This is a genomic window from Mycobacterium sp. E2989 (assembly GCF_001667595.1).
Classification (GTDB): domain Bacteria; phylum Actinomycetota; class Actinomycetes; order Mycobacteriales; family Mycobacteriaceae; genus Mycobacterium.
This window is the reverse complement of sequence record NZ_LZJX01000108.1, coordinates 57,672-114,858: the sequence shown is the minus strand read 5'-3', so window position 1 is coordinate 114,858 and position 57,187 is coordinate 57,672. Positions and strand designations below refer to the sequence as shown.

Below are 57,187 nucleotides of genomic sequence, written 5' to 3'. Positions count from 1 at the left end.
CCCAGGCCGGAACGTTGGCGGCGACCCACACCACGCTCTCGAACGTGGTCTCCACGGTGCCGAACACCCTGCAGGGGCTTTCCTCACCGGTCAGCGCGCTGACAAGCGGAACCACCGCGGCCACCGGCGGCACCGGCTCCGCCACGTCGTCGCTGATGGACAGCCTGGTGTCCAGCCTGCCCAGCTCCGTGCCCACCTACTTCATGGCCGCGGCCACGCCGTTGTACGGCATGTCCTCCATCCTCGGCATGGCGCAGACCGCGCAAGGCTTGGCGAACGGGGCGATGGCGGCCGCGAGCACCGCGGCGTCGGGGGCGGCCAGCGCGGCGAGCACCGGCGTCGGCGCGCTCGGATCGCTGGGCTCGCTCGGGTCGGGTGTCGCCGGCAGCCTGGGCAGCGCCGCGTCGCTGGGACCGCTTGCGGTGCCGGCGAGTTGGACCAGCGTGATCCCGACGGCGCAGAGCGCCGCGTCCGCGCTGCCGGCCATCAACCTCGCCGGCGCCAACACGCCCCCCAGCATCATGGGCTCGCTGCCGCGCCTGGCCGCCGCGTCGGGCAAGAACCTCGGACCCCGTTACGGCGTCATCCCCACCGTGATGACCCGCCCGCCGTCCGCCGGATACGGATGATCCGGCCAGAACTGCCCGTGATGCTAAGGAGCGGTAAGTGAAGTACACGCCCACCCAGGTCGCCGGCGTGACGATCATTGACCTCGAACCGCAGCGCGACCATCGCGGCTTCTCTTCCCGTTCCTACTGCGCCGACGAATTCGCCAGTCGTGGGCTGACTTTCGACGTCACCCACACGCACATCTACTTCAACTACACCCGCGGCACGGTACGGGGTCTGCACCACCAGGGGCCGCACGCCCAGACCCAGCTGATCCGCTGCACCCGCGGCGCCATCGCCGCCGTCGCGGTGGACATTCGCCCCGGGTCGAAGAGCTACGGCGACCACACGATGGTCGAGTTGAGCGCCGAGAACTACCGGGCGCTGTTCCTGCCGCCGTTCGTGGCACACGGCTTCCAAACCCTGGTCGACGACACCGAGGTCAGCTACCAGGTCAGCGGTCCGCCGGCGCCGTTCGACGAGCAGGGATTCCATTGGAGCGAACCCGAATTCGGGATCGTGTGGCCGTTGCCGGTCACGGTGATCTCCGAACGCGATGCCAGTTGGCCCTCACGAACAACCAATTACCCGTCGATCGAGAGTGCAGCGTCATGTCTGAGCCGTTGATGACCCAGGAATTGGTGGATGTCATGTACGTCGAACCAGGGCCGCAGAAGCGGAAACCGGCCGCCATGACGTCGTTGTCTCGCCGCACCACCGCGTTGCCGGTCACCGCCACATCGGCGCCCGCCCCCGGTGCGAACCCCGTTCGGCGCTGGCAGCACCGGTATTCGCACCGGCTGCGCATCACCGACACGGTGATCGTGTGCGCGTCGGTGCTGCTCGCGCAGCACGTCCGATTCGGTGAAATCGCCAACACGTCGGGTTACTCGGACCTGAGCATGACGCTGCTGTCCCTCCTGTTCGCGGCGCTGTGGCTGTCGTCGCTGGCGGCCTTCCAGACGCGCTCACCGCGGGTCATCGGCGCCGGCATCGACGAGTACCGGCGGATCGGCAGCGCGTCGTTCTGGACCTTCGGAATCATCGCGATGGTGACGCTGCTGGCCAAGGTCGACCTGGCCCGCGGATACCTCGCGATCGCGCTTCCCATCGGCACCATCGGCCTGCTCGGCAGCCGCAGCCTGTGGCGCCAGCACATCACCCGCATGCGGACGCTTGGTCACTGCCAGACCACGGTCCTGGCGATCGGGGACCGGCAGGCCGTCTCCCACCTTGCCCACGAACTGGCCCGCAACCCGCTGGACGGCTACGTCGTGGTGGGCGTGTGCATCCCGGGGTACGGCCCGCCGCGCGGCAACACCATCACCCTCGGCGGCCGCGCGGTGCCGATCCTCGGTGACGTCACCCACGCGGTGGCGGCGATCCAACGCTGCGGCGCCGACACCGTGGCGGTCACGCAGACGGATCACTTTGGGATGCACGGGATCCGGGAGCTGATGTGGCAGCTCGAGACCATGGACGTCGACGTCGTGGTGTCGCCCGGGGTGATGGACGTCGCCGAAGCCCGGCTGACCCTGCGCCCCACCGCTGGAATGCCCCTGCTGCACGTCGAAAAGCCGCAATACGAAGGGACGCAACGCTTCCAGAAGCAGGTGTTCGACTTCCTGTTCTCGCTGGCAGCCCTCATCGGCACGGCGCCCATCCTCATCGCCGCCGCCATCGCCATCAAGCTCACCAGCAAGGGCCCGGTGTTCTACCCGGCCGAGCGAATCGGCATCGACGGCAAGCCCTTCACCATGTTCAAGTTCCGGACCATGACCGACGGGGCCGACACCCAGCTCGAGCAACTGTTGGCGCACAACGAGGGCGCCGGCGGGATGCTGTTCAAGATGCGCCAGGACCCGCGGGTCACCCCGGTCGGCAGGATTCTGCGCAGGTTCAGCATCGACGAACTACCCCAGTTCATCAACGTGCTCAAGGGTGACATGAGCGTGGTCGGACCCCGCCCGCCGTTGCGGCGGGAAGTCGAAAACTACGACGGCGACGTCAAGCGGCGGCTGTTGGTGAAGCCGGGCGTCAGCGGTTTGTGGCAAGTCAGCGGCCGGTCCGACCTGTCGTGGGAAGAGTCGGTGCGGCTGGACCTGTCGTACGTCGACAACTGGTCGATGTCGGGTGACCTGATGATCGTCGCCAAGACGGTTAAGGCCGTTCTCACCAGTCACGGCGCATACTAGGGAGTCATGACTGAGCCGACGACGCCTGGTGCGGTCGTCCCGTCGGTTCCGCTCTCGCGGATGGCTCACGCGTTCTCGATCCAGCTGATCTGCCGCGCCCTGGGCATGCTGGCCTCGGTGGTCTCCGTGGCGATGACCGCGCGCTACCTGGGCCCTGGACGCTACGGCCTGCTATCCATCGCCGTCCTCTTCATCGCCATGTGGACCAGCCTGGCCGATCTGGGCATCGCCACCGTGATCGTGCGGCGGGTGACCTCCGGACGGGGCGACCTCGAGCGCCTGGTGCGCGTGAACAGCGGCATGGCCCTGATCTATTGCGTTCCGCTCGCGTTGCTGGCCGCCGGATCCGGGTTGCTCATCTATCGCGACACCGACGTGCGCGTGATGCTCGTGGTCCTGTCGGGGGCGCTGCTGATGCAAACCATGACGACGCGGTTCGAGCCGGTTTTCCTTGCCACCGTCCGGTTCTCCGCGGTGGCCATCTCCGACGTCGTCGGCCGGCTCGGCGCGCTGGGCATGGTCGCCTTCCTGGTCGCCCAACGCGCGGACGTCATCTGGTTCGCCGTCGCGCAACTCATCCCACCCGCCGTGCAGCTGATCATCCAGGGCGCCGCGGCGATGCGGCACATCTCGGTGCGCCCGGTCTTCGCGCCGCGGGAGGCCGCCGACCTGTTGCGGGAAAGCCTGCCGCTGATGGGTTTTCTCGTCGTGGGACTGCTGTACTGCCGCGCCGACGGCGTGATCCTGTCCCTGCTGAGCACCCACTCCGAGGTGGGCGTGTACGGCTTGGCCTTCACGATCGCGTTCAACACCATCGTGGTTTCCCTGGTCTTCCTCAAGTCGACGCTGTCGACGGCCACCGAGCTGTTCGCGCGCGATGTCGCCGCGTTCGCCGGCTTCCTGCGCCGCAGCGTGGAGCTGATGTACTTCGTGGCGGTCCCGGTCGCGGTGGTCGGCGCGCTGCTGGCCGGGCCGTTGATCGGGTTGTTCGGTGACAAGGCGTTCATCGCGCGCGGGACGCCGACGCTGGCGCTGTTGTTCGTCGCGGCCGCCCTGCGATTCGTCAGCGGCACCCTGGGCCAGGGTTTGGTCGCCAGCCATCATCAGCGGATCCTGTTGTGGCTGACGGTCGCGACCCTGGTGCTCAACGTGGCGCTCAATCTCGCCCTCGCCGGCCGGTTCGGCGCCGTCGGCCCCGGCGTCGCCCTGGTGTGCACGGAGTTCTTCAACATGGTCGTCAGCAGCTGGTGGCTGCGCCGGCACTGCGGCTACCGTACGCCGGTGATGTTCTTGCTGCGGGTGCTGATACCGACGGGAGCGAGCGCCGCGGTGGCGCTGTTGCTGCGGGAGCATCACGTGATTCCCGTTCTCGCGCTGGCCGCCGTCGTCTATCTGCTCACCAGCGCGGCGGTGGGCCCGTTGCGCTGGTCGGACGTGACTTCCTTGCGCCGAAGTCAGCTGGCGGCATGAAGCGTGAATTGGACCGGCAGTATCTGCAGGCGCCGGCCGGCGGCGACGCAACCGCACTGCCGCCGGGGCGTCCGCTCGCGGTATTGATCATCGCCGACGACCACACCCCGCTCGAGAGCTGCCTGGCCGGCGTCGCCGAACAGCTACCCGAGCTTGCCGTCTACGTCTACGACCGCGCGGACCGTCCGGAGCCGCCGGCCCGCCACGTTCACTGGGTGTCGGGAACGCCGAAACTCGGCTTCGCCGAGGCGTTTAACGCGCTGGTGGCGCGCGTCCCGGGCGACGCCGACCTGCTGTTGCTGGATGCCGGCGCCCGCCTGCTCGGTCCGTTGACCCGCACCCGGGAACTGCTCGCCCGGCCGCGGGTGGGAGCGGTTTCGCCGATGGCGCGCGACGACACCGTGCCCGGCTGGGCGCCGTGGGACGTCGCGACCCGCCGGCGGACCTTGGTCCGCGAGCTGGCGGCGGGCCGTTCGCGCGCGCGGCGCCGTTCGCCGATCACGGGCCGCTACGCCCGCCAACCGGCCGAAACCCAAGGTGTCGACGGGGATTTGGACGCCACCTGCCTGGCGATCAGCCGTGCGGCGTGGAACGCCATCGGCGGCTTCGACGAAGAATTCGCCGACTTCGGGGCGGCCGCCGACTGGCAGGCCCGGGCCCGCGCGGCGGGCTGGCGGATCCTGCTGGCCGACGAACTGGGTGTCGCCCGCGCGGGGCCCGACGACGTCGGGAGCAGCGCCGCCCGGCGCCGCCGCGAGCAAGACCTGGCGCGAGCCAACACCGCGCTGCTGCTCGAACACCAGCACAGCGTGCATCACGCGGACATGTACCTGGCGGCCACCAGCCCGCGGGGCCGCTCGCGGCGGACCGCCCGCACCGGCCGGCCCGCGATCGTGATCACCACCAACCGCCTGGTCTACGGCGGTGCCGAACGGCAAAAGGCCTTGCTGGCAGCAGAATTGGATCGCCGCGGCTACCCGGTCACCATCGTCTGCGTGCAACGGTTCGGCCCGATGATCTCCGAGATCCCGGACACCGTGCGCGTGGTGCGCCAGCCATGGTGGGCGCCCGTCGTCGACCTGCCCGCGGGCCCGGCGGTGCTCATCACCGCCGACACCAACACCGAGGCGGGGTTCGCCACGTTGTGGCGTGCGGCCGGTCGTGATCGGCGCTGGTTGGTCGCGCCGCACGTCCCCCCGGAGGAGGACCGGCCCATCTATTCGCGGCCGCTGACCGCCGCCATGCGCCGGGCCGACGGGTTCATCGTTCTCGCGCAACGGCATTGGGACATGCTGGTCGCTCAGCATCGGCTCCGGGGGCGGCGGTTCGTGGCGCCCAACGGCGTCGCCCTGGCCGGCGACCCGGCACCCCGGACCAGGGTCGCCGGCGAGCCGTTGCACTTGGTCATGCTCTCGCGCATCGTCGAGCACAAGAACCCGCACCTGTTGATCGAGGCGCTCGGCGGCCTGCCCGACATGGCTTGGCGGCTATCGATTTTCGGCGACGGTCCGGACCGCGAGAGGTTGGAGGCGCTCACGCCCGCCGGCTTGCGCGATCGGGTGCGGTGGCTTGGCTGGTCGGCCGGCCCCGGGCCCGCGCTCGCCGATGCGGACCTGCTGTGCGTTCCGAGCCGGTCCGAGGCGTTTCCACTGGTGATCCTCGAGGCGATGGCACGGGCGGTTCCCGTTGCGGCATCGGCGATCTGCGCGGTGCCGGAGATGCTCGACTTCGGCGCCGCGGGATTTCTGGTCGAGCCCGTTTCGGTGTCGGGATGGCGGGAGACCCTGGCGCGGGTCCTGGCGGACCCGGACGCGCTGCCGGCGGTCGGGCGGCGCGGATTCGAGCGGATGCGCAAGCACTACACCGTGGAGGCGATGACCGACGCCTACCTCGACGCGATCACCGCGGTGTTGTGAAAACGCCTACCGATAACTGACTTTCGCGGGACGCAAGGGCGCTAGGCCGGGCGCCGGCGCAGGATCTTCGCCACCGTGCGGGGGGACGTCTTGTGCTGCCCGAAGCCGCCGTACAGGAAGTACCTGGGCTCCACGTAGAGCCGCTCGATGTCGGTCGGCACGTCCCCGAAGTGTTCGGACAGGGCGGCGTCGACGAAGAACGCGTCGGAACCCGAGTGGGAGTTGCAGCACACGAGGCGGTAGCCGAATCGGTCGAACAGCGCGGCGAAACTGCTCAGTGATGCCCCGAAGTAGTCATCGGATTGCCACTCATGTTCGGGGTCGTAGTCGATCTGGAACTTCACCGGCGGCGGGAACTTGCCGTTGTATTCGACGATGAACAGCTTGGGGCGCAGGCCGTCGGCCAACAGCTTCTCGACGAGGTAGATGTCGTTGCCGTCCAGGTCGAGGGAGATCACGTCGACTCCGGTGGCGTCGATGCGGGCCAGACCGGTCCGGGTCAACGCAAGGATGTTGTCCGCGGTGATCCACGCCTGCTGGTAGCTGAACCGCGGGTGGTCCTCGACGGCGACGGCCAGTTCCTGTCCCCCGACCCAGAAGCCCTTCCAGCCCAGGGCGGCAAGGATCAGCGTGTTGTTCTGCGTCCCGTCGCCGACACCGAATTCGGCGAACACACCGCCGTCGAGCCGGCCGATCCGGCGCAAGATTTCCAGCGTTATCCCGTCCTCGTCGGTCGCCGAGAAGCATCGCTTCCCGGCGCGGTTGAGCGGGTTGGGGTGGTTGGCCTTGAGCGACTGGGAATGGTCGAAAAGGATCAGATCCTTGAGCTGGTCCCGCGTTTCGCCGCCAAGAATGCGCCGGATCTTCTGCCGGAGCGTTTCTTTCGGTGGCGGTGTAGCGCTTCTGGCCATTGGAAGCTAAAGCTATCACGGCAATGGGCGACCATTCCGCGCGTTCGGTGAATAGCGCTGCTGCACAACGGCGGTCCGCGCCGCAAAATTCGGCGCCGATTTGCTTGCCGAGGGCGTTGACCGTGCCGTAGGTTCTGCATTGTCCCGCGCGGGACAGCTCGGGAGGGTTGGATAGGCGTGCTTTGCCGCATCTGCAGTTCGGGCACCACTCTGGCCTTCACCCGCCAGGTCCTTGCCAAATACGACTGCAAATATTACTTCTGCGACAACTGCGGTGCATTGCAGACCGAAGAGCCGTATTGGCTCGACGAGGCTTATGCCAGCCCCATCGCCGCGGCGGACACCACCATGTTGTGGCGCAATCAGTATCTGGCCCGGGCGATGTCGGTGCTGCTCTACTTCTTCTTCGATCGCCACGGCCGGTTTCTCGACGCGGCCGGGGGCTACGGCGTTTTCACCCGGCTGATGCGCGACATCGGCTTCGACTATTACTGGACCGACAAGCACTCCCCCAACTTGACCGCGCAGGGCTTCGAGGCGGACGCGGGCCCCGGACCGCCCTACACGGTCGTCACCGCCTTCGAGGTGCTGGAGCACCTGACCGACCCGGTCGGATTCGTCGCCGAGCTGCTCGAGACCACCGGCACCGACACCATCGTCTTCACGACCGAGATCTTTGACGGCGGGCCCCCGCCGCCCGAGGAATGGATGTATTACGCCTTTGCCACCGGCCAGCACATCACCTTTTATCAGAAATCGACATGTGAGTTCATCGGACGGCAATTCGGCCTGCAGTTCCACACCTCCAAAACGCGGTGGTGGCAGCTCGGTGGCATGGGTCTGCACATCTGGACGCGGGCCAAGATCAATCCCGTGGCGTGGCGGCTGCTCGCCTCCCCGCGCATCACCGGCCTGCTCGAGGGGTTTCCGCGACGCGCGCTGGAAACCCGCATGTGGACCGACGCCGATGTCTTCCTGCGGGCCGAGGGGCCATGAAATTGCCATGAAATCGCCTCGGGTGCTTTGGCTTTCGCCATGGACGCGGCCGGCGGTGCGCGTGCAGGCCGAGGGGCTGCTGCGGCGCGGGGCCGACGTCTTACTGGTCACCTCCGACCGGCACCCGGAGTCGGATGCCGCCCGCGACTACGAGCTGGTGCTCGATCCGCGGTTCAAGACCGCCGCGACGTGGCTGCCGACCGCCAAGGCGTGGCGCCGGGTGCGGCAGTTTCGGCCCGACGTGGTGATCGCCGAGATCGTCCGCGATCCGCGCTGGATCGCGCTGGCCGGACGGGTTCCCCGCATCCAGGTGGTGCACGACGACCGCCCGCACGACCCCGGTGAGCAGGTTCCCTCCTACGAACGCGCGGTGTTCGACCGGTGGGGCGCCCGCTCCGCGGCCACCATCACCTACAGCAACTACGTCGCCACCGCCGTCGCCGGGCGCCGTGACGTCGCCGGTACCCCCGTGCATGTCGTGCCGCTCGCCAGTGACATTGACCCGCACCGGGTTCCACCGTTCGTGGGGCCCGAGGGCCGACGCGACTTCGTCATGTTCGGCCGGCTCAACCCGTACAAGAACGTCGACGTGGTGCTCGAGGCGTGGCAGCGCCACATCGTCGGCGGCGGCTGGCGCGGGGACAACCTGGTGCTGATCGGTGGCGGGGACCTGGACGCCGGCGCCCTGCCCAAGCACACCCGCTGGCGCAACGGCAGTTACCGCTACGCCGACGTCATCCCGACACTGGCCGCGGCGAAGGGTTCGGTCTCTCATTACCGGCGCGCGTCACAAAGCGGCGTGCAGGTGCTCTCCATGCAGCTGGGGGTGATGCCGATCGTGTCCACCGCCGGTGGTCTACCCGAGTACCAACCGCCGGGGTGCCCCCCGGTCGGCGTCGACGACGTCGCGGGGCTGGCCGCCGCCTTCGACCTGTTGGCCGACCCGTCCGTCGCGGTGCAGCGCGGCGCCGAGGCGGCGCGCCACTACGCGCGGCATTGCGACGTCGACATCGTCGCGCGGCGCTTCTCCGAAGTTATCGCCGAGGTACTGGCCGGCCGGCGCTGACGTGGTTCAGGCTGTCTCCGAATCCGAAGGCCGGCAATCGGTTCGGGATTTGGCGAGGTGCTCGGCGAGCCGCACGCCCAGCGCGATGCCCACCAGGGTCGGGTTGGCCTGACTCGACGTGGGCAGCACCGACGTGCTCGCGACATACAACCCGCGCACGCCGTGGACCTGCAGGTTGGGGTCGACGACGCCGCCCGCAGCGGTGTGCGACATCCGCGTGGTCCCAGCCTGGTGGTAGCCGGCATGCCCGCCGAGAAACTCGCGGACCGAGCCCTCGACGTCGTCGGTCAGCCACTCCACGCGCCCCGCGCCATGGCGGCGGAGGTGTTCGTCGACCGCGGTGATGGCCGCGCGGACGCTCTCGAAGTCGGCCTCGGAGAAGTGGATGTGGGTACGGAGCCTGCGCATCCCCAGGGCGTCGCGGTCGTCGGTGAGCTCGACCCGGCTCTCCCAATGCGGGAGATGCTCGCCGTGGTAGTGCAGCAGGTACCGATTGTCGGCGCTCTTGACGAAGAAGCCGGGCGCCTTGCGGCCCCTGCGGAGGAACCGTGCATAGGAGAACGTCAGCGCGAACCGGATGGAGGGAAACAGGTCTCGCACGATGTTGCGCAGGTGGGCCAGGATGCGGGGCGGACCGTCGGTCTCGGTGTGCTTGGCGCGGATGGCCTCGGCGAGCAGGAACCGGCCGACCGGGGAGATCAGCGTGAGGTAGACGCCGGACAGGATCCCGCTGCCGTGGCCGGGGTCGCTGATCGGCGGATTCACCAGCCACACAGCGGCATTCGGCATCCCGGCGGCGCGCTGCAGGCGCGGATCGAGGGTGAAGCGCCGGCGGACATACACCCCGTCGCCGTCCCGCTCGTAGGCATAGATGACCTGATCGGTGGTGAACTGCACGCGCGCGACCCGGCCCTCGACGTGGGACATGTACCAGCGCCCGAGGTGACCGCCCGCATTCCCCAGCCCGGCCGGATGGTGGCGGTCCGACGCCAGGAGCAGGCGGGTCGCCTCCAATCCGCCGGTCGCGATGACGTAGTCGGTGGCGACCACCCGTCCCTGGCGGCCGTCGAGCGCCTTGATCACCAGATGGTCGACGGCGTCGCCGGCCGGCGTCGTCACGATCTCGGTGCAGGTGAGGCCGGTCCACACGGTGAGAGTGGGGGCGTCGCGCAGCGCGGTCCGGTACTCGCTCCCGAAACGCGTTGGCAGCGCCCAGCGCTCGAGATCGGTGGTGCGCACGTCGCCGTCGGGGAGTCCGGCGACCATGTCGCGGTGCGCGAGCTCCGGGATGTCTCGCGCGTTGAATGCCGCCCGCCCGCACGCCGCCCAGTCGCAGGCGCTCTGCAGGTACGGTTCGATGTCCTCGAAGCCGATCGGCCAGGGCGCCTGCGCGGTGAGCGGGCGGTCCTCGAAATCGATGGGGTCGAACTTGACGCAGCGGCCGCCCCAGAGCGCCGTCGTCCCGCCCACCTGTCGGCGGATCATCAGCTCACTGCGCGCATGTAGGTCGTCGTCCTGCCCCGAACCCAGCGCCGACAACTCCTGTGCCGCTTTGTCATTGCGCTCGAGGCCGCTTTCGATCAGCGCCACCTGGATGCCGGATCGCGCGAGTTCCAGCGCCGTCGCGATGCCGATCCCGCCGGCCCCGACGACCACCACGTCGGTCTGGATCGTCGTGCCGGGGGCGAACTCCCGCGGGCCCCGGATCACGCGGCGGCACCCCCGCGCAGCTGGGCCGCCAGCTCGAGGAAGCGCGCCACCGTTTCGGCGTCCGGCGGCGCCGCGACGGCGCGGGCCGCCTCGGCGACGCGTCGCGGGTCGGTCGTGCTGTAAAGGATTGCCCGGCAACCTATTGCGGTCGCCGACGACCCGAGGATCAGCTTGGGCAAAGCCCCGGGGGCGAGCGGATCCAGTTGAAGGGCCTCGCGCCACCGTCCCGCCAGGTCTGCGTCCGACCGCAAGGCTTCGCTCAGCGTCGCGTAAGCCCGCTGCAGCACGCCGAACGCGAGATCCGCCGGCCGCGGCGGCGGACGGAGCAGATCGGCGCGCACCTGGCTCACGCCCCCCGGCGTGAATGCCTCGGCGAAATCCACCTCGAGCCCCTCGTCCTGGGAGACACCCCAGGCGCGAATCTTGCCCTGCCCATGGGCCCTTTCGAAGAATTGGCGAAGTTCGTCGCCGGCGACGGTGTCGCCGGGGCGGGGGCCGTGCACGAACAGGATGTCGACGTGATCGACACCGAGGGCGGCGAGGCTCTCGTCGAGGCTACGGGCGGCGATTCCCGCGTCGTAGGTCCGGGCACTCTCGGGTGTCGCCTGCCGGCGCTTGACCGCACCCCGCAGGGCCGGCGCCTTGCGCAGCAGTGCCCGCGCCGGGGCCTGGAACCGGCCGAGCCGCCGCGCCATGCCGCCGACATCGATGCCGAATTTCGTTGCCACGGTTACCGAGTCACGCGGAACGGTGCGCAGGAACGCCCCCAGCTCCGCCTCCGCCATGCCCAGGCCATACATCCGTGCGGTGTCGAAGTGGGTCATGCCGTTGTCCAGAGCCGCGCCCAAAACGGCCATCCGTTCGCGGCGGGACGGCGACTGCATCAGGCCGCCGCATCCGAAGCCGACCGCGCTCACCCTCAGCCGCGGCCCCTCGAGCTCAACCTGCCCCAACACCGCAACCCTCATAGATCCGGCGAAGCTGCGCGTCGATGATTTCCGGGCTCCGGGTGGCCGCGATGTGTTCCTGACCCCGCCGGCCGTCCCGCTCGGCCAGTTCCGGGTCGCGCAGGTACCGGCCGATCGCCGCCGCCAGGGCGGGCGCATCACCGACGGGGACGAGCATGCCGGGGTCGGAGGCGATTTCGGCTGTGCCGCCGACCGGGGTCGCCACGAAGGGTCGCGCGCCGGCCAGCGCCTCGGTCAGGATCATCGGCATTCCCTCGGCGAACGACGGGAGCGTCACCACCCGCACCGAGCGGAGCAGATCGCGGACGTCGTCCGGATGCACCGGGGGCTCCACCGTCAGCCGCTCGGTGGGCGGCGGCGTGTAGTCGTCGACGAGACCCACGATGCGGCAATGCCCTTCGATGCCGTCGGCCAGCAGCAGCCGCCACGCCGCGACCAGCGTGTCGACGCCCTTGCGGCGGCCGATGGTGCCCGCGAAAAGCACCACCGGCGGGGTCGAGCCGGCCCCCGGTGCGTCCCAATCGATGACGATCGGGTTGGCCACGACCGACACCTTCACCGTGGGCGCAATCCATTTCACGGCCGCGCGCGCCTCCTCCGACAAGACGATGACATGGTCCGCCTTGCTCAGCGTGCTGCCCACGAAGCGGGGGCGCGACCGGGAGAACTGGGGGAAGTCGGAGCCGTGGATGGTGACGATGACCCGGAATCCCCGGGCTCTCGCGAGTCGGATCAGCGGCCCCTCACGTAGCCAGGCGCCCCCGTTCGACATGTGGAAGTGCACGATGCTGGCGCGCGGTGACCGAGCCAGCGCGGCGCCCGCGCGGGCGGTGAGCACCAGGTTCCTGGCGTGATGGCGCCCGTTCCAGGTCGACAGCACGCGGATCTCATCGGCGCCGATGCCGTTGTCGCGGATGACCCGGATAACCGACTGCGTCCCGCCGAAGCTGTACATGTCGGGACCGACGTGCGTGACCGCGATCATTGCCGTCCGGCGCCGGCCAGCGCCGGCGCGCCGTCGGTGTCGGCGCCGTCCGCTTCCCGGTTCCTGCGGGGCAGCCCGGCGAACCCCGTGGCCGTCCCGAGCGCCAGGCCCAATGCCAGTGCGTCCATGGGCATTTCGGGCAGCGGCCAGACGGCGGATATCGCCAGCAGACCGGCGCACACCGCCGCGCTGATCTTCGCCGGAACGGTCGCGCAGCGCACCGCCCTGACCACCGGCGTCAACGCGAACCACGCGAACGCCGCCATGCCCACGGCACCGGCCTTGGCCAGCCACCATTGGTAGAAGAGGTGCGAGTAGGTGGGCCCCAAAGTCCAGGCGAAGGCCTTCGGATCGTTCCCGGAGGGCAGTTGGTAGGCGTAACCCAGGCCATGGCCGAACACCGGGGCCTGCGCGATCGCGGCGTTGAGGCGGGCGACTTCGCGCAACCGGTCCAGCGTCGATTCGTCGGTGGCGAGCGCACTCGCCGAAACACCGCCCAGCACCCGCTGATTGAACGCCGTGAACTGATCGCTGAGCCAGGACCCCGCCTCCGAATGCTGAAGCAGGAACAGCGATCCCGGCACGGTCAGCGCGAAGACACCCGCGCTGACGGCGGCGACCATGGCCGAGCGACGCAGGGCCGGCCAGCCGAAGGTGGTCAGGAAGGCGACGGCCGCGCCCACCGCGACGGCGATCAGCGTGTTCCGGGAGAACGCCAGCAGCGAAATGATCAGCGCGGGCGGTCCGAAGGCGAAATACATTGCGGGCCTGACCCGGCCGATGATCGACGCGGCGACCAGGGCGGTCAACGCGGCGGTGGCCGGGGTCTGGGTGGACAGCACGATCCGCAGGGCCTGACCGGCGCCCGTCGCCCCCTCCAGGCTCTCCGCCCGCCCCGCGAGCCGGATCGCATGCAACGAGCTGATGATCGCCATGCCGGCCGAAAACCACAGCGTCACGACCATCACCCGGATGCAGAATTTGAGGTATCCGCCGTACACGATCAACAGCGCCAGCACGAACCCGACGACCATTTCGATCAGGGTCGTCGACTCGTGCAGCACCATCGTCGGATCGTGTCCCATCTGCAACCCGACCACGGTGAAGTACACGACGGTCAGCGCGAACATCGCGGGCAGCAGGAATTCCTTGGCACGCGGTTTCACGATCGGCAGCAGGTAGCAGATCGCAAGCACTGCGGCCACCTGGTACGCGTAAATCGCCAGCGGGCCAATGACTTTGCCGATGTGCAAGCCCTCCGGCAGCGCGGCGAAGGCCAAGAACAGCGTCACCCCCGCCAGCCCCTCGCGCTTCACCCAGTAGACCACCAGGCAGAACGTCGCGGCGATCAGCAACGCCCCCTCGGTGGTCCGGCGGACGGAGAGCACACCAAAGATGAAGCAGCCGAACAGGAATACCGTCAGCAGGACGCCGTCTACTGCCAGGCGGGGGCGACCGGGCAGGTAGGGAATCACGCTGGCCCGCTGACCTTCGTCCGGTAGGTCTTGGTCGCGGCCCGGATGTGCAGGGACGGCCTGGCGTCGGTCAACACGGTGCCGACAACGTGCGCGCCCGCCGAGCGCAGGGCGGTGAGCGCGTCATTGAGCTCGTCGACGGTGGTCCGGCGCGCCCGCACCACCAACACGGTGGCCGACACCGCGCCGGCCAGCAGGCCGCTGTCGGCGGTCGCCAGCACCGGGGGGCCGTCGACCACGATGCGGTCGAAGCGTGACGACAGGTCCAGCAGCACCCTGTCGATGACTTCCGGCAGAAACGCGCTGGACGGCGGGGTCTCGCGGCGCGCGGATCGGGACGCGAGGATGAACAGCTTGGCGATCGGCGTGGGTTTCACCGCTTCGCCCGCTATTTCGGGATTGGCCAGGGCGTTGGCCAGGCCCTCCCCCGACTCGACGCGCAGCAATCCGGCGATCACGTGCCGGCGCGTGTCGCCCTCGACGAGCAACACGTCTTCACCGATCTCGGCCAGCGCCAGCGACAGGTTGAGCGCCGTGGTGGTGGTCCCCTCCCCGCCGAACGGCGCCGCCACCAACACGCGGCGGGCGTCGGACCCCATCGCCCTGAGCAGCCGGGCGCGCAGGCCCCGCACGGCATCGTCGAGGGCGGAGTCGACGCCGAACCGCGGGGTGTTGCCGCGCCGGCCGGGCAGCTCGGCCAAAGTCGGCAGGCCCGAAAGTTGTTCGAGCTTCTCCCGCGAGCGCACCGTGCGATCGTTGGCCTCACGGGCCACCGCCACCGCGATGGCCAGAAGTATCCCGGCGACGAATCCCATCGCCATGTTGCGCACCGGCACCGGCGTGACCGGATGATCGGGCACCCGCGGCGCCTCCACCACCCTTGCCCGGGCCACCGGCAGCGGCTTGGCCGCAGGTTGTCCGGGTGTCTCCGACGGTTGGGGCGCGGGCGGATTCGGCTCACCGTTGTCGGGCCGCACCCCGGGGGTCACCGGCGCGGGACGACTGTTGGGGCCCGTGGTCGCGCCGAGCGTGGGCACCAGCGCGGCGAACTGATCGGCCATCGCTCCGGCCAGCGCCGCGGACCGGTTCGGGTCGGTGTCCTTCACGGTGATCGTGAAAAGCATGGATTTCGCGGTGTATTTCACCTGGGTCTGCGTCACCAGGACGTCGGGGCTGATCGGGACCTGGAGCTGGTTGACCGCGCGCTCGGCGACCGTCCGTCCGCCGGCGATCTGCGCGTAGGACGACAACCGCTCCTGCGCGGTCAGCGTTCCGTTGTACAGCTCGGTGAGGTCCGTGGCACCGGGGAACGAAATGAGGATGGTGGCCGTCGACTGATAGTGCTTGGTCTGCAACGCCGTGACGGCCGCGGCACCGATCGTGCATGCCAGCAAGGCACCGAGGGCGAGTTTCCAATGCGTGAGCAGCGTCCGGACAAAGGTGCGGAAATCCATCCACTAACCTTTCTGGGCCGACGCCACCCGGCGTCGAATTCGATTTGCTTTGCGCCAGCCGCGCAAAGCCCAGTGCACATTATGCAGCAACGGCCATGCAGCATCGACCTAATCGCAAAGCCTTGTCGTCCGCGCGGTCGACGCATTTGCTGGCGGCCAGCATCATTGGGGCGGGCCGGATGTCAGCGCATCGCGCGGCAAGTCGAGCGTCGCCAGCGGATACCCGCCGGTCTCGTCACGCCCGTAGCGCGCCAGCCGCATCGGCGGATAGTTCACCACGTGCGACGCGTCGGGCTTGTGCTGTTGCCAATCCACGGAAGCGCGCAGCGTGTAATGCCCCGGCGCCAACCCCGCCATGTCGACGGTCACCGTTTCGGTGAACGACGCCGGGGCCGGCTGATTTCCGGCGTTGTCGCCGGAGCCCACCAGCTTCTTCAAGGCCACCCCCGTCGGCAGCGTGCGGACCACCGCCCCGGAGAAATCCACCAACCGGTAGCTGGGCACCCAATTCTCGATCGCCCCCGCCGAGCCGTAATTGGTCCACGCCACCGATATGCTCGCCACCCCGTCGCGGACCGATTGCGATCCCTGCCGAGCCTCCGCGGAGTATCGATAGCCCGCCGCGACGTTGGCCTGCGCCCACAGCAGGTACAACGCCGGGTCCATCGGGGTGGTCGAATCCACCGCCGGAAAGTTGAAACTCGAGGTCATCGACACGTGATACTTGACGACGTCGCGCATGCCCTTCTCGTAGTAGGACCGCGGGCTGGTGCCCTCGGGCAGCTGGCACCACTCGGTGATCACCAACGCCGAGGCCAGCCGGTCCTTCAGCTGGGTGACGAGCGGATCCTTCGTGTGGACGTAGTAGGAGCCGTCGGATTCGGCCCAGACCGGCAACGGCGCATAAACGCCCAGGCAATCCGAGCGGATGCCCACCGGCGCGGAGACCCGCTTGGTGACGTCGTCGGCTAGTAACTCGCGAACGATCTCCGGGTTCAGCGCGGTGGTCACCAACTGGGTGTGCGGGAAGGCATTCACGTTCGCCGCGACGAGCTGGCCGATAGCCGCCTTGGTGATGCTCTGGTCACGAAACTGGCTGTAGTAGCCGAGCTTTGCGATGCTCTCTTCGGGTAAGGGGCCGGGCGCACCCAGCGTGTCGCGCAGGTAGGCGATGTGGTTCTCGCTGAAGTCCCCGTAGCCGGAGAACTCGAAGACGCTGAGCCGCTCGTCGCGGTCGTAGCGGCGGCCGAGCGCGGCGAGCAGCTGACCGAAGGCGTTGAGGTACGCCGAATCGTTCCAGTTCGGCACCACCTGGGCCACCCCGGGCGTCCACCAGTATCGTTGCGGCCCCGTATAGCTGGTGGACGCGGGACGCATCCAGTCCGGAATCGCGATGTTCGTGTTGTTCGGGTAGGTGGTGTCGCAACAGGAGCTGTAGGCGAACACGCGAAGGGTGAGCCGCATGTTCCGGCTCGCCACCTTGGCCAGCGCGTCGTCGATCACGCTGAAGTCGAACTTCTTATCGTCGGGGGCGTCGGCGGGCAGCGTGCCCGGGTCGACGGGCTGCAGCTGGCGCCACGAGACGCGCAAGCTGGCGTCGTAGGAGGCCGGCCACGCCGGATACCGCTTCTGAGCGGAATTGCCTTGCGGGAAAAGCGGCATCAGGAGGTCTTCGTACTGACCGCGCAGGGGATTCGAGACCTCCTGCACGTTCAGCGGGATGGCCGGACTGATCACCGCGGACAACGGATCGGGGTCGCTGTGGCCGCCGCATCCGCTCAGCACCAAGGCCGCGCACGCGACAATCGTCGCCACGCGTCTTCTGATTGTTCGGGCCATCGCTGCGATGCTAGATGGTGCCCGTCGGCAACGCCTTGCGGTCGGCCAAAAACGGCAGCGACAGCCAGCGCGCGGCCAGTAGGGCTTCCATCGCATCGCCGGGGACGGGCCGCGACAACAGGAAGCCCTGCGCCCGGCGGCACCCGTGTTGCACCAAAGTCGTTGCTGCGACCGGTGTTTCAACTCCCTCGGCGACCACGTCCAGACCGAACGCCTCGGCCAGCCCGATGATGGCGCGCACGATCGCCAGATCACCGGCGTTGTTGCCCAGGTCGCGCACGAACCCCGTGTCGATCTTGAGCATGTCGACCGGCAGGGACTTCAGGTGCGACAACACCGCATAGCCGGTGCCGAAGTCGTCGATGGCCAGCTGGACCCCGATCTCCTTGAGCTCCGCCAACGTCTTTCGCGTGGTGTCGATGTCGTGCACCACGGCGCGCTCGGTGATCTCCAGGCACACCGAGCCGGGTTCGAGGCCGAACTCGTCGATGGTGTTGGCGACGTCGCGCACGAACCCGGCGGTGATGAGCTGGATGGGCGACACATTGATCCGCATGACGGTTCCCCGGCCGACGCCGTTGGCCTGCCAGCGACTGAAGTCGGCGCACGCGGTGCGCATCACCCAGCGGCCCAACTCCCCCGCCAGGTTGGTCGATTCCGCGATCCCGATGAACGAGTCCGGCAACAGCAGCCCCCAGATCGGGTGCCGCCAACGCACCAGCGCCTCGGCCCCCACGACGGCGCCCGTCGACAGGTCGACCTCCGGAAGGTAGTGCAGCAACAGCGCTTCGCTGCCGATGTCGCCTTGCAGATGCAGCTCGATGTCGTTGCGGAACGCGCGTTTGAGGGACATGTCGTCGGTGGACATCGCGATCTGGTTGCCGCCCGCGCGTTTGGCCGTCAGCACCGCCTCGTCGGCGCGACGGAGCAGGTCGGTGCAGTTGTCGCGGCCCGGGGTGCCCACCGCCAGCCCGATGCTGACCGTGCGGCTGATCACGTGACCGCCGATGGCCAGGCGCTCGCACAGCATGGTCGACAGGCGCTGGGCGAACGATTCCGCGTCCTCCGGCGACATCGGCTCGTCGGGGACGACGACGAACTCGTCGCCGCCCAACCGGGCGATCGTGCTGTTCGGCGCGCAGATCCGGATGCGCTGCGCGAATACTCGGATGAACCAGTCGCCGGCGGTGTGGCCGAGGTAGTCGTTGATCGGCTTGAGCCGGTCGAGGTCGAGGTACAGGACCGCGACGGGCCCCGGGCCTCCCGTCAGGAGCCGCTCGGACAGGTGCGCGACCAGGGCGCGGCGGTTATAGAGGCCAGTCAGGTCGTCGTGCTCGGCCAGATAGCGGAGCTTCTCCTCGGCCGCGATGCGCGCCTGCAGCTGCGCGAACAACGCGGCGACGGCCTCGAGCGTGTTGATCTCCTCTTGCAGCCACTTGCGGGCGCCGAACTTGACGAAGCCGAGCAAACCGGTGGTCGTCTCACCCGACACCAGCGGCGCGGCGGCCACCGAGGGCGAGGCCTGTACCTTGGCGCCCAACCTGCGCCGGAAATAGCGTTTGGACTGCGCCGGCCGGACCACCACGGGTTTGCGCGCCTCCCGGCACTGCGCCAGCACCGACTCGGCGATATCCAGCTGGGCGAACGCCGTCGGATCCGGTTCCCCGGCGTCCGTTCGCGGCGGCCACTCGGCGACCAGCGCCGAGGTCCCGGTGTGCGGGTCGAGGTGGCGCAGGAAGCTGGCGTCGACATCGAACTGCTCGACGAGCTGCTCGAGTACCTTGGCGCTCACCTGGGCGGCCGTGGTCGCCGTTGCCTCCATCAGCTGTGTGGCAACGGAGGTGACGACTAGGTCCAGGCTGCGCGGCACGGTCTCCTCCGGTAAGGGCAAACATCCAGGAGCGGTCGCGATGGCGAATTCCCGTCAACTGCGCGTCGATGCGCATCGGCGGGCCCTTTGGGTTCGCTTGGCTGTCTGTCGGGCGTATTTGGACCGGGCGGGCCAACGATCCGTTTTGGTCAGCAGAACGTATCACGCACGACCCGCCCCAACTGGGCTAACGAAGAACTTCGGCCCGGTCCGGTCGACGCTGGTGGACGCCACGAAAGACCGGTCAGGCCGACGCGGCGTCGTTAGCTATGTCGAGCGTCGCGATCGGGTACAGACCGGATCCGTCGCGCCCGTCGCGGGCCAGCGCCATCGGCGCGTAGTTCACCACGTGCGCGGCGCCCGGCTTGTGCTGCTGCCATTCCACCGACGCGCGCAGCGTGTAGTGGCCGGGCGCGAGCCCCGTCACGTCGACGCGCACCGACTCGGCCGTCGACTCCGGCACCGCCTCCTCGCGGGACTGGCTGGAGTCGTCGTGGACCAGCGTCTTGAGATTGACCGCCGCAGGGATGGTGCGGACCACGGCGCCGGAGAAGTCGACCAGCTTGTAACCGGGCGCCCACCGCTCGGTGGCCGCCGCGGAGCCGTAGTTGGTCCAGACCACGGAGATGGACGCGACCTTGCCCTGGATCGACTGCGACCCCGGCTTGGCCTCCACCGAGTAGCGGTAGCCGGCGGAGGTGTTCGCCTTTGCCCAGAGCAGGTACAGCTTGGGGTCCATCGCCGACGTCGCGTCCCGGTCCGGGAAGTTGGCGCTCGACGTCATCGAGACGTGGTACTTGACGACGTCGTGCAGGGCCTTCTCGTAGTAGGACCGCGGCTCGGTTCCGTTGGGCAACCGGCACCACTGGCTGATCACCAGCGCGGAGGTGAGCCGTTGTTTGATCGCGGCGACGGCCGCGTCGTTGAACCGCACGTAGTGCGAGTCGCTGGACTCGGCCCATTCCGGCAGGGGCGACTGCACGCCAAGGCAATCCGCGCGGATGCCGACCGGCGCGGACAGTTTTTTCGTCACGTCGTCGGCGAACAATTCGCGGGTGATTTCCGGATTCTCGGCGGCGACCACCAGTTGGGTGTGGCCGAACGCGCCGACGTTGGCCGCGACCAACTGCCCGATGGCCGCCTTGGTGATGCTCTGATCGCGAAACTGGCTGTAGTAGCCCAACTTCGGCAGGCTGTCGTCCGGGCCGGGCCCCGGCGCGCCGAGCGCGTCGCGCAGGTAGGCGAGGCTGGTCTTGCCGAAGTCGCCGTATCCGGAGAACTCGAACACGCTCAGGCGCTCATCGCCGTCGTAGCGCCGGCCGAGCGCGGCCAGCAACTGCCCGAAGTTGTTCAGGTAGTCGGGGTCGTTCCAGTTCGGCACGACCTGCGTGACACCCGGGGCCGGACTGTTGGGCGGCGAGGGATAGCTGGTGGCCGCCGGGCGCAGCCAGTCCGGAATCGCGATATTGGTGTTGCCCGGATAGGAATCGTTGCAACAGGATTTGTACGCGTACACGCCGAGGGTCAGCCGCATGTTGCGGCTGCCGACCTTCGCCAGCGCGTCGTCGATCGCGCTGAAGTCGAACTTGCGGTCATCGGGAGCGTCGGGGGGCAGCGTGCGCGGGTCGACGGGCTGCAACTGCCGCCACGACACCCGCAGGCTGGCGTCGTACGACGCCGGCCAGGCGGCGTACCGCTGCTGAGCGGAATTGCCTTGCGGGAAAAGCGGATTCAAGCCTTCTTCGTACTGGCCGCGCAACGGGTTGGGAATCTCTTGAGCGCTCGGCGGGATGGCCGGACTGACCATCGCCGACAGCGGCCCGGGATCGCTCTTGTCGCCGCACCCGCTCAGCACCATGGCCGTGCACACGGCAGCGACCAGCGCGCTCTTCCTCGTCTTCACGGTTGCTTCTCCCAACACACACCGATGGACCTCGAAATGGCCCCCTACTACCTGGGTTATCTGGTGCGTGTATCCGACGCGGGGCAGGTCACGAATTGGCGTAGCGCAGCGTAACACGCACCGCCCGGCCGGCCCCGCCCCGCGAAGCGGCGTCAGTGAGACGGGTCACAATGTGGGCGACCCTGTCACGCTCGAGGAGCCCGCGGTGTCTCAAGGGCATCAGGCCCGCAAGAACAGGAGACAGCAATGACCGAGGTGGCCGCACAGAAAACTCATGTCGTCGTGGTCGGAGGCGGATACGCCGGAACCCTGGCCGCGAATCACCTACGGCAGCGTCCGGACGTCGACGTCACCCTGGTGAACCCCCGCCCCGTCTTCGTGGAGCGAATCCGCTTGCACCAGTTGGTCGCCGACACCGGCGCCGCGACCGCGGACTACGCGACGCTGCTGGCCGACGGTATCGAGCTGGTCGTCGACACCGTCGACCGCATCGACGCCGCCGCGCGGCGGGTCCTGCTGGGCTCGGGCGCCGAACTCGATTACGACTACCTGATCTACGCCGTCGGCAGCACGGGGGCGGCGCCGTCGACCGTGCCCGGGTTGGTGGACTTCGCCCATTCGGTGGCCGACCTGGAGAGCGCACAGCGATTGCGTTACGCGCTGGCCGACCTGCCGCTGTCCGCGCCCGTCACCGTCGTCGGCGGTGGCCTGACCGGAATCGAGACGGCCGCCGAGCTGGCCGAACAGGGCCGGCGGGTGACCCTGGTCTGCGGCGGCACCCTCGGCCCGTCGCTGAGCAAGCGGGGGCGTCGCTCGGTGGCCAAGCGGCTGCGCGGTTTCGGTGTCAACGTGCTGGAATTCGTGGCGGTGGCCGAGGTGCGCTGGGACGAGGTGGTGTGCAGCGACGGCGCCGCGCTGCCCAGCGCGGCGACCATCTGGACGGCCGGGTTCACGGTGCCCGACCTGGCGGCGCGCAGCGGCCTGAGCACCGACGCGCTGGGCCGGCTGCTCACCAACGAGACGCTGACCAGCATCGACGACCCGTACGTCGTCGCGGCCGGCGATGCGGTCGCGCCCTCGGGGCAGCCGCTGCGGATGAGCTGCCAGGCGGCCGGGCCGCTGGGCGCGCAGGCCGCCAACACCGTGCTCAGCCGCATCGCCGGGGAGGCGCCCGCGCCGCTGAGCCAGGCGTTCGCCGGCCAGTGCATCAGCCTGGGCCGCTCCTTCGGCACGGTGCAGTTGGCGCGCACCGACGACACCCCGGTGAACGTGGTGGTGGGCGGCCGGACGGCCGCGTCCATCAAGGAGGCCGTGTGCAAGGGCACGCTATGGGCGATTCGGCGCGAGGTCGCCAAGCCCGGCTCGTATCTCTGGATCAAGGGCGGCAAGAGGCCCGCGCAGGCGCCGGCGGAGACCGCCCTCCGATGACGCACGCACAGGACGGTAGCGAGCACGCGGCACGGTTCACCGTGCTGCGGCCGCTGCTGTTCACCATCGCCTACGAGATGCTGGGCTCGGCGACCGAGGCCGACGATGTGCTGCAGGACAGCTATCTGCGGTGGGCCGCGGTCGACCTGTCGACGGTGCGCGACACCAAGTCCTACCTGGCCCAGCTGGTCACCCGCCAGGCGCTCAACGCGCTGCGCGCCGACGCGCGCCGACGCGAGGAGTACGTGGGCCCGTGGCTGCCGGAGCCGCTGCTCCTCGACGAGCAGGACCCCTCCGCGGATGTCGTTCTGGCGGAATCGATTTCGATGGCGATGCTGGTCTTACTGGAAACGTTGAGCCCCGACGAGCGCGCGGTGTTCGTGCTGCGCGAGGTGTTCGGCTTCGACTATGCCGAGATCGCCCAGGCGGTGGGCAGGCCGGCGCCGACGGTGCGGCAGGTGGCCCACCGGGCCCGTGAACACGTGCGGGCGCGGCGGAAGAGGTTCGACGCGACCGACCCGCAACGCAACGCGCAGATCACCGCCCAATTCCTGCAGACGGCCGCCAGCGGTGACGTCCAGACGCTGATGACGCTGCTCGCCCCCGAGGCCACGTGGACGGCGGACAGCGGCGGCAAGGTCAGCGCCGCCCGTCGGCCGGTGGTGGGCGCCGAGCGGGTGGCCCGGGCCATCGTCGGCCTGATCCGCAAGGCGACGGCGATCGAGGGCTTCCGCGTCGACATGGTCACCTGCAACAGCGCCCCAGCCGTGCTGCTCTACCTCGGCGACCAGCTCGAAGGGGTGATCACGCTGGAGATCGCGAACGACAAGATCACCAACTTCTACGTGACCCGCAACCCGGACAAGCTAACGGCCCTGGCGACGGCCCGCGACGTCAGCCGCGGGTAGGCCGGGGTGCGAACGGCCGCACTTCTGTCAAGCTAGGTCGGTGCGTATCGACCGGCTCGGCGACCTTGGCGCCGCACCCCAGGTGCTGCGCGCCGTCGGCGCCGCCACGGCCCGGCGCGGCCTGCCGCCACCGGCCGCGCTGACCGGCGACTGGTTCGGCGCGCTCGCGGTGATCGCCCCGAGCGTCTCCGCGCAGCCGGTCGATCTCGACGCGGCCTTCGCGGTCCGGCTGGGCGCCCGGCCGGCCGACTCCCCCGCGGTGGGCGGTGGCTGGATCGGCTACCTCTCCTATCCCGATCCCGGCGCCGACGGCGGGCCGCACCGGATTCCCGAAGCCGCGGGCGGCTGGACCGATTGCGTCCTGCGCCGCGACCGGGACGGCCAGTGGTGGTACGAGAGCCTGTCGGGCGCGGCGATGCCGGACTGGCTGGCCGCCGCGCTGGCGACGGCGCCGCCACCGGCGCGCGAGTGCCGGATCGACTGGGGCCCCGCCGACCGGGTGGCCCACCGCGACGGCGTGCAGAACTGCCTGGAGGCGATCCGCGCCGGCGAGGTCTACCAGGCGTGCGTGTGCACCCAATTCACCGGGAGGGTCGACGGCGCCCCGCTGGACTTCTTCGCCGAGGGCATCGCGCGCACCTCCCCGGCGCGGGCGGCCTATGTCGCCGGGCCGTGGGGCGCGGTGGCGTCGTTGTCCCCGGAGCTCTTCCTGCGGCGGCGCGGCACGCTCGTGACGTCCAGCCCCATCAAGGGCACCCTGCCCCTGGACGCCTGGCCGTCGGCGCTGCGGGCGTCGGCGAAAGAGGTGGCCGAGAACATCATGATCGTCGACCTGGTGCGCAACGACCTCGGCCGGGTGGCGACCGTCGGCACCGTCACCGTGCCCGAATTGTTGGTGGTGCGCCGCGCCCCCGGGGTGTGGCACCTGGTTTCGACGGTCTCGGCGCGGGTCCCCGTCGACCTGCCGACCTCGGCGTTGCTGGACGCCGCGTTCCCGCCGGCGTCGGTCACCGGGACGCCCAAACACCGCGCGCGCCAACTGCTCTCGCAGTGGGAACCGCGTCGTCGCGGAATATACTGTGGGACAGTCGGTTTGGCCTCCCCCGTGGCGGGCTGCGAATTGAACGTCGCCATTCGCACCGTCGAGTTCGACGCCGCCGGTGGGGCCGTGCTGGGCGTCGGCGGGGGGATCACCGCCGATTCCGATCCCGACGCCGAATGGGCCGAATGCCTGCACAAGGCGTCGCCGATCGTCGGGCAGCCCCGCATCGCCGCCGCGTTCTCGGTCGGCTGATCCTCACCCGCGGCGCGACTGCAGGACCGCGTCGTAGAGCTGCCGCGAGCGCACCCCCGGATGCGCGGCGGCCACCTCGCCGCACGCGTCCTTGACGCGCGCGCCCCCGGCCACCAGCTCCTCGACCCGCTCGACCAGCGCCGGCAGGTCGGCGCGCGGGGTGGCGCCGGCCAGCACGACGGTGATCTCGCCGAGCACCCCGTCGTCCGCCCACGCCGCCAGCTCGTCCAGCGACCCGCGCACCACCTCCTCGTGCACCTTGGTCAGCTCCCGGCAGATGGCCGCGCGCCGGGCGCCGCCGAGCTGGTCGACGGCGTCGCGCAGACACGCGGCCAGCCGGCGCGGCGATTCGAAGAACACGCAGGTGCGCCGCTCGTCGGCCAGCGAGTCCAGCCAGGCCCGCCGCGCCGCCCTCTTGCGGGGCGCGAACCCCTCGAAGCAGAACTTCTCCGCCGGCAGGCCCGACAGGGCCAGCGCCGTCATCACCGCCGACGGGCCGGGCAGGCAGGTCAGCGGCAGGTCAGCGTCCACGCAGGCCGCGACCAGCCGGAAGCCGGGGTCGCTGATCACCGGCATCCCGGCGTCGCTGACCACCAACACCGTCGCCCCGGCCTTCAGCGCGGCGATCAGCGATTCCACCCGGGCCGCCTCGACCCGGTCGAACAGGCTGATGACGCGGCCGCCGATGGTGACGTCCAGGGCTTTCGCCAGGGTGCGGACGCGCCGGGTGTCCTCGGCGGCCACCACGTCGGCGTGGGCGAGGGCGTCGATGAGCCGGGGGGAGGCGTCCGACGGCTGGCCCAACGGGGTCGCGGCCAGCAACAGGCGGCCAGTGGTCATGTCGGACAGCCTACGATCGACACCGATGTCCGCCCCGCCCCGCGAATCCTTGGTCGCCGGCCCCGAGCATGTCGTGCCCGTCGTCAGCCCGGGGCCGATGGTTCCGGTGGCCGACTTCGGGCCGACCGACCACATCCGCGGCTGGGTCGTCACGGGCGTGATCGCCGTCCTGGCGACGATCACCCGGTTCCTCAATCTCGGGTCGCCGACCGACGCCGGCACACCCGTTTTCGACGAGAAGCACTACGCGCCGCAGGCCTGGCAGGTGCTGCACAACCACGGGGTGGAGGACAACCCCGGGTTCGGCCTGGTGGTCCACCCGCCGGTCGGCAAGCAGCTGATCGCGATCGGCGAGGGGATCTTCGGGTACGACGGGGTCGGCTGGCGGTTCACCGGCGCCCTGCTGGGCGTCGTGCTGGTGGTGCTGGTGACGCGGATCGTGCGGCGGATCAGCCGCTCGACGCTGGTGGGCGCCATCGCCGGGGTGCTGGTGATCTGCGACGGCGTCAGCTTCGTCGCCGCGCGGACCGCCCTGCTCGACGGCATCCTGACGTTCTTCGTGGTCGCCGCGTTCGGCGCTCTCATCGTCGACCGCGATCAGGTGCGCCAGCGCATGCACGCCGCGCTGCTGGAGGGCCGGGCGACCGCGACGGTTTGGGGTCCGCGGTTGGGGGTGCGGTGGTGGCGCTTCCTGACCGGCGTCCTGCTCGGATTGGCTTGCGGCACAAAGTGGTCCGGCCTGTATTTCGTCCTGTTCTTCGGCGTGATGTCGTTGGCGTTCGACGTGGCGGCGCGGCGCCAGTACCAGGTGATACGACGCTGGTTCGGGGTGTTGCGGCGCGATCTGCTGCCCACCGGTTACGCGTTGGGCCTCATCCCCGTCGCGGTGTACCTGGCCAGCTACGCGCCGTGGTTCGCCTCCGAGACGGCGATCGACCGCCACGAGGTGGGCCAGTCGATCGGCCCGCACTCGGTGGTACCGCTGCCCGACGCCATCCGCTCGCTATGGCACTACAGCGCCAAGGCTTTTCAATTCCACGCGGGCCTGACGAACTCCGCCGGCAACTACCACCCGTGGGAGTCCAAGCCGTGGAGCTGGCCGATGTCGTTGCGGCCGGTGTTGTACGCGATCGATCAGCAGAACGTGTCCGGGTGCGGTGCGCAGTCGTGCGTCAAGGCGGAGATGCTGGTGGGCACGCCGGCGATGTGGTGGCTGGCGGTGCCCGTTCTGCTGTACGCGTGCTGGCGCACGTTCGTGCGCCGCGATTGGCGTTATGCCGTTGTGCTGACCGGTTATTGCGCGGGGTGGCTGCCCTGGTTCGCCGACATCGACCGGCAGATGTACTTCTTCTACGCGGCGACGATGGCACCGTTCCTGGTGATGGGGATCGCGCTGATCTGCGGGGACATCCTCTACCCGCCGAACCGCGCCCGCGGTATGGGGGGCTCCGAACGGCGCACGCTGGGGCTGATCGCGGTGTGCTGTTACGTCGCTTTGGTGGTGACCAACTTCGCCTGGCTGTTCCCGGTGCTTACCGGGCTGCCGATTTCGCAGCAGACCTGGGACATGGAGATCTGGCTGCCCAGTTGGCGCTGAGGTTTTCGGCGTCGACGTCTAGCGCACCGGGTCGCGGGCGACGGGACACGACATGCAGCGTGGCCCGCCGCGGCCGGTGCCCAGTTCGGAGCCCGCGATGGTCAGCACCTCGATGCCGGCGTCCTCAAGCCGCGCGTTGGTCTGCGCGTTGCGCTCGTAGGCGACGACAACGCCGGGCGCCAGCGCCAAGGTGTTGTTGCCGTCGTCCCACTGCTCGCGTTCGGCGATGACGGGGTCCAGTCCCGTGTCGATGACGCGCAGCCGGTCGATCTCCATCGCCTTGGCGGCGGCCTCCAGGAACGGCGCCTCGTCGCTGATCGCGACGCCCTCCGGCGTCCGCTCGATCGTGAACGCCGAGAGCGTGTCGACGATGTTGGCGTACATCACCACGGTGTCGGTGTCGACCATCGTGCACACCGTGTCGAGGTGCATCTGGGCGCGCCGCTGGGCGATCGGCACGGCGAGCACCTTGCTCGCCAGGCCGTCCTCGAAGAGGCTGCGGGCCAACGCTTCCGCGCCGGCCGGGGTCGTTCGTTCGCCGACGCCCACCGCCACCACACCGGGGGCGAGCAGCAGCACGTCGCCGCCCTCGACGGGAGCGGTGCGCGACTCGTAGGCGCGCCGCACCCCGGTGAACCGCGGGTGGTGGGCGTAGATCAGATCGGTCAACGACGCCTCGCGCACCCGGGCCCGCAGCGCCAGCGTGGGGATCACCACCCGCGGGCCGATCCATATCGACGAGTCACGGGTGAACACCAGATTGGGCAGCGGCTCGATGACGAAGTCCGCCCCCTGGTGCATGCGCAGCACCAGCGACACGTCGGTCCGGATGTCCGACGGCAATTCGTTGAACGTCATGCCGCCCATCAACACCTGGGCCAGCCGGGCCGGCTCCAGCCCCCGCAGGTAGGCCGAAAGGGATTGCGCCAGGGGCACTCCCAGCCGACGGGCGTCGACGGCCGCGGCCACCCCCTGCATCCGCGCGGCCCCGCTGTGGGTCAGCGCCTCGGCCAGCAGGTCCGACAACAGCAGCACCTGCACGCCGCGGGACCGCAGCAATTCGGCGAACTGGTCGTGCTCGTCTTGGGCGCGCGCCACCCAGGGCAACCCGTCGAATAGCAACTGATCCATGTTGCGCGGGTTGAGCCGCCGCAACTCGCCGCCGGGGCGGTGCAGGATGACGACGCGCAGCGCTCCCACCTCGGAATCGGTGCCCAGGTCGACCACACCCACAACCGTAGCCGCGCCCGACCCGCCCGTCCGGGCACACGCCCCCCGCGCGCCCCGGGTCATCGAACGGATGTGCGATAGACTGGGTGCCGTGGAGATGGCGGTACAAGGCTCCCTGTTCCAGCACACCGAGCGCCGACAACTCGGCGACGGCGCCTTCATCGAAATCCGCGCCGGCTGGCTCGCCGAAGCGGACGACCTGCTCGACGCCCTGTTGTCGGCGGTCCCGTGGCGGGAGGAACGCCGGCAGATGTATGACCGCGTGGTCGACGTGCCGCGGCTGGTCAGCTTCCACGACCTCACCGTCGACCAGCCGCCCCACCCGCTGCTGGCCCGGCTGCGGCGCCGCCTCAACGACATCTATGCCGGCGAGCTCGGCGAACCGTTCACCACGGTCGGATTGTGTTGCTACCGAGACGGGTCCGACAGCGTGGCCTGGCACGGCGACACCATCGGCCGCAGCAGCTCCGAAGACACCATGGTGGCGATCATCAGCCTGGGCGCCACCCGCACGTTCGCCATGCGCCGCCGCGGCGGCGGGCCGTCGTTGCGGCTGCCCCAGGCGCACGGCGATCTGCTGGTGATGGGCGGATCCTGTCAGCGCACCTGGGAGCACGCCGTGCCCAAGACGGCGGCGCCGGTGGGCCCGCGCATCAGCATCCAGTTCCGCCCGCGCGGCGTGCGCTGAGGCGCTAGCTGCGGACCGCCTTCACCGCGTTGACGAGCAAGTCGCGGGCGCGTTGCGTATCGACCGGCGCGACCGGCTGCCCGGGGATCACCAGGGGATTGGCCGTGACGATCACCTGGTACTCGCCGAATTGCGCCGAATAGTCGTAGAGCTCGCCGGTGCGGGGCCCGCCCGCCACCAGCGCCTGCAGCACGCGGTGCACACCCATGGTGCGAGCCCCGTCGATCTGCGGCGCGTCGACCACCTCCATGCCGCCCCGCAGTTGCGGGCCGGAGAACGCGATCTTGGCGCATTCCTTCCCAGGGTCGTTGAACGGCAACGCTTTTGACGTTTCGATGGCGATGACGACGAACCGGTTGCCCTTGCCCTCGGCGGAGACCGCGGCCATGTTGCCCTGCACGTCCGGGGGCATGTCCGGGCCGGTCGCCGCCTTCGCGCAGCCGGCGGGGTCGAACGTGAGCCCCTCGGGGAGCTTGTGGCCGGCCAGCACCTTGGGATCGATCCCGCGCTCACCGATGTCGGTGACCCTGAAGTCCGGCCCGAAGCTCGACTTCACGTCGGCGACCTTCTTGATGTCGACCTTCGCCGAGGTCGTCGCCCCGGATGAGCAGCCGGCGAGCACGCACACCGCCGCCACTGCGACCGCCTCCTTGAACATCGTGGCCAATCTACCCAAGGCGGCTGCGTCAGCTGCGCAACGTGGACACCGTTTTGACGAGCAGGTCGGCGGCGAATTGCGGTGCCAACGCGGGCACCACCGAACCCGGGTCGGTGGTCAGCGTGGTGAACGCGTAGTAGTTGCCCAGGTAGGCCGTGTATGTGTATGTGCGCGAATCTATCTCGGTGCCCGACTCGACGGACGACTTGACGTCGGCGACCATGCCGACGGTCGAGGCGCCATCGATGCGCGGGGCCTCGATGAGGCGCACGCTTGCCGTGGCACGCCCGGCGGTCATGGTCCACTGCCCGCATGCGGTGACGACGTCGCCGGGCAGGTCAACCGGGCCCGGCAAAGCCACCACCACCGCGTCGACGATCCCCCCGCTGCCCGACCCCGACACACCCTGCGCCGACTGATCGCGTCCATTCCCGGGGTCGGCGAGCGTTGCGCATTGCGGCGGCCTCGTCGCGCTGTCCAACGCCTCGGGGCCCAGGCTCCAGATCACTCGCGGCGACGCCCCACTGGGGATGCCCGTGGTCGCCTCGTACCCGGGCGGCAGCTCGCGAACCAACCGCTTGATGTTGGCCGGGTTGACCGCCTTGGGCGCCGGCGATTTCGTAGGCCCGGGCGGCGGAGCGGGTGCGGGCGTGTGGGCGCATGCGGCCACCAACAGCGCGAGCGCGGGGATTGTCAGCGGGCCGATCCGGAAGGGGCTCAGCCGACCACCTCGATCATCTGGCGGGCGACGTGCTCGATCTGGGCGGCCACGTCGCGCCGCACGCCATGGTCGGGCCGGTGCGGCACGTCGATGACGGTGGTGATGACGCCGACGTCCTCGCGCTGCCAGACCGCACCGTAGTGGTCCATGATCGTGCGCATCGGCAGGTTGTCGGAAAGCATTCGCGCCGAGAATCTTTCGACCCCGGCGACCCGCGCCGCGATGGACAGCGCATTCACCAGAAACGTGCCGATCCCCCGGCCCTGGTAGGCGTCCGCGACGGTGAAGGCGATCTCGGCGACGCTGCGATCGCTTTCGTCACGCACGAAGCGCGCGTCGGCCACCGGGTCGTCGCCGTCGATCACCACCCAGACGAAGTGGTCGACGTAGTCGACCTCGGAGAGGTAGTGCATCAACGCCGGGGTGGGCAGCCGCGGCGTCATGAAGCGCCGATACAACGTCTCGCTGGAGAATTGGATGTGTCCGTGCACGGTCCGCTCGCTGTCGCCGGGAAGCACCGGCCGCAGCATGAGGTGCGTTCCGTCGCGCACCCGGATCGGGATCGGGGTGATGAACGCGGCCAGACGCTGGCGCACCGTGCGCAGCAGCCGCTCCATCACGCCGGGAATGTGGAGCATGTGGGCGAAGGCGTCGTTGTCGCCGATCCACCCGGTCAGCGGGCCGGCGGTGGTGACCGTCGCCGTCCGCGGGATGTGCCGCAGCAGGGCGATCTCCCCGATGAGCATGCCCGGGAAGGCGTGTTCGACGATGACCACGCCGTCGTCGCCAACGTGGGTGATCTCGACGATGCCCGACGAGATGACCAGGAACGAGACGGCCTCCTCGCCCTGCCTCATCAACACCTGGCCGGCCGTGGCGCGCAGCGGTTGCAGCGCGGCGGCCAACGGCACCAGATCGGAGGTGGGACATCCCTCGAAGATGTCCATCGCCGCCAGCTCGTCCGCTCGCGCGCCGGTCAAGGCCACCGCGATAGCCCGCCGCTCACACCATCGCGGCCGGGGTCTGCGCGTCGCGGTGACCGCCGCTGTGCCATGACCTGCCCGCCTGCGTTGCCGTCGTCTACCGCGCCAGGCCCGACACCCCCGGACGCGGTCGGATGTTGCCCAGGTTATGGGCTGGGTTCCGGCCGCGGCAAGGAGGGCGCGTCGAGGGCATCCGTCGGCGACGCCGCGGGGCATGATGATCGGGTGAGCGCAGGCCGCAGGCTGACGGGGACGAGCCCGCGCAAGGTCCAGGTGGGCGGTCTCTGGTTCGACGCCCTGACCGAACGGCAGGTCGTCGAGATCGTGCGCTCGGCCTGGGCCGCCGGCCGCGGCGGCTCGATCGTCCCGGTGAACATCGACGTGGCCCTGGCGGCCGCCCGGGGCCCCGAACTCGCCGAGCTGATCGGCCGGGCGTCCCTCGTCGTCGCCGACGGCATGCCCCTGGTGTGGGCGGCGCGGGCCCGGGGAGACCGGCTGCCCGAGCGCGTCGCCGGCTCGTCGTTGATCCTTCCGCTGAGCGCCGCCGCGGCGGCCGACGGGAAGTCGGTCTATCTCCTCGGCGGCGCGCAGGGGGTACCGGAGCGGGCGGCCGCGGCGCTGGTGGCGCGCTCCGCCGACCTGCGCGTCGCCGGCACCTGCTCGCCGGAATTCGGCTTCGACAGCACCGCGGAAGGGACGCGGGGGGCGGTCGCCGCCGTCGTGGCCGCCGCGCCCGATCTGGTCTTCGTGGGCTTGGGCTTTCCCCGCCAGGAACGCCTCATCGAACTGCTGCGCGCCGAACTGCCCAACGCGTGGTTCCTCGCCTGCGGTGGCGGCATCGCGATGACGGCCGGCGTGGTTCGGCGGGCGTCCCCGGTGTTGCAGCGGTTCGGGTTCGAGTGGGTGCACCGGCTGGCGCTCGAGCCGCGGCGACTCGCCCGCAGGTACCTGCGCGACGACCTGCCCTTCGCGCTGGCGTTGGTGGTTCGCTCTGCGGCGCAACGGTTTAGGCGGGACTAGCCTCCCTGGCGCCCAGGATGAGGCGCACCGCGGCGGCGAGGTCGTCGACCACGACGTCGGCGCCGGCCGCCGTGTCACCGCCGGCGCGCAGCAAGACGGTCGCCGCGCCGGCCGCCCGGCCCGCCTGCACGTCGGCATCGCTGTCCCCGATCATCACCGATTCGGTCAGGGCGAAACCGTGCTCGCGCGCCGCGCGCAACAGCATGCCCGCCTCGGGCTTGCGGCAGTCGCAGCTGGCCGCGGCGTGCGGGCAGTGGTAGGCGGCGTCGATGCGGGCGCCTTCGTCGGCCAGCAGTTGTTCGAGGCGCTGGTGCACGGCGGCGAACCGCGCCGTGTCAGCGGCCGGTTCGGACAGCCAGCGCTGATTCGTGACCAGGACCGTGCGCAGGCCCGCCGCATTCAGGGCGGCCACCGCCCGCGCCGCGCCGGGCAGCAGGACCAGCTCGTCGGGAGACCTGATGTACTCGCCGTCGGGCGCCTTGACGTTGATGGTCCCGTCCCGGTCCAGGAAGACGGTGCGGACATTCCGCAATTCGGGCATCGGTCGGGACGGCCTCAGGACGGTCGGGCAAACAGGGCCGCTTCGACCATCTCGCAGATCGAGTGGCCGAGGTGCAGGCACGCCTCCTGCACCCGTCCCGTGTTGTCGCTGGGGACCCGGATGCAGAACTCGGCCACGTCGGCCACTTTGCCGCCGCGCGCGCCGGTGAGCGCCACGGTCGCCATCCCGGCATTGGCGGCCGCCTCCAGCGCGCGGACGACATTCGGGGAGTTGCCCGACGTGGTGAGGCCGACCACCACGTCGCCCGCGCGGCCGGCGGCGAGCACTTGGCGCGCGAACACCTCGTCGTAGGAGTAGTCGTTGCCGATCGCCGTCATCGCCGCGGTGGCGTCCGGCAAGCTGATCGCGGCGAGGCCCGGGCGGTCAAATGCGAAGCGTCCCATCAACTCTGCGGCCAGATGGCCCGCGTCTTGTGCGGATCCGCCGTTGCCGAAGAAGATCACCTTTCCACCGGAACGCAGCGACGCGATCATCAGCCGTGCGATCTCGACGGTCTGCGCCGCGATGGCGCCCGACAGCATCTGTTGCTTGACCGCGATCGTGTCCGCCAGTCGCTCCTGAACCAGCTCGACACTTGGCGGGACGACGTCGGTGCTACTCATGCCTGCCATGTGGTCAATCCCTTGCTCTCGAAAGCGAATTCGGTGATGGTCGCCCCGGCTGACTCAAGGCTTTCGATGAGGCGGTGCTTCTTGGTGAAGTCGCAGAACAGCAGGATGTAACCGCCACCGCCGGCGCCGGTGATCTTGCCGCCGAGTGCGCCGTTGCGCAGCGCCAGGTCGTAGAGCTCGTCGATGCGCTCGTTGGTGATGTAGGGCGACATGCGCTTCTTCTGGATCCACGCCTCGCCCAACAGCGCGCCGAAGTCGTTGAGCTTGCCCGTCAGCAGCGCGGCCTTCATGGCCACCGCCAGTTCCTTCTGTGCCCGCAATCCGGCCAGCGTGTCGTCGGCACCCGTTGTGGCGCGGCGAGTTTGGTCCTCGATCACGCGCCCGGAGTCCCGCGTGATGCCCGTGTAGCACAGCAGCAGGCTGAGCTCGAGCTCGAACGCGGTCTGGTCGCGCACGCGCAGCGGATTGACGATCACCCGGTCGGTGAACTCAATGAAGTTGAATCCGCCGAACGTCGCCGCGTACATGTCCTGCATGCCGCCGGCGATGCCGAGGTCCTCGCGTTCGATGGCGCAGGCCAGCTGGGCGGTCTCGTACTCGCCCATCGGCGCCCGGTAGTGCTCGGCGAGCAGGCCGGTGAGCGCGACCATCATCGTCGACGACGAGCCCAGCCCCGAACCCGGCGGCGCGCTCGACCGCAACACCAGGTCGTAGCCGTCGGTGCCGTCGCGGCCGAAACGCCGCACGGCGGCCTTGATCAGGTCGAGGCTGCCGTCGTAAAGGATCTCGCTGTCGAGCGTCATCTCGTGAGTGGTCTTGAAGTCCACCGACTCGATACTCACCCGGCGATCGGTGCGCGGGGTCAGCGAGCCGTAGGCGTAGCGGTCGATGGTCGCCGACAGCACGCAGCCACCCTCGGTGGTGGGGAACGGCGGCACGTCGGTCCCGCCCCCCGCGAACGAAATCCGCAGCGGCGCGCGGGCGCGGATTCGGGGCCGGGGATTCACTGCAGACGTCATCCGCTCAGCCGGCCGACGCGCGCGATCGTCGGCGAAATGTGCGCCACGTGCCAACCCCAATGCATCGATCTCTGACGAAGAGCCCTAGCGTAGCAGTCGGATCGGCGGAAAAATCGGGATTCACCTGCGGATTGCGCCAAGGCGCCCCACCCCTCACGAAAGCGATGAAATGAGCCAGGATGCAGTCGAATTGACCCGCGGTCTGCTCACCGAGGCCGCCGCACTGCGGCACGGTTTCCTCGACGTGTTGGGCGAATCGACGAGTTCTCCGGCACCGACGTTCGCGCAGCGCGCCATGAACAGCCCGCTCGTCGCGACGGTCTACGAGCGGCTGTGGCGCCCGGCCGCCTTCTACGCCGCCAGCGGCGTCACCACCCGCGCCGAACAGCGCCGCGCGGCGTCGGCACTGCGGCTGTCGAACGCGCGGCGATTGCTCGACGTCGCTTGCGGCCCAGGCAATTTCACCGGATCGCTGGCCGCGCAGTTATCGGATGGCGGCTTGGCCGTCGGCTTCGACATCTCCGAGCCGATGCTGACCCGTGCCGTCCTGGACAACAGCACCCCGCAGACCTGTTACGTCCGGGGCGACGCCCGGGCGCTGCCGTTCGCCGACGCGACGTTCGACGCGGTGTGCTGCTTCGGCGCGCTGTATCTGATGCCCGAGCCGTTCGGGGTGGCGCGCGAAATGGTGCGGGTGCTCGAGCCCGGGGGGCGGATCGCGATCCTCACCAGCTACGTTCCGGACCTGGCCGCGGTGCGCCGGGCGATGACGGCCGGCGCGGGCGTCATCGGGCTCACGATGTTCGACCGGCACGCCTTCGTCGACCTGTTCTCGTCGGCCGGCCTGGTCGACATCGAGCAGCAGACCCAGCGCGCGCTGCAGTTCGTCGTCGCCGCGAAGCCCGCCTGACGGGCCTAGGACGCCGCCTTGCACACGCCGATAACCCGAACGACCGGCGTGCCCTCCTCGCAGTCCAGGACCCACGGTTCGCCGCCGTCGACGGGCTCGGACGTGAGCGTGAACCTGACCGGCTGACCGCTGCGCTGCGTCATCTGCGTGCATTCGACCCGAAACAGGCGATAGTCCCCACCGGCCTCAACGGCAAGCGAAAACCCGGGCCGCACCGACTCAACCGGCACCTTCTGCAGGTAGTAGTCAACGTTCATCCGTCGACCGTAGGCCCGGCGTTTCGACGCGCCCGGGCCCGCCACGCGGCTCTTAGGCAATGTTCAGGCAAATTTTGGGACCGTATTAGTCTTCGCCGCGCGCATGCGCGCCGGGCTGCCGCACGAAATCCGCGATGATCGACGCCATTTCGTCGATCGCGCTGCGGCGCATCACTTCGTAGCCGTGGGTGCTCAACGTCGGCAGGCACAGCAGGCCCGCGCGCGGCGTCAGCCCGTTGGCCTTGGAGTGCGACGCGTCGGATTCGAAGGCGCCCAGGACGGCGCCCTGGGGCGACAGGCCCTGCTCGGTGGCGATGCTCATCAGCCGGTCGGCGACGTCCTTGTCGTAGACGCACAACGCGTCGCTGTAGCCGATGATCGGCCCGCCGCCGACGGTGGTGCCGTACTCCTGCTCGGTGGGACCGACCTCCAGGGCGAGGGTGAGCGTCCCCGGCAGGGACCCGCTGGCATAGGTGCCCCCCACCCCGCCGACCTCCTCGTTGGTGGTGAAGACGAGATAGACGTCGTCGACCGGTCGCTGGTCGCGCTCGCGAAGGAGGCGGGCGGCGCGCAGCAGGGCGGTCACCGCGGCGCGGTCGTCGAGGAAGTAGCAGCCCAGGTACTCGCCGAAATCGACCAGCGTCCGCTTGCTGCGGTCGACGCACACCCGGGTGCCCGGGCGGATGCCCGCGGCCTGCAACTCGTCGGTGCTGCGGCCGGTGAAGACGTAGACGTGATCCCAGTCCAGCGCCTTGTCGCCCTGGTCGGGCTTGGTCTGCCAGATCCGCTGGCTCTCCTGGGTGGTGTGCTCGGAGCCGAGCGTGAGCACCGCGGTCAGCGTCTCCTTGTCGCCGAGGACGGCGACCGGCCCGAGGCCGAAGTTGCCGGGGTACATCGTCCCGAGCTGCGTCAGATGCAGCGTGCCGTCCGATTCCACCCGCTTGACCAGCATGGACAGCTCGTCCATGTGCGCCATCACGCGCGTCGCGACGCCGGGTTCGGCCGCCGAGGACACCCGATGGCGGTACCCGCGCCCAGCGTCGTCGCTCGGCGGCCTGGCGGCGATGTACCCGATCAGATTGCCCGCGTCGTCGGTCCACATGTCGTCGACGACGGGCCGCAGCTCGCGTGCGCACACGGCGCGCACCTCGGCTTCCTGCCCGCACGGCCCGTAGGCCCACAGCAGCTCTTGCAACAGGCGGTCGGAGCCGTCGTCCTCGCGCGTCGCCATGCGATCCCTTCGTTTCGTGGCCCGTCCGAAGGGATCAGTACCCGCGTCAAGCGGCGGGCAATCGCCGGCCCACCCGTAGGCGAGCTCCAGGCGGTCGAGGCGAAACCCGCTCCCAGATTTGACTGACGCCCGTCATTGACGGTCGTCAGCAAATCGGCGTAGGGTCCCCCCATGCCGTCACTGCAGGCGCCGTCCGGCGTACGGGAGGCTCGGCGCCTGGAAACCCGGGCGCGCCTGTTCGACGCCGCGCTGGACGAGATCGGGCAGCGCGGGCTGGCCGCGGCAGACGTGAGCGCGATCGCCGCCGCGGCCGGCGTGGTGCGGGGGACCTTCTATTTCCACTTCCCGACCAAGGAGCACGTTCTCGCCGAACTGGAGCGCAACGAGGAGAGGCGGATCATCGACGAACTCGGCGACGCCGAGGGCGATTTGGCTACGATCCTGTCGGACGTCGTATCTCGGATACTTGACGCCGAAAATCGTTTGGGTGCAGCCGTTTTCCGCGACATGCTCGGTCTGCATTTCTCGCCGTCGCGTCCCGTTGAAGAAGAGCTGGCGCAGCACCCCATCGCACAGTTCCTGGCGGGCGCGATCGGCCGTGCGCAAGATGCGGGACAAGTCCCGTCCGACGCGGACGCCGCGGAACTTGCGATGTTCTTTCTCACCGGCCTCTTTGCGCTGCTCGCCGTCGGATCACACGACCCTGCGCTGTTAAGTCGTTACGTGTCAACGAGTGTCAACGGAATGGAGAAACGATGAACAGCACGAGCATCCAGGGGTATCGCGAGTTCCTGGCTAGGCGCGACGGCGAGGCCGATCTCCTCAACCGACGATTGGCGAAGCGCGAGCAGTTCTTCGGTCAAATTCAAGCGAACCCCGTCCGGTCGGCCCACCCGATCGACCAACGGACGTTCCTGCGCAACTTGCGCCGGAGGCGGCCCGAGGCCGGACTGGATCGCAAGATGCTCTTCCTGTTGGCGACCGCCAAGCTGAACCAGGCGGAGCGGTTCGGCGTAGGGCTCGGCGAAACCTACGGGCGCAACAGCGATCAGAATCTGCCGCCCGAAAACGTCTACCTCGAACTGGAAGAGCACTACCACACCCGCCTGCTCGCTTACGCGCTCGACATCTTCGACCTGACGTTCCAAGTCGTCCCTCCGCCATTCGTCATGCGGCAGTTCGTCAAAATCGGTGTGTTCCTTCCCGAACGGCTGAGCTTCGCGTTCGTCGGCGCCGGCGAGATGGCTGGCTGCGTCATGTTCGACGAATTGCGCCGTGTCGGCATCGAGCTGTTCGCCGACGAACCCGAGGTCGCCGAGCGAATCGAACTGCTGTACAGCGAGATCCTCACCGACGAGATCGGCCACGTCGGCTACTGCGCATCGCGATGCACCGCGCCAGAGCGGGTGATCATGCGCCGCCTCTACCCGCTCATCGGGCGGATGTTCGCCCGCCAGACGGTCGAAATCAGCCTGCTGCTCGATCCGAAGGCGTTGCGCGCCCGGCTCGACCGGCCCTTCGACGTCGAGGAACTCACCGCCGGGCTGGACAACGAAACGTATCTCGTCGCACACCCGTAACGGCGTCAGCCGTCAAGCGAAAAATCCCGACGGGAAGTGAACGTTCACGGGCGCCGTCTATAGCCGGTGGCCACTGTGCGGGGCACACTCGACGCAGGAGGGGCTGAACCGAGTCCCATAGGAACAACCCGAGACCGGACCGTGCCGCTCAAGAAGAGGGTTGTTACGCGAGGTTTCCCCCATTCGGCCCCTCCCCTCAAGTCCGAGTTTCCGCCACGCAGCCGAACCTGGCGGCGGCGTCGATCGTGTCTACGAGTAACACCATGCCGCAATCTCGTCCGACGACCGAGGGAGAGGATGATGGGAGACAGGCATCACGATCCGACCGATCATTTCCGGACCACGCAACCGCACGCCGGCATGACGATGAAGGACAACCTGTTGTGGCCAGGCCTCGGCCTGCTGGCCGTCGGGGTGGCCGGGATGATCAGCACCGCAGCAGTCGCGGCTTACGGACATTACGAATGGCTGGCGCTCACGGTGTTGGTCGCCGTCCTCGGAACCCTCGCCGGAGCGCTATGGTGCGCCGCCGAGCGTCGCCGCGTGGCCCGCATTGACGAGCGGGTGGGTCGCAGACGCCGGCTGCCTGGGCGCCGGCGCGCCGCCGACTCGGAGCTGACCCGCGACCGGGTAAGAGAATTCAGCGATTCCAACGCGTAATCAGGGATACGTGTAATACTCGCGGACTTCCATGACCGATGACCATTGCGGGAATCCCGCGATGATTTCGGCGTCGGAAAGCTCCCCCATGTCCGGCGGAGCCTCGCCCAATCCCTCGATATGTCCGATATAAATTCGAGCGGCTAGACCCGATACGGACAACCGACCGAATTGCAGCATGTAGCCCGGTGCCGCGCCGGCTGCCTCTGGTGGCGAAGGCGCATCGAGCGCCCACGAATCGTCACTGCCGGCGCTCCATGTCGGAGACGTCGCGCCGGCGGATCGCTTCGGCCCCCAATCGCCGTATTGCGCGTGCCAAGGCCGCTGACGCGACTGGTCGTCGTTGGACCAGCTGACGCTTCCTACGCCGTTCAGCACGACAAGGGCCACGTTGGAGCCCGCGAAGTCACGGCACCATTGGATGGCGCACAGAACGCCGACGCGGGAACGCTGCGGGGACAGGCGCATATCGATGAACTCGGCCTCATCCAACGCGCCCACAAAGACGAGTGGATTTCGTCGCGAGGACGTCGGCTGCACCTCCGGCGTGAATTCGTAAAGCTGACTGACCGGATGAAGACTCATTGGTAGAAGCTTCTCCTCACTCCGGCAACGGTATGTGCGCGAAGTCGTCCGATGGTGGATCTCTCTCAAGATCCTTGGACGCGGTTGAAGTCATCAGTCTCGTATGACTGACGCGCACCAGGATCGATCCTGGCCGCCTCCAGCCTGCTTGTTAGCCGCTTCCGCACCGCCCAGACCACGAACGCGAGAATGACCACGGCACAGGCGATAAGCATGGGGGGTCGTGACTTGAACAGGATTGCGATACTGATCATCGCTCCGACCAGAACAAGTAGGAACTCACGAATCTCGCGGATAATTTGATACCTCCGTGCGGCACGCACGCGGACCGTCGCGAGCTTCTGGTGCTGTGGTAGATGAAGCAGCGACCGTGCCCTCGACTCGAGAAAGATCCAAGCTAGGTCGGGAGTCACTCCCAACGCCACCGAAGCTGCCGGAAATCGCGACGACATTCCGCCGCGGCCAAGCAACACCCGCCGTTGCTCGACGTCTTGAGGCGTCGCGTAAGCGCGGAGCCGGATCTCATGAGCCGTCGTGCATCCTCTAGGCGCGGCTTGGACGACAACTATCGCGCCGTCTTCGATTCCGAGGATTTTCATCGACAGCGGGTGCATGAGGCATACGCCTTGCTCCAACGTGGCGAGGTCGGCTGTCTGCACCCTCATCATCGTGAATTGTGGAGGTGCCAGCAGGCGGTTCGCCACGCGATTGGTTTGGACGCGCGCCGGTGAAAGCAGCGCGTGCTCTTGCAATTCGATGCCGATGGCGTTGCGAAGGACTTGATCGATCCCCGCCGTTCCGCGGGGTTGCGCCGGTGCGCGAACGACCCGCGCGAGGGCGGGAAATACGTCGCTCCGCCCATCGGGGTGTACACCGACATGGTCGGCACAGTAAAGGTATCTGTCGTGATCGTAGGGATTCACCAAGACGCAGTTTTCGCCGCCTCGGTCGAAGTCGTCTTTACTCGGTGTGCACCGCAGTGATCTGTTCCCAGGGAGGCTGTTCCAATGGCTCGGTGTATCGCCATAGTTCAGACAACCCTCGCGGCCCAATCCCCTTAGTCCACCTTCGCTCCACAGCCCTTCTGCGTGGAGGATTTCACGGAACCGTCGCCTGAGAGCGGGTGTCTTGGCGAGTGCTTGCATAGCGCATTTCGGCTCGTCGCTGTCAAACAACGCGCGCAACATGGGTGAAGCCTTTAAGAGCGATGCAAAGATATCCGTTTGACGGGCCTCAAACGGCTGGTAGTTCCCTCCTGGACGCGCAATCAGCCCATGCTTCGAAATGTAAAGCGAGAAAGCTGAGGGCGATTCGCCGCCGTCGAGGGTCAACGGGAACTGTGCGCCGTCTAATTCTGTGCGTTCATAGTTCGGTTCAGTGCTGTCCAAGGACAGCAGTTGTTCGCGGTCGAGGAGAGCAGCAATGACGGATATCGGATGGTTCGGGCACACGAATGGCGCGGCGGCGATGTAACCGAGAGTGCTGACGTGGGCACTGTGACCGATCGCGATGCCTGTCAGACTCGCGGTCACGAATGGAATGGTGGTGCTGACATTGCTCCTCTGAAATTTGTTCGTCATCACGATCGGCGAAGCGTTGGATCCCACCGAAACCACCACCGTCCTCGCGTCGACGCTCGCCGCATTGGCGGTCAGGAGAAACTCGTTCAGCGTCACCCGCGATGAGCCGTCTTCTGCGCTGACGCGCGCTTGTCCTAGGCGGCGGTGAAGTGCGGGGCTCATTGGATTGGCCTTGCCGTGGTGAAGCACTTGCGTCGACTTCACGGACACTCCGGGATACGTCCAAGGTTCGTCGGCGAATGGGGCTGCGCTCTTTTCTGTGCCCATATCGAGCCTCTCTGCCGGATTGCATGAAAGCAGTATCTATGCAGGTGACGGTTGACGCGTGAATGCGGCTCCCCCCAGCTGAATGAGGCTCCCCTCGGCGTGGGTTTCATTGCCTGCACGGCCACCCGTGCCCCCTCCGACCATTATCAATATGGCGAGTGTGAGTTCCATTGTTTCGAGGCAGCCCGAGACGGGGCTCGCCGGCCCCAGAGTTGAGTTTCTTGCGCCCTCCCGAGCCGACTGATGAGAGCAGCGGAGGGGAATGCACGACAGGGAGGGCTCCGGGTTTTCGTGCCCTTCGACCGAGGCCCTCAGAGACAACATCGACCTGCTCAAACTGGGTGGAGCTAAGGGGATTCGAACCCCTGACCTACTCGATGCGAACGAGTCGCGCTACCAACTGCGCCATAGCCCCTGATCGCTAGCAGGCTACCAGCCGCGGCGCGAACCGCCGAACACCCCGGCGCTACTCGCCGACGGCGCGCGGCAGGTCGCGGGGCCAGCCGTAGTTGCGCATCGGCATCGCGTAGTCCAGGTGCTCGAAGATCGGGTCCTCGTCGTCGATCTCCAGCACCACCGCGCCCGGGCGCCGCAGCCGCGACGGGACCACGTCGTAGTCCCGGTCGTAGGCGTTCTCCACGCCCATGCGGGCCCGGGCCATCCGCTGCATGCGGCGGCGACGCACCTTCTCCTCGATGCGGGTCTGGCGGCGCAGGTACGCCAGGTAGAGCAGCGTCACGGCGGTGGCGGCGCCGCACGCCCACCACGCCGTCGGCGAGATCTTGAACGCGGCCATGGCCGTGCCGACCAGGACGACGGCCATGACCATCAGCACACGCTTGCGGAACTTGTACTTGCGCGCGCTCACCGCGGCGGCGGTCTTCGCGTCGAACCGGCGACGGCGCGAGGCGTTCCGCGGGATCGGTGCCGGCATCTCCTCGTCGTCGGCTTCGGCGTCCGGCTCCAAACCGGAGGAGTCCTCGACGTACTCGTAGCCCTCGTCGTCTTCGTCGCCGTGCTGGGCGACCACGTCGGTGTCGGAATCCTCGTCGTCCTCGTCGGCTTCGGGTTCCTCCTCGACCGCCGCGGCGACGCCGGCCGGCAGCGCCTGCGAATCCTCGACGACGTCGACGTCGAGGTAATCGGGCTCGGTGCGCTCGGGCGTCGCAAGCTTCATAACGACGGGACGCGCGGCCTGTAGCTCCTCGGTGTCGTGCTCTTCGTCCTCGTCCTCGTCCTCGGCGAGGTCGACCTCGCTTTCCGCCGACCCTTCCGCCGGCTTCCAGTCCGGATCGCTGCGATGACCGGCGGCGGGGCCATTGCGCTTGAGCAGGCGGGAATTCGCACCCCCGTTGAGGACCCGGGTCGCCAGGGCCACGTCACTGGTGCGCCGGACGGCGTCTCGTTTGCTGACGAGCATCGGCACCAAGACGAACAGCCAAAGCACTACGAGCGAGATCCACAACAGTGACTGCGGGATGCTTGGCATGACGACCTGCTCTCTTCGGTTCCGATCCCCGCGAGGCTTGGCCAGCGCGGCCGGGTCTTAGTGACCAGCACAATTACACACCTGTAATTTGGCTCTCACAAGCACCACGAGTCACTCGTGTCGCGATAGCCACAGATAGGCCCGCTTGCTGGGGCGGCGCGGTCATGCCCAGCTGGCGTGCCCGCCCCGAACCAGGGTCGATGCCACCGATCCGGACACCTCTTCGGCCGTGATCGCCATCAACAGGTGGTCCCGCCAGGCCTTGTCCACCTCGAGGTAGCGCTGCAACAACCCCTCTTGGCGGAAGCCCACCTTCGCCAGCACGGCCCGGCTGGCGGCGTTCTCGGGCCGCACGGTGGCCTCGACGCGGTGCAGCATCACCGGGCCGAAGCAGTGGTCCAGGCCCAGGGCCAGCGCGGCCGTGGCCACCCCGCCGCCGGTCGCCGACCGCGGCACCCAGTAACCGATCCAGGCCGACCGCAGCGCCCCATGGGTGACGTTGCCGATGGTCAGCTGGCCGCAGAACTGGCCGTCCAGTTCGATGACGTAGGGCAGCATGCGGCCGGCGCGGGCCTCGGCGCGCAGACCGGAACACAGCGCAGGCCACGCCGCGACCGTGTGCCGGCTCGTCCAATCGGTCTCGGCGCTGGGCTCCCACGGCTCGAGGTGCGCGCGGTCGGCCAACCGGATGCGGCTCCATTGGGCGCCGTCGCGCATCCGCACGGCGCGCAACCGGACGACGCCGGCCGGAACGCGCAGCGGCCCCACGTCCAGCGGCCACCCCGGATGACGGGCGTTGGTGCGCAACAGGTTCACGAGCGTGCGGAGTCGTTGCACTTAACCGCGCTGAGCCAGGAAGGCGACGTCGACGATCTCGCCGGTGCGTATCTGTTCGGCGCCGCTGGGCACCACCACGAGGCAGTTCGCCTCGGCGAGGGTGGCCAGCAGGTGCGAGGACGCGCCGGGGGCCCCGCCCAGCGCCTGCACCAGGTACTCCCCGGTCTCCTGGTCGCGCATCAGCTGGCCGCGCAGGTAGCCCTTCCGCCCGGCGACCGAGGTGATCGGTGAGAGTGTGCGCGCCTGGACAATTCGGCGCATCGGCTGGCGCTTGCCCAGCGACAGGCGGATCAGCGGCCGCACCATCACCTCGAAGACCACCAGGGCGCTGACCGGGTTCGCGGGCAGCAGGAACGTCGGGACGCCTTCGCGACCGAGCTGCCCGAACCCCTGCACGGACCCCGGATGCATGGCGACGCGAACGACTTCCATCTCCCCGAGCTCGGACAGCACCGACCGCACCGCCTCGGCCGCCGCGCCCCCGACCCCGCCGGCGATCACCAGAACCTCGGCGCGGTTGATCTGGCCCTCGACGGTCTCGCGGAATTCCCGGGCGTCGTTGCTGACGATGCCGATGCGGTTGACCTCCGCGCCGGCATCCCGGGCCGCGGCCGCCAAGGCGTAGGAGTTGACGTCGTAGACCTGGCCGTTGCCCGGGGTCCGCGAGATGTCGACCAGTTCGCCACCGACGGCCAGCACCGCCACCCGCGGCCGCGGATGAACCAGCACCCGTTCGCGGCCGACCGCCGCCAGCAGGCCGACCTGGGCGGCCCCGATGACCGTGCCCGCGCGCACCGCGACGTCGCCGGGCTGCACGTCGTCGCCGGTGCGGCGCACGTACGCCCCCGAGGGCGCCCCCCGCAGGATCCGCACCCGGGTGCTGCCGCCGTCGGTCCAGCGCAACGGGATCACGGCGTCGGCCAGCGTCGGCAGCGGGGCGCCCGTGTGCACGCGGGCGGCCTGGCGGGGCTGCAGCCGGCTGGGCGTGCGCGCCCCGGCCTCGATGGTGCCCATCACCGGCAGCACCAGGCCCTCACGCCGGTCTTCGTCGATATCGGTGCCGGGCGGCTCGCCGAGGCTCTCGGCACCCACTTCCCCAACGCCGAGCACGTCGACGCTGCGCACCGCGTACCCGTCGATGGCGGCCTGATCGAAGCCGGGCATCGGGCGCTCGGTGACGACTTCCTCGGCGCACATCAGGCCCTGCGCCTCGGCGATGGCCACCTTGATGGGCCGCGGAGCCACCGCGGCGGCCGTTATCCGGGCCTGCTGCTCCTCAACAGAACGCACAGCGCGCCTCTCTGCCGTCTACGGGCGCCCGCTTGGCCGGGTATCGGCCGGCTACTTCTCGGCCAGGCCCAACCGCGCCACCAACCATCGCCGCAAATCCGGGCCGTAGTCGTCACGATCCAATGCAAAGTCAACCGCAGCCTTGAGGTAGCCGCCGGGATTTCCCAAGTCGTGTCGAGATCCGCGATGCACGACGACATGCACCGGGTGGCCCTCGGAGATCAGCAACGCGATCGCGTCGGTGAGCTGCACTTCGCCGCCCACCCCATGCTCGACGCGGCGCAGCGCGTCGAAGATCGCCCGGTCGAGCACGTAGCGGCCCGCCGCGGCGAACAACGACGGGGCGTCCTCGCGCTTGGGCTTCTCGACCATGCCGTTGACCTTCAGCACGTCGGGGTCGGCGCCGGGCACCGGCTCGACATCGAAAACGCCGTAGGCGCTGATCTCTTCGGGCGCCACCTCGATGGCGCACAGCACCGAGCCGCCGTAGTCCGCGCGCACCTTTGACATCGTCTCCAGGACTCCGGTCGGCAGCACCAGGTCGTCGGGCAGCAGGACCATCACGGCGTCGTCGTCGAGCGTCAGCGTGGGCTCGACGCAACTGATGGCGTGCCCCAGCCCGAGCGGCTCGGCCTGAACCACGGACTCGACCTTGATCAGTTGCGGCGCCCGGCGCACCTTGTCGAGCATCGCCTTCTTGCCGCGGGCCTCCAGCGTGCCCTCGAGCACCAGGTCCTCGACGAAGTGCGCGACCACGCCGTCCTTGCCCTCGGAGGTGATGATCACCAGCCGGTCGGCGCCCGCCTCGGCCGCCTCGGCGGCGACCAGCTCGATGCCGGGCGTGTCGACGACCGGCAGCAGCTCCTTGGGCACCGTTTTCGTCGCGGGCAGGAAGCGGGTACCAAGACCGGCAGCGGGCACGATCGCCGTGTGTGGGACCACCACGTTTGGGCTTGACATTGTTCACACGATAACCCGAACGCCGTTTGCCGAGTCGATGTGGCGCGGGCAAAGACGGGGCTGCAATGGTTGTCCCATGGCGACCACCGGCAAGGCCGCGTTGCGCGAGCAACTGCAGGCGGCCCGGCGCCGCGTTGCCGACGACGTCCGGGCCGCGGAGGCGCGAATGCTGAGTGCGCGACTGGAAGCCTTGGAAGGCGTCGTGAGCAGCGGCGACACCGTGTGCGCCTTCGTGCCGGTGGGTGCCGAACCAGGGTCGATCGACATGGTCGAGGCGTTGCTGCGGCGGTACGCACGGGTGCTGCTTCCGGTTGCGCGCACCGCCGCCGGCAACGCGCCGCTGCCCCTGCGCTGGGGCGAATACCGGCCCGGCACGCTGACCTCCGCGCGGTGGGGATTGCTCGAGCCACCGGAGCCGTGGCTGCCCGCGTCGGCGATCGCCGAGGCGAGCCTGATCCTGGTGCCGGCGCTGGCCGTCGACCGCTCCGGGGTGCGGTTGGGCCGGGGCGGCGGCTTCTACGACCGATCGCTGGGCGGCCGGGACCCCGGGGCGCGGCTGGTCGCCGTGGTGCGCGACGCGGAATTGGTGGACGAGTTACCCGCCGAGCCGCACGACGTTGCGATGACCCACGCCCTCACGCCGCGGCGGGGCTTGATCGCCCTCGGGTAACAGTTCGGGAATGAGTGACATCACGTGGCGGTTCTAGCACTTGAGACGCTAGAGTGCTAACAAGCTTTGCAATCACCCGGAGGTTTTCGTGCCGACTTACAGCTATCAGTGCACCCAGTGCGACGATCGCTTCGACATCGTGCAGGCCTTCACCGACGACGCGCTGACCACTTGCGAGCGCTGCTCCGGCCGGCTGCGCAAGCTGTTCAACTCCGTCGGGGTGGTGTTCAAGGGCAGCGGCTTCTACCGCACCGACAGCCGGGAGTCCGGCAAGAAGACGGGCTCGAGCAACGGGTCCTCGTCGAGCGATTCGGGTTCGGGCTCGTCGTCGAGCGAGAAGTCGACCGGGTCGAGCGGGTCGGGCGACAAGTCGGGCGCCAGCTCCACGGCGTCCACCGCGGCCGCGTCGGCCTGACGGGTTATCCACAATCGCCGTCGTCGGCGGCATTCGCCCCTGAGCGGGCTGCGCTTACCGTTGCCGCGTGCGCGAACCGTCGCTGAACCCAAGCCTGTTCGGCCGCCTCTGGACGGCGCGTCCGGATTGGACTCGGACCGTCATGGCGCGTCGGGTCGCCGCAGGCGGCCTCGTGGTGCTGGCCGGGCTGGCGGCGCTGCGCTCCAACCCGGCCGGTGATTACGCCGACGTGGTGGTCGCCGATCACGACCTGCGGCCCGGCGCAGCACTGACCCCGAACGACGTTCGCCTCGAAAAGCGTTTGGCCACAACCATTCCCGATGGGTCGTTGGTCGATGTGCGGACCGTGACGGGTTCGACGCTGGCCGGCCCGGCCAGGCGCGGCGAGGTCCTCACCGACGTCCGGTTGCTGGGCAGCCGGCTGGCGGAAGTGACCGCCGGGCCCGGCGCCCGCATCGTGCCGCTGCGGCTGGCCGACAGCGCCCTGATCGACCTGGTCCGCGTCGGCGACGTCGTCGACGTGCTGGCCGCGCCGGCGGCATCCACGGAGACCGCCCAGCCCGTCCCCAAGGTGGTGGCCACCGACGCCGTCGTGGTGCTCGTGTCGGCCAAGCCAAAGATCCAGGGCGCGGACGGCGACCGCGTAGTGTTGGTGGCGCTGCCGGCCCGCGTGGCGAACACGGTGGCGGGCTCGGCGCTGGGCCAGGCGGTCACCCTCACCCTGCACTGAGCGCCCCGCCGCGGTTGGCCAAGCAGCCGAGGAGCAAACTCTGTCCAATCCCAGGAAGGACATCTTCAATGTTCAAAGGGTTCAAGGAGTTTCTGTCGCGGGGGAACATCGTCGACCTGGCCGTCGCGGTGGTCATCGGTACCGCATTCACCGCGCTGGTCACCAAGTTCACCGAAAGCATCATCACGCCGCTGATCAACCGGATCGGCGTCAATCAGCAATCCAATGTCGGCGCCCTGAAGATCGGCATCGGCGGCGGTCAGACGATCGACCTGAACATCCTGCTGTCCGCCGCGATCAACTTCATCCTCATCGCCGCGGTCGTGTATTTCTTCGTCGTGCTGCCCTACAACACGTTGCGCAAGCGCGGTGAGGTCGAGCAGGCCGACGACGCGCAGGTGGTCTTGCTGACCGAGATCCGCGACCTGCTCGCGCAGACCAACGGGGATTCATCGGGCAGGCACGGCGGCGCGGCGGCCACTACGCCGCCCCCGGAGCACGGCCCGCGCGCGGACGCCGAGCAGTGAGCGCGCGCTGCGGCGCCTAGATTTCCAGGCTCGACAGCTGCCCGATGATCTGGGCGGCCAGGGGGTTCAGCGTCGCCATGCCGTCACGCACGGCATAGCGGGAACCCGCCAGGTTCACCACCAACGTGCTGCCGGACACCCCGGCCAGGCCGCGTGACAGCCCGGCGTCGGTGATGCCCGCGGACAGTCCCGACGCCCGGATGGCTTCGGCGATGCCGAGGATTTCGCGATCCAGGATCTCGCGGGTGGCCTCAGGGGTGACGTCGCGCGGCGTCACACCCGTCCCGCCGACGGAGACCACCAGGTCCACCCCGCCGATCACCGCGGTGTTGAGCGCGTTGCGGATCTCGACCTCGTCCGCCGCGACCGCAACCACGCCGTCGACGACGAAACCCGCCTCGGTCAGCAGCTCGGTGACCAACGGCCCGCTGTGGTCCTCGTCCCCGTGGGCCGTGCGATCGTCGACCACGACGACCAGGGCCCGGCCAACGACCAACTCCGCGCCCGTTTCCATGGGTGCCACGGTATAACCGAGCTCCGACAATCCCGCCGCGGAGGGTTCTTCGACTCGCATTACTGATCCGCCTTCCCCAGGGTTACCGGCACGGTACGGCTGCCACCAGCGGGATCCTGGAAGGTCAGCGAGATCTTGTCGCCGGGCGCCTTGGACCGCACGGCGGCGACCAACGCGTCGGCACTGCTGATCGGGCGGTCGTCGACCTTGGTGACGGTCACGTTCTTGGGCACCCCGGCGGTCGCGGCCGCCCCGCCCGGCACGACGTCGACGACCTTGGCGCCCGGCGAACCCTTGTCGTTGGTCACCTGCACGCCCAGTGAGGCGTGGGACGCCTTGCCACTGCTGATCAGCTCGTCGGCGATGCGCTTGGCCTGGTCGACGGGGATCGCGAAACCGAGCCCGATCGAACCGCTCTGGGCGTCCGGCGAATCCGCACCCAGGGTGGCGATCGCCGAGTTGACGCCGACCAGTTGACCCTGCATGTTGACCAGCGCGCCGCCCGAGTTACCCGGGTTGATGGCGGCGTCGGTCTGGATCGCGTCCAGCACGGTGTTCTGGTTGCCCGACTCGCCCGTGGTGGACACCGGCCGGTTCAGCGCGCTGACGATTCCGGTGGTGACGGTTCCCGACAGGCCCAGCGGCGACCCGATGGCCACCACCGGTTGGCCCACGCGCAGATCCGACGAGGAGCCCAGGGAAATCGGGGCGAGGCCGGAGACGCCCTGCACGCGGATCACGGCGATGTCGCTGGTGGGATCGGCGCCGACAACCGTGAACGGCGCGGTGCGACCGTCGGCGAAGGTCACCGTGGTCTTCGGGGCGGGACCACCCGGTCCGCCACCGGGACCTCCGGGCGGACCGCCGGGGGGCGCACCGGGAGGAGCGGGCGGCTTGGGCGTCCCGGCGGCCGCGGCGACCACATGGTTGTTGGTCAGGATCAACCCATCGGCCGAAAGAATGATGCCGGAGCCCTCCTCGGACTGCCGGCCCAGGTCGGTCTCCAGCATGACGACGCTGGGCACCACCTTGGCGGCGACCTGTTCGACGCTGCCCGGCGGCATGTTCGCCGCCGGGACGCTGGGCGCGCCGCCGCCGGTGATGCTGTGCCCGCTGCCGTTGTTCGAATGCGTGCCCAGCTCGACGGCCGTCGCCGCGGCGCCGCCGATGCCGGCCGACACCACCGCGATGGCCAGGGCGCCCACGGCCAACAGCCCCGCGCGGGGCCGTTTTTGGGGCCCCGGGGGCATCGGCGGCAGCATGCCGGGAATCGGGCCCGTCCCCGTGGCCCCGGGAATCGGGCCTACCCCGGTGCCGCCGGGGATCCGGCCCGGGCCGGTGGCGCTGAACGGGTCGTAGGGCTGCCGGAACTGGCCGGTCGGCTGCGATTGCTGCCGCCAGTCGAACGGCTGGCCGTACGGTTGCCCCTGGCCATAAGCGGGGTTCCCCGGGTGGCTCGGGGTGGGCGCAGGCTGATTCGGCGCAGGACGATATCCCGGCTGCTGCGGCGGTGGCGAATACCTCGGGTCATTCGTCATGTCGCTACGTCGCTCTTCCTCTATGTATTCGGCTCGGCGGCTCGACTGGGCCATTCAACCCTAGCCGCAGACCTAGGTTGCCCGCGCGGACTGAGAGTCCACTGAGATAACGTTCGCCGGTTCCCGAGAGTTCGACTCCCCGGTCGCCACGGGAACGGTGGGGTCGGTGCCCGATTCCTTGTTGGCGGGTGCGGGGTACGCCGGCGGCGGCATCGGCCGCCCGGGCAGCAGCACGTAGAACGAGGTCCCCGGCGGCTGACCGCCCGGCACGGTGTCTTCGACCCGGAGCAATCCGCCGTGGTTGAGCACAACCTTCTTGACGATCGCCAGCCCGAGCCCGGACCCCGGCATCGCGCGGGCGGTCGTCGAACGGTAGAACCGCTCGAACACCAGGCGGCGTTCGTGCGGCGGAATGCCGGGGCCGTGGTCGGACACCACCAACTCCGCGTGCGACGGGTCGAGTTGCCGCATCCTGACGCCGACGTGGCCGCCCGGCGGGCTCCACTTGGCCGCGTTGTCCAGCAGGTTAAGCACCGCCCGCGACAGCCCGGCGGCGTCGCCGAACGTCTGCCAGGGCGTCACGTCGACGTCGAAGTGAATGTCGTTGCGCCGCCGCCGGACTCGCTCGAGGCTGCGTTCGACGACCTCGGACATGTCGACGGGTTCGTGCACCACCTGGCCGGCGTCGTCACGGGTCAGGTCCACCAAATCGCCGACCAGCGTGGAGAGCTCTTCGATCTGCGCCAGCACGTCGGCGCGCAGGCCGACCATCTCCTGCTCGGGCAGCCGCGGCGCCCCGGGTTCCATCGACGCCATCAGCAGCTCGACGTTGGTGCGCAACGACGTGAGCGGGGTGCGCAATTCGTGCCCGGCGTCGGTGACCAGCCGCGCCTGCCGCTCGCGCGACTCGGCCAGCGCGCGCAGCATCAAGTTGAACGCCTCGGTGAGCCGGGCCAATTCGTCGCTACCGAACACCGGAATGGGCCGCAGGTCGTCGGTGCGCGCCACCCGTTCGGCCGCTTCGGTGAGGCGGGCCACCGGACGGAGCCCCGCCCGGGTGACCATGCCGCCGGCCACCGCCGCGACCGCGACGCCGACGCCGCCGACGATCAGCAGCACCCAGCGCAGCTTGGTCATCACCGCCTCGGTCGGTTTGAGGCTCTTGGAGATCAACAGCGAGCAGCCGTTGGGCAGGTGGATGGCCAGGACCCGTTGATCGGCCGCCGTGCGCCGCGACATGAACAGGTCACCGCGGATCACCGCTTTTTCCGGCGCGCCGACGGGCAGCGTCTGGCCCGGCTGCTGCGCCGTGTAGATCGAGTGGCCGGGATTGACCAGCATCGCGTTGACGTCGGAGTAGGCGGTGCCCTCGATGGCCTTCCCCGGGTCGGCGGCCAGCGAACCGCTGGCGATCAGCAGCTGCGCCCGGCTTTGCAGCTGATTGTCGATGTCGTTGTACAACGCGGCCGAGATCACCGCGTACACGGCGAACGCCATCAGCACGACGACCATCGCCACCATCGACATCGCCAGCAGCATCACGCGCCACCGCAGGGACAACGAGCTGGTGGCGCGCAGCGGTACGCGTTGCGGCCGTTGGTACCGGATCATCGGCGAGGGTGGCTGGTCACGGCGGCGTCTCCCGGAGGACGTAGCCCACGCCGCGCACCGTGTGGATGAGTCGTGGTTCTCCGTCGGCCTCGGTCTTGCGGCGCAGATAGCCGACGTAGACCTCCAGCGCGTTGCCGGAGGTGGGGAAGTCGAATCCCCACACCTCCTCCAGAATCCGGCTGCGGGTGAGCACGCGGCGCGGATTGGCGATCAGCATCTCCAGCAAAGCGAATTCGGTGCGGGTCAGGCTGATCTGGCGTTGCCCGCGGGTGACCTCCCGGGTCACCGGGTCCAGCGTGAGATCGGAGAACGTCATGGCCACCGATTCGGCGTCCTCGTCGTCGGGTTTGGTGCGGCGCAGCAGAGCCCGCATCCGGGCCAGCAGCTCCTCGAGCGCGAACGGCTTGGGCAAGTAGTCGTCCGCGCCGGCGTCCAGGCCCGCGACCCGCTCGGAAACCGAATCGCGGGCGGTGAGCACCAAGATCGGCAGGTCGTCGCCGGTGCTGCGGAGCTGACGGCACACCTCGAGGCCGTCGAGCCGCGGCATCATCACGTCGAGCACGAGCGCGTCGGGCCGGTCGCTGGCGATCAGCTCCAGCGCCTCCACCCCGTCGTGGGCCAACTCGACCGAGTAGCCATTGAAGGAAAGCGACCGGCGCAGCGATTCACGCACTGCGCGATCGTCGTCGACGACCAGTATCCGCACGGGCCTAGTGTCGTCCCGACGCCTGAGAGCGGGCTGAGAGGCGCGCCGCGTATTTGCCGAGATTAACTAACGGCGGTCGAGGTCGATCAGGCCGAGGCGGGCGGCCTTGAGCAGCCGGCGGGGCACCTTGTGCTTCTGGCCCGCGACCGTCACACCGACGAGCTCGGTCTTGGTGGCCTTCCACTGCGCGCGACGGCTACGGGTGTTCGCGCGCGACATCCTGCGCTTGGGTACGGCCATGGTCGGGCCTAACTCCTCGTCTCGGGGGTTTGTCGCGCGGCGTGGCCGGTGCGGCCGAACGTGCGACGATTGCTATCAGGATAGTCGGTGGCCTGCCGCGCACCAAAATGGCGCCCGGGGGCGTCGAGATTGCCGTGGCGGCCGTGATCCGGGCGCGGACCACGACCATGGCGGCAATCTCGGCGCGGGAAGCGGCTGGGGCGTCCTTGACGGGGCGCCGGCGCGACCCGCTAACCTACCGGTTGGTTGGTTGGTTTGCGCTCACCGGTGAATCGCAGATGGGAGGACGCCGTGGCCTCTGCCCCTGGTCGTGGCGCGGTCCGAATCGCGAACTGCTCCGGCTTCTACGGCGATCGGCTCTCGGCGATGCGCGAGATGCTCACCGGCGGCTCCAATGACCCCGTGGACTACCTGACCGGCGACTACCTGGCCGAACTGACCATGCTGATCCTGGGCCGCGACCGGATGAAGCATCCCGAACGCGGCTACGCCAAGACCTTCGTCACCCAGCTCGAGGACTGCCTGGGCGAGGCCCGCGACCGGGGCGTCCGCATCGTCGCCAACGCGGGCGGCCTCAACCCGGCCGGCCTGGCCGACGCGATCCGCGCCCTGGCCGAGCGGCTCGGCATCCCGGCCCGCGTCGCCCACGTGGAGGGCGACGACCTGCTGGGGCGCGCCGCCGAACTCGGGCTGGGCACCCCGCTGACCGCCAACGCCTACCTCGGCGCCTGGGGCATCGTTGACTGCCTGGACGACGGCGCCGACGTCGTCGTCACGGGCCGGGTCACCGACGCGTCGGTGATCGTCGGGGCGGCCGCCGCGCACTTCGGTTGGGGGCGCACCGACTACGACCGGCTGGCCGGGGCGGTGGTCGCGGGCCACGTCATCGAGTGCGGGGTGCAGGCCACCGGCGGCAACTACTCCTTCTTCACCGAAGTTTCCGACCTGGGCCACGCCGGCTTTCCGCTGGCCGAGGTTCACGCCGACGGCTCCTCGGTGATCACCAAGCACCCGGGCACCGGCGGGCTCGTCAGCGTCGACACCGTCACGGCGCAGCTGCTCTACGAGATCGGCGGCGCCCGCTACGCCAACCCCGACGTCACCGCCCGGATGGACACCGTCGAGCTGTCCGCGGACGGCCCCGACCGGGTGCGCATCAGCGGCGTGCGCGGGGAGGCCCCGCCGCCCACCTACAAGGTGTCGCTGAACAGCATCGGCGGATTCCGCAATTCCATGACGTTCGTGCTGACCGGTCTCGACATCGAGGCCAAGGCCGACTTGGTGCGCCGGCAGCTCGAGGCCGCGCTCACGGTCAAGCCCGCGGAGCTGCAGTGGTCGCTCGCCCGCACCGACCACACCGACGCCGACACCGAGGAAGCGGCCAGCGCGCTTCTGCACTGCGTGGTCCGCGATCCCGATCCCGCGAACGTCGGGCGCCAATTCTCCTCGGCCGCCGTGGAATTGGCGCTCGCCAGCTACCCGGGCTTTCACGTGACCGCCCCGCCGGGTGACGGCCAGGTCTACGGGGTGTTCACCGCGGGCTACGTGGACGCCAAGGAGGTGCCGCACGTCGCGGTGCACGCCGACGGTACCCGAGTCGAGATCCCCTGCGCCGCGGACACTTTGGAGCTCGCGCCCGCCGATCCCCCGCCGCTGCCGGAACCGTTGCCCGATGGGCCCACCCGCCGCGTGCCGCTGGGCCGCATCGCCGGGGCCCGCAGCGGCGACAAGGGCGGCTCGGCCAACGTGGGGGTCTGGGTCCGCACCGACGAACAATGGCGCTGGCTGGCCAACACGCTGACCGTCGAGAAGCTCAGGGAGCTGCTGCCGGAAGCGGCGGAGTTCGGCGTCACCCGCCACGTGCTGCCGAACCTGCGCGCGATCAACTTCGTCATCGACGGCATCCTCGGCCAGGGCGTCGCCTATCAGGCGCGGTTCGACCCCCAGGCCAAGGGGCTGGGTGAATGGCTGCGCGGCCGCCACGTCGAGATCCCCGAAAGGCTCCTATGAATCTTTGGACGACGCCGGAGCGCGAAGAGTTGCGAAAGACGGTGCGCTCCTTCACCGAACGGGAGATCCTGCCCCACGTCGACGAGTGGGAACGCGTCGGCGAGCTCCCGCGCGAACTGCACCGGCGCGCCGGGGCGGCCGGGCTGCTGGGCGCGAACTTTCCCGAGGCGGTTGGCGGGGGTGGGGGCGACGGCGCGGACGCGGTGATCATCTGCGAGGAGGTGCACCAGACCGGCGCTCCCGGTGGTGTTTTCGCGTCACTGTTCACCTGTGGCATCGCGGTGCCGCACATGATCGCCTCCGGCGATCAACGGCTGATCATGGAGTTCGTCCGGCCGACGCTGGCCGGCGACAAGATCGGCGCGCTGGCCATCACCGAGCCCGGCGGCGGTTCGGACGTCGGGCACCTGCGAACCTCGGCGGTCCGGGACGGGGATCACTACGTGGTCAACGGCGCCAAGACCTACATCACCTCCGGGGTCCGCGCCGACTACGTCGTCACCGCGGTGCGCACCGGCGGGCCCGGGGCGGCGGGGGTGTCCCTGCTGGTGATCGAGAAGGGCACACCGGGTTTCGAGGTGAGCCGCAAGCTGGCCAAGATGGGATGGCGGTCCTCCGACACCGCCGAGCTGTCCTTCGTCGACGCCAGGGTGCCGGCGGCCAACCTGGTCGGCGCCGAGAACAGCGGCTTCCTGCAAATCGCGCAGGCCTTCGTGGCCGAGCGAATCGGCCTTGCCGCACAGGCGTATTCGAGCGCCCAGCGGTGCCTGGACCTGACGCTGCAGTGGTGCCGCGACCGGGAGACCTTCGGCCGGCCACTGATCTCACGCCAGTCGGTGCAGAACACGCTCGCCGAGATGGCCCGGCGCATCGACGTCGCCCGCGTCTACTCCCGCAACGTGGTCGAGCGCCAGCTCGCCGGCGAGACCAACCTGATCGCCGAGGTGTGCTTCGCCAAGAACACCGCCGTCGAGGCCGGCGAATGGGTGGCCAACCAGGCGGTGCAGCTGTTCGGCGGCATGGGCTACATGGCCGAATCCGAAGTCGAACGCCAGTACCGCGACATGCGGATCCTGGGCATCGGCGGCGGAACCACCGAGATACTGACCGCACTGGCCGCGAAAACGCTTGGATATCAATCATGATCACACCGTCTCCTCCTCATCGCTTCGCTCTGCATCGTCGGCGGTGGTCATGACCGTCCTGCAGTCCACCCTCGACCCGCAATCGGCCGCCTACTCCGACGCGGCGTCGACCGCGACCTCCCGGCTCGAGGAGATCGACGCCGAACTCGCCAAAGCGCTTGCGGGCGGCGGTCCCAAGTACGTCGAGCGCCACCACGCCCGCGGCAAGCTGACCGCCCGCGAACGCATCGAGTTGCTCGTGGACCCCGACTCCCCGTTCTTGGAGCTCAGCCCGCTGGCGGCCTACGGCACCGCGTTCACCGTCGGCGCCAGCACGGTCACCGGGATCGGCGTGGTGTGCGGGGTGGAATGCCTGATCGTCGCGAACGACCCGACCGTCAAGGGCGGCACCAGCAACCCGTGGACCCTGAAAAAGATCCTGCGCGCCAACCAGATCGCGTTCGAAAACCGGCTGCCGGTCATCTCCCTGGTGGAGTCCGGCGGGGCGGACCTGCCCACCCAGAAGGAGA

At 69.2% G+C, this 57,187-nt stretch carries 54 protein-coding genes and 1 tRNA gene (2 of these 55 only partly in view); 24 read left to right on the top strand and 31 right to left on the bottom strand.

Annotated features, from left to right (window positions below; all coding sequences use genetic code 11):
* The 5 genes from A5680_RS19355 to A5680_RS19335 form a co-directional block, all read left to right on the top strand.
* Positions 1-629 carry the 3' portion of a PPE family protein gene (locus A5680_RS19355; protein ID WP_067822183.1) on the top strand. Its footprint begins 562 nt before the window's first position, so the window shows 629 of its 1,191 coding nt (coding positions 563-1,191); its start codon lies off the left edge, out of view; the stop codon is at positions 627-629.
* Between the two features lie 37 nt (positions 630-666).
* Entirely contained in the window at positions 667-1,236 is a 570-nt protein-coding gene (locus A5680_RS19350) for a dTDP-4-dehydrorhamnose 3,5-epimerase family protein (protein ID WP_055402669.1), read from the top strand.
* 65 nt (positions 1,237-1,301) lie between these two features.
* Complete coding sequence (locus tag A5680_RS19345) at positions 1,302-2,804, top strand: sugar transferase (RefSeq protein WP_231977660.1); 1,503 nt, start codon at positions 1,302-1,304, stop codon at positions 2,802-2,804.
* Positions 2,805-2,810: 6 nt separating this feature from the next.
* Positions 2,811-4,274 carry an oligosaccharide flippase family protein gene (locus A5680_RS19340; protein ID WP_067822180.1) on the top strand — a complete coding sequence of 488 codons (1,464 nt, stop codon included), beginning with the start codon at positions 2,811-2,813 and terminating at the stop codon, positions 4,272-4,274.
* The gene (locus A5680_RS19335; RefSeq protein WP_067822177.1) at positions 4,271-6,190 is read left to right on the top strand and encodes a glycosyltransferase; all 1,920 of its coding nucleotides are present in this window, start codon (positions 4,271-4,273) and stop codon (positions 6,188-6,190) included. Before A5680_RS19340 ends, A5680_RS19335 begins: the two co-directional genes overlap by 4 nt.
* Before the next feature lie 41 nt (positions 6,191-6,231).
* Here the strand turns inward: A5680_RS19335 and A5680_RS19330 are convergent, their stop codons facing one another.
* On the bottom strand, positions 6,232-7,101 hold the full coding sequence (locus A5680_RS19330; protein ID WP_067822174.1) for a hypothetical protein: 870 nt from the start codon (positions 7,099-7,101) through the stop codon (positions 6,232-6,234).
* 177 nt (positions 7,102-7,278) lie between these two features.
* Here A5680_RS19330 and A5680_RS19325 point away from each other — a divergent pair, with 177 nt between their 5' ends.
* Entirely contained in the window at positions 7,279-8,097 is an 819-nt protein-coding gene (locus tag A5680_RS19325; RefSeq protein ID WP_055402660.1) for a class I SAM-dependent methyltransferase, read from the top strand.
* Positions 8,098-8,119: 22 nt separating this feature from the next.
* The gene (locus A5680_RS19320; protein ID WP_197499817.1) at positions 8,120-9,163 is read left to right on the top strand and encodes a glycosyltransferase family 4 protein; all 1,044 of its coding nucleotides are present in this window, start codon (positions 8,120-8,122) and stop codon (positions 9,161-9,163) included.
* Positions 9,164-9,169: 6 nt separating this feature from the next.
* On the opposite strand, the gene A5680_RS19315 is transcribed toward A5680_RS19320, so the two are convergent.
* The 8 genes from A5680_RS19315 to A5680_RS19280 form a co-directional block, all read right to left on the bottom strand.
* Entirely contained in the window at positions 9,170-10,873 is a 1,704-nt protein-coding gene (locus A5680_RS19315; RefSeq protein ID WP_067822169.1) for an FAD-dependent oxidoreductase, read from the bottom strand.
* Positions 10,870-11,796, bottom strand: coding sequence for an aldo/keto reductase family protein (locus A5680_RS19310; RefSeq protein WP_055402681.1), 927 nt, complete (start codon positions 11,794-11,796; stop codon positions 10,870-10,872). Before A5680_RS19310 ends, A5680_RS19315 begins: the two co-directional genes overlap by 4 nt.
* Positions 11,797-11,812: 16 nt before the next feature.
* Positions 11,813-12,826 carry a glycosyltransferase family 4 protein gene (locus A5680_RS19305; protein ID WP_067822166.1) on the bottom strand — a complete coding sequence of 338 codons (1,014 nt, stop codon included), beginning with the start codon at positions 12,824-12,826 and terminating at the stop codon, positions 11,813-11,815.
* The gene (locus tag A5680_RS19300) at positions 12,823-14,301 is read right to left on the bottom strand and encodes an O-antigen ligase family protein (protein ID WP_055402652.1); all 1,479 of its coding nucleotides are present in this window, start codon (positions 14,299-14,301) and stop codon (positions 12,823-12,825) included. Before A5680_RS19300 ends, A5680_RS19305 begins: the two co-directional genes overlap by 4 nt.
* Positions 14,298-15,755 (bottom strand): polysaccharide biosynthesis tyrosine autokinase, encoded by a 1,458-nt coding sequence (locus tag A5680_RS19295; RefSeq protein ID WP_067822163.1) that lies wholly within the window; start codon positions 15,753-15,755, stop codon positions 14,298-14,300. Before A5680_RS19295 ends, A5680_RS19300 begins: the two co-directional genes overlap by 4 nt.
* A gap of 162 nt (positions 15,756-15,917) precedes the next feature.
* Positions 15,918-17,594 carry a hypothetical protein gene (locus A5680_RS19290; RefSeq protein WP_067822160.1) on the bottom strand — a complete coding sequence of 559 codons (1,677 nt, stop codon included), beginning with the start codon at positions 17,592-17,594 and terminating at the stop codon, positions 15,918-15,920.
* A gap of 10 nt (positions 17,595-17,604) precedes the next feature.
* Positions 17,605-19,464: a bifunctional diguanylate cyclase/phosphodiesterase gene (locus A5680_RS19285; protein ID WP_067822157.1), complete on the bottom strand. Its 1,860-nt coding sequence runs from the start codon at positions 19,462-19,464 to the stop codon at positions 17,605-17,607.
* A 244-nt stretch (positions 19,465-19,708) separates the two neighbouring features.
* The gene (locus A5680_RS19280; RefSeq protein ID WP_067822244.1) at positions 19,709-21,322 is read right to left on the bottom strand and encodes a hypothetical protein; all 1,614 of its coding nucleotides are present in this window, start codon (positions 21,320-21,322) and stop codon (positions 19,709-19,711) included.
* A 291-nt stretch (positions 21,323-21,613) separates the two neighbouring features.
* On the opposite strand from A5680_RS19280, the gene A5680_RS19275 reads away from it, so the two are divergent.
* From A5680_RS19275 to A5680_RS19265, 3 genes are read left to right on the top strand one after another with little or no spacing between them, the layout of a single operon-like run.
* Complete coding sequence (locus tag A5680_RS19275; RefSeq protein ID WP_067822154.1) at positions 21,614-22,795, top strand: NAD(P)/FAD-dependent oxidoreductase; 1,182 nt, start codon at positions 21,614-21,616, stop codon at positions 22,793-22,795.
* Positions 22,792-23,703, top strand: coding sequence for an RNA polymerase sigma-70 factor (locus A5680_RS19270; protein ID WP_067822152.1), 912 nt, complete (start codon positions 22,792-22,794; stop codon positions 23,701-23,703). The genes A5680_RS19275 and A5680_RS19270 overlap by 4 nt, the downstream gene beginning before the upstream one ends.
* 40 nt (positions 23,704-23,743) lie before the next feature.
* Positions 23,744-24,997, top strand: coding sequence for an aminodeoxychorismate synthase component I (locus tag A5680_RS19265; protein ID WP_067822149.1), 1,254 nt, complete (start codon positions 23,744-23,746; stop codon positions 24,995-24,997).
* A gap of 3 nt (positions 24,998-25,000) precedes the next feature.
* On the opposite strand, the gene rsmI is transcribed toward A5680_RS19265, so the two are convergent.
* Positions 25,001-25,837, bottom strand: a complete 837-nt coding sequence (rsmI, locus tag A5680_RS19260; protein WP_055402638.1) for a 16S rRNA (cytidine(1402)-2'-O)-methyltransferase — start codon at positions 25,835-25,837, stop codon at positions 25,001-25,003.
* A gap of 25 nt (positions 25,838-25,862) precedes the next feature.
* Between rsmI and A5680_RS19255 the strand changes: the two genes are divergently transcribed.
* Positions 25,863-27,434, top strand: coding sequence for a dolichyl-phosphate-mannose--protein mannosyltransferase (locus A5680_RS19255; protein ID WP_067822141.1), 1,572 nt, complete (start codon positions 25,863-25,865; stop codon positions 27,432-27,434).
* Between the two features lie 18 nt (positions 27,435-27,452).
* Here A5680_RS19255 and arcA read toward each other — a convergent pair whose 3' ends face one another.
* Positions 27,453-28,667, bottom strand: a complete 1,215-nt coding sequence (arcA, locus tag A5680_RS19250) for an arginine deiminase (protein ID WP_067822138.1) — start codon at positions 28,665-28,667, stop codon at positions 27,453-27,455.
* A gap of 88 nt (positions 28,668-28,755) precedes the next feature.
* Between arcA and A5680_RS19245 the strand changes: the two genes are divergently transcribed.
* Positions 28,756-29,352, top strand: coding sequence for an alpha-ketoglutarate-dependent dioxygenase AlkB (locus A5680_RS19245; protein ID WP_197499815.1), 597 nt, complete (start codon positions 28,756-28,758; stop codon positions 29,350-29,352).
* Between the two features lie 4 nt (positions 29,353-29,356).
* Here A5680_RS19245 and A5680_RS19240 read toward each other — a convergent pair whose 3' ends face one another.
* Genes A5680_RS19240 through A5680_RS19230 form a run of 3 tightly spaced genes read right to left on the bottom strand, consistent with a single transcriptional unit; the run spans position 29,357 to position 31,678 of the window.
* Entirely contained in the window at positions 29,357-30,010 is a 654-nt protein-coding gene (locus A5680_RS19240; protein ID WP_055402632.1) for a DUF5642 family protein, read from the bottom strand.
* 28 nt (positions 30,011-30,038) lie between these two features.
* Positions 30,039-30,731 carry a DUF5642 family protein gene (locus tag A5680_RS19235; RefSeq protein ID WP_067822131.1) on the bottom strand — a complete coding sequence of 231 codons (693 nt, stop codon included), beginning with the start codon at positions 30,729-30,731 and terminating at the stop codon, positions 30,039-30,041.
* Complete coding sequence (locus A5680_RS19230; protein ID WP_055402677.1) at positions 30,728-31,678, bottom strand: GNAT family N-acetyltransferase; 951 nt, start codon at positions 31,676-31,678, stop codon at positions 30,728-30,730. Before A5680_RS19230 ends, A5680_RS19235 begins: the two co-directional genes overlap by 4 nt.
* Positions 31,679-31,939: 261 nt before the next feature.
* Between A5680_RS19230 and A5680_RS19225 the strand changes: the two genes are divergently transcribed.
* Positions 31,940-32,734: a WecB/TagA/CpsF family glycosyltransferase gene (locus A5680_RS19225; protein WP_231977656.1), complete on the top strand. Its 795-nt coding sequence runs from the start codon at positions 31,940-31,942 to the stop codon at positions 32,732-32,734.
* Here A5680_RS19225 and A5680_RS19220 read toward each other — a convergent pair.
* The 3 genes from A5680_RS19220 to A5680_RS19210 are packed head-to-tail and all read right to left on the bottom strand — an operon-like array spanning position 32,721 to position 34,926.
* A complete protein-coding gene (locus A5680_RS19220) occupies positions 32,721-33,275 on the bottom strand; it encodes an HAD-IIIA family hydrolase (RefSeq protein WP_067822129.1) in 555 nt (184 codons plus the stop codon). The genes A5680_RS19225 and A5680_RS19220 overlap by 14 nt on opposite strands.
* 14 nt (positions 33,276-33,289) lie before the next feature.
* Complete coding sequence (locus tag A5680_RS19215) at positions 33,290-33,907, bottom strand: SIS domain-containing protein (RefSeq protein ID WP_197499814.1); 618 nt, start codon at positions 33,905-33,907, stop codon at positions 33,290-33,292.
* Entirely contained in the window at positions 33,895-34,926 is a 1,032-nt protein-coding gene (locus tag A5680_RS19210) for a GHMP kinase (RefSeq protein ID WP_055402624.1), read from the bottom strand. Before A5680_RS19210 ends, A5680_RS19215 begins: the two co-directional genes overlap by 13 nt.
* A gap of 169 nt (positions 34,927-35,095) precedes the next feature.
* Here A5680_RS19210 and A5680_RS19205 point away from each other — a divergent pair, with 169 nt between their 5' ends.
* Positions 35,096-35,836, top strand: a complete 741-nt coding sequence (locus tag A5680_RS19205; RefSeq protein ID WP_067822126.1) for a class I SAM-dependent methyltransferase — start codon at positions 35,096-35,098, stop codon at positions 35,834-35,836.
* A 5-nt stretch (positions 35,837-35,841) separates the two neighbouring features.
* Here A5680_RS19205 and A5680_RS19200 read toward each other — a convergent pair whose 3' ends face one another.
* Positions 35,842-36,093, bottom strand: a complete 252-nt coding sequence (locus A5680_RS19200) for a hypothetical protein (RefSeq protein ID WP_055402620.1) — start codon at positions 36,091-36,093, stop codon at positions 35,842-35,844.
* 85 nt (positions 36,094-36,178) lie between these two features.
* Positions 36,179-37,324 (bottom strand): M20/M25/M40 family metallo-hydrolase, encoded by a 1,146-nt coding sequence (locus A5680_RS19195; RefSeq protein ID WP_067822124.1) that lies wholly within the window; start codon positions 37,322-37,324, stop codon positions 36,179-36,181.
* A gap of 171 nt (positions 37,325-37,495) precedes the next feature.
* On the opposite strand from A5680_RS19195, the gene A5680_RS19190 reads away from it, so the two are divergent.
* From A5680_RS19190 to usfY, 3 genes are all read left to right on the top strand, one after another.
* Complete coding sequence (locus A5680_RS19190) at positions 37,496-38,083, top strand: TetR/AcrR family transcriptional regulator (RefSeq protein WP_067822122.1); 588 nt, start codon at positions 37,496-37,498, stop codon at positions 38,081-38,083.
* Positions 38,080-38,904, top strand: coding sequence for a hypothetical protein (locus A5680_RS19185; RefSeq protein WP_067822120.1), 825 nt, complete (start codon positions 38,080-38,082; stop codon positions 38,902-38,904). Before A5680_RS19190 ends, A5680_RS19185 begins: the two co-directional genes overlap by 4 nt.
* 300 nt (positions 38,905-39,204) lie before the next feature.
* A complete protein-coding gene (gene usfY, locus A5680_RS19180; RefSeq protein ID WP_231977655.1) occupies positions 39,205-39,564 on the top strand; it encodes a protein UsfY in 360 nt (119 codons plus the stop codon).
* Here usfY and A5680_RS25890 read toward each other — a convergent pair whose 3' ends face one another.
* The 7 genes from A5680_RS25890 to A5680_RS19145 all read right to left on the bottom strand — a co-directional run bounded on the left by A5680_RS25890 (position 39,565) and on the right by A5680_RS19145 (position 46,572).
* Entirely contained in the window at positions 39,565-40,149 is a 585-nt protein-coding gene (locus A5680_RS25890; protein ID WP_156675174.1) for a hypothetical protein, read from the bottom strand.
* A gap of 65 nt (positions 40,150-40,214) precedes the next feature.
* Entirely contained in the window at positions 40,215-41,933 is a 1,719-nt protein-coding gene (locus tag A5680_RS25885) for a hypothetical protein (protein ID WP_156675173.1), read from the bottom strand.
* Between the two features lie 405 nt (positions 41,934-42,338).
* Positions 42,339-42,411 (bottom strand) — tRNA-Ala (locus A5680_RS19165).
* A gap of 51 nt (positions 42,412-42,462) precedes the next feature.
* Positions 42,463-43,485 (bottom strand): gephyrin-like molybdotransferase receptor GlpR, encoded by a 1,023-nt coding sequence (glpR, locus tag A5680_RS19160; RefSeq protein ID WP_067822114.1) that lies wholly within the window; start codon positions 43,483-43,485, stop codon positions 42,463-42,465.
* 162 nt (positions 43,486-43,647) lie between these two features.
* On the bottom strand, positions 43,648-44,301 hold the full coding sequence (locus A5680_RS19155; protein WP_197281203.1) for a GNAT family N-acetyltransferase: 654 nt from the start codon (positions 44,299-44,301) through the stop codon (positions 43,648-43,650).
* A gap of 21 nt (positions 44,302-44,322) precedes the next feature.
* A complete protein-coding gene (gene glp, locus A5680_RS19150) occupies positions 44,323-45,612 on the bottom strand; it encodes a gephyrin-like molybdotransferase Glp (RefSeq protein WP_067822112.1) in 1,290 nt (429 codons plus the stop codon).
* A 51-nt stretch (positions 45,613-45,663) separates the two neighbouring features.
* Positions 45,664-46,572: a UTP--glucose-1-phosphate uridylyltransferase gene (locus A5680_RS19145; protein ID WP_055402608.1), complete on the bottom strand. Its 909-nt coding sequence runs from the start codon at positions 46,570-46,572 to the stop codon at positions 45,664-45,666.
* A 76-nt stretch (positions 46,573-46,648) separates the two neighbouring features.
* Here A5680_RS19145 and A5680_RS19140 point away from each other — a divergent pair, with 76 nt between their 5' ends.
* The 4 genes from A5680_RS19140 (at position 46,649) to mscL (ending at position 48,914) form a co-directional block, all read left to right on the top strand.
* Entirely contained in the window at positions 46,649-47,242 is a 594-nt protein-coding gene (locus tag A5680_RS19140; protein ID WP_067822109.1) for a 5-formyltetrahydrofolate cyclo-ligase, read from the top strand.
* A gap of 88 nt (positions 47,243-47,330) precedes the next feature.
* Positions 47,331-47,657 (top strand): FmdB family zinc ribbon protein, encoded by a 327-nt coding sequence (locus A5680_RS19135; protein WP_055402755.1) that lies wholly within the window; start codon positions 47,331-47,333, stop codon positions 47,655-47,657.
* A 67-nt stretch (positions 47,658-47,724) separates the two neighbouring features.
* Entirely contained in the window at positions 47,725-48,387 is a 663-nt protein-coding gene (locus A5680_RS19130) for an SAF domain-containing protein (protein WP_067822107.1), read from the top strand.
* 68 nt (positions 48,388-48,455) lie between these two features.
* Positions 48,456-48,914: a large-conductance mechanosensitive channel protein MscL gene (mscL, locus tag A5680_RS19125; RefSeq protein WP_067822104.1), complete on the top strand. Its 459-nt coding sequence runs from the start codon at positions 48,456-48,458 to the stop codon at positions 48,912-48,914.
* 16 nt (positions 48,915-48,930) lie between these two features.
* On the opposite strand, the gene A5680_RS19120 is transcribed toward mscL, so the two are convergent.
* The 5 genes from A5680_RS19120 to rpmF form a co-directional block, all read right to left on the bottom strand.
* Positions 48,931-49,488: a molybdenum cofactor biosynthesis protein B gene (locus A5680_RS19120; protein WP_055402749.1), complete on the bottom strand. Its 558-nt coding sequence runs from the start codon at positions 49,486-49,488 to the stop codon at positions 48,931-48,933.
* Positions 49,488-51,020 carry a S1C family serine protease gene (locus A5680_RS19115; RefSeq protein ID WP_156675172.1) on the bottom strand — a complete coding sequence of 511 codons (1,533 nt, stop codon included), beginning with the start codon at positions 51,018-51,020 and terminating at the stop codon, positions 49,488-49,490. The genes A5680_RS19120 and A5680_RS19115 overlap by 1 nt, the downstream gene beginning before the upstream one ends.
* 18 nt (positions 51,021-51,038) lie before the next feature.
* Positions 51,039-52,577 carry a HAMP domain-containing sensor histidine kinase gene (locus tag A5680_RS19110; protein WP_067822098.1) on the bottom strand — a complete coding sequence of 513 codons (1,539 nt, stop codon included), beginning with the start codon at positions 52,575-52,577 and terminating at the stop codon, positions 51,039-51,041.
* A gap of 16 nt (positions 52,578-52,593) precedes the next feature.
* The gene (mprA, locus tag A5680_RS19105; protein ID WP_055402744.1) at positions 52,594-53,283 is read right to left on the bottom strand and encodes a two-component system response regulator MprA; all 690 of its coding nucleotides are present in this window, start codon (positions 53,281-53,283) and stop codon (positions 52,594-52,596) included.
* A 66-nt stretch (positions 53,284-53,349) separates the two neighbouring features.
* Complete coding sequence (gene rpmF / locus A5680_RS19100) at positions 53,350-53,523, bottom strand: 50S ribosomal protein L32 (RefSeq protein WP_007168835.1); 174 nt, start codon at positions 53,521-53,523, stop codon at positions 53,350-53,352.
* Positions 53,524-53,814: 291 nt separating this feature from the next.
* Between rpmF and A5680_RS19095 the strand changes: the two genes are divergently transcribed.
* The 3 genes in view from A5680_RS19095 to A5680_RS19085 are tightly spaced (at most 49 nt apart) and all read left to right on the top strand, a layout consistent with a single transcriptional unit that may run on beyond the window.
* Positions 53,815-55,533 carry an acyclic terpene utilization AtuA family protein gene (locus tag A5680_RS19095; RefSeq protein ID WP_067822097.1) on the top strand — a complete coding sequence of 573 codons (1,719 nt, stop codon included), beginning with the start codon at positions 53,815-53,817 and terminating at the stop codon, positions 55,531-55,533.
* Complete coding sequence (locus tag A5680_RS19090; RefSeq protein WP_067822096.1) at positions 55,530-56,678, top strand: acyl-CoA dehydrogenase family protein; 1,149 nt, start codon at positions 55,530-55,532, stop codon at positions 56,676-56,678. The genes A5680_RS19095 and A5680_RS19090 overlap by 4 nt, the downstream gene beginning before the upstream one ends.
* Positions 56,679-56,727: 49 nt before the next feature.
* Positions 56,728-57,187: the beginning of an acyl-CoA carboxylase subunit beta gene (locus tag A5680_RS19085; RefSeq protein WP_067822238.1), read on the top strand. The gene runs 1,136 nt beyond the window's last position; the window shows 460 of its 1,596 coding nt (coding positions 1-460); it begins with the start codon at positions 56,728-56,730; the stop codon falls past the right edge of the window.

Coding starts and splice junctions, on each gene's coding strand:
- A5680_RS19345 (WP_231977660.1), top strand. CDS start 1,302: ATGACGTCGTTGTCTCGCCGCACCACCGCGTTGCCGGTCACCGCCACA.
- A5680_RS19340 (WP_067822180.1), top strand. CDS start 2,811: ATGACTGAGCCGACGACGCCTGGTGCGGTCGTCCCGTCGGTTCCGCTC.
- A5680_RS19335 (WP_067822177.1), top strand. CDS start 4,271: ATGAAGCGTGAATTGGACCGGCAGTATCTGCAGGCGCCGGCCGGCGGC.
- A5680_RS19330 (WP_067822174.1), bottom strand. CDS start 7,101: ATGGCCAGAAGCGCTACACCGCCACCGAAAGAAACGCTCCGGCAGAAG.
- A5680_RS19305 (WP_067822166.1), bottom strand. CDS start 12,826: ATGATCGCGGTCACGCACGTCGGTCCCGACATGTACAGCTTCGGCGGG.
- A5680_RS19295 (WP_067822163.1), bottom strand. CDS start 15,755: ATGGATTTCCGCACCTTTGTCCGGACGCTGCTCACGCATTGGAAACTC.
- A5680_RS19290 (WP_067822160.1), bottom strand. CDS start 17,594: ATGGCCCGAACAATCAGAAGACGCGTGGCGACGATTGTCGCGTGCGCG.
- A5680_RS19280 (WP_067822244.1), bottom strand. CDS start 21,322: ATGGTGCTGAGCGGGTGCGGCGACAAGAGCGATCCCGGGCCGCTGTCG.
- A5680_RS19275 (WP_067822154.1), top strand. CDS start 21,614: ATGACCGAGGTGGCCGCACAGAAAACTCATGTCGTCGTGGTCGGAGGC.
- A5680_RS19270 (WP_067822152.1), top strand. CDS start 22,792: ATGACGCACGCACAGGACGGTAGCGAGCACGCGGCACGGTTCACCGTG.
- rsmI (WP_055402638.1), bottom strand. CDS start 25,837: ATGACCACTGGCCGCCTGTTGCTGGCCGCGACCCCGTTGGGCCAGCCG.
- A5680_RS19255 (WP_067822141.1), top strand. CDS start 25,863: ATGTCCGCCCCGCCCCGCGAATCCTTGGTCGCCGGCCCCGAGCATGTC.
- A5680_RS19240 (WP_055402632.1), bottom strand. CDS start 30,010: ATGTTCAAGGAGGCGGTCGCAGTGGCGGCGGTGTGCGTGCTCGCCGGC.
- A5680_RS19230 (WP_055402677.1), bottom strand. CDS start 31,678: ATGGACATCTTCGAGGGATGTCCCACCTCCGATCTGGTGCCGTTGGCC.
- A5680_RS19220 (WP_067822129.1), bottom strand. CDS start 33,275: ATGCCCGAATTGCGGAATGTCCGCACCGTCTTCCTGGACCGGGACGGG.
- A5680_RS19215 (WP_197499814.1), bottom strand. CDS start 33,907: ATGGCAGGCATGAGTAGCACCGACGTCGTCCCGCCAAGTGTCGAGCTG.
- A5680_RS19210 (WP_055402624.1), bottom strand. CDS start 34,926: ATGACGTCTGCAGTGAATCCCCGGCCCCGAATCCGCGCCCGCGCGCCG.
- A5680_RS19205 (WP_067822126.1), top strand. CDS start 35,096: ATGAGCCAGGATGCAGTCGAATTGACCCGCGGTCTGCTCACCGAGGCC.
- A5680_RS19200 (WP_055402620.1), bottom strand. CDS start 36,093: ATGAACGTTGACTACTACCTGCAGAAGGTGCCGGTTGAGTCGGTGCGG.
- A5680_RS19195 (WP_067822124.1), bottom strand. CDS start 37,324: ATGGCGACGCGCGAGGACGACGGCTCCGACCGCCTGTTGCAAGAGCTG.
- A5680_RS19190 (WP_067822122.1), top strand. CDS start 37,496: ATGCCGTCACTGCAGGCGCCGTCCGGCGTACGGGAGGCTCGGCGCCTG.
- A5680_RS19185 (WP_067822120.1), top strand. CDS start 38,080: ATGAACAGCACGAGCATCCAGGGGTATCGCGAGTTCCTGGCTAGGCGC.
- usfY (WP_231977655.1), top strand. CDS start 39,205: ATGGGAGACAGGCATCACGATCCGACCGATCATTTCCGGACCACGCAA.
- A5680_RS25890 (WP_156675174.1), bottom strand. CDS start 40,149: ATGAGTCTTCATCCGGTCAGTCAGCTTTACGAATTCACGCCGGAGGTG.
- glpR (WP_067822114.1), bottom strand. CDS start 43,485: ATGCCAAGCATCCCGCAGTCACTGTTGTGGATCTCGCTCGTAGTGCTT.
- A5680_RS19145 (WP_055402608.1), bottom strand. CDS start 46,572: ATGTCAAGCCCAAACGTGGTGGTCCCACACACGGCGATCGTGCCCGCT.
- A5680_RS19140 (WP_067822109.1), top strand. CDS start 46,649: ATGGCGACCACCGGCAAGGCCGCGTTGCGCGAGCAACTGCAGGCGGCC.
- mscL (WP_067822104.1), top strand. CDS start 48,456: ATGTTCAAAGGGTTCAAGGAGTTTCTGTCGCGGGGGAACATCGTCGAC.
- A5680_RS19120 (WP_055402749.1), bottom strand. CDS start 49,488: ATGCGAGTCGAAGAACCCTCCGCGGCGGGATTGTCGGAGCTCGGTTAT.
- A5680_RS19115 (WP_156675172.1), bottom strand. CDS start 51,020: ATGGCCCAGTCGAGCCGCCGAGCCGAATACATAGAGGAAGAGCGACGT.
- A5680_RS19110 (WP_067822098.1), bottom strand. CDS start 52,577: ATGATCCGGTACCAACGGCCGCAACGCGTACCGCTGCGCGCCACCAGC.
- rpmF (WP_007168835.1), bottom strand. CDS start 53,523: ATGGCCGTACCCAAGCGCAGGATGTCGCGCGCGAACACCCGTAGCCGT.
- A5680_RS19090 (WP_067822096.1), top strand. CDS start 55,530: ATGAATCTTTGGACGACGCCGGAGCGCGAAGAGTTGCGAAAGACGGTG.